This is a genomic window from Kocuria sp. CCUG 69068 (assembly GCF_020833785.1).
GTDB lineage: Bacteria > Actinomycetota > Actinomycetes > Actinomycetales > Micrococcaceae > Kocuria > Kocuria rosea.
Genome location: NZ_PDDL01000005.1, coordinates 1 through 57,671 on the forward strand (window position 1 = coordinate 1; position 57,671 = coordinate 57,671).

At 62.8% G+C, this 57,671-nt stretch carries 58 protein-coding genes (1 of these 58 running past the window's edge); 38 read left to right on the plus strand and 20 right to left on the minus strand.

Annotated elements, in window-relative coordinates; translation table 11 throughout:
• Positions 1-361: 361 nt before the first annotated feature.
• Both CRM73_RS01650 and CRM73_RS01655 read left to right on the plus strand, forming a co-directional pair.
• A complete protein-coding gene (locus CRM73_RS01650) occupies positions 362-1,435 on the plus strand; it encodes a hypothetical protein (protein ID WP_229586562.1) in 1,074 nt (357 codons plus the stop codon).
• A 685-nt stretch (positions 1,436-2,120) separates the two neighbouring features.
• The gene (locus CRM73_RS01655; protein ID WP_229586563.1) at positions 2,121-4,166 is read left to right on the plus strand and encodes a hypothetical protein; all 2,046 of its coding nucleotides are present in this window, start codon (positions 2,121-2,123) and stop codon (positions 4,164-4,166) included.
• Between the two features lie 488 nt (positions 4,167-4,654).
• Here the strand turns inward: CRM73_RS01655 and CRM73_RS01660 are convergent, their stop codons facing one another.
• On the minus strand, positions 4,655-5,515 hold the full coding sequence (locus CRM73_RS01660) for a hypothetical protein (RefSeq protein ID WP_229586564.1): 861 nt from the start codon (positions 5,513-5,515) through the stop codon (positions 4,655-4,657).
• Positions 5,516-6,521: 1,006 nt separating this feature from the next.
• Here CRM73_RS01660 and CRM73_RS01665 point away from each other — a divergent pair.
• Complete coding sequence (locus CRM73_RS01665) at positions 6,522-7,124, plus strand: hypothetical protein (RefSeq protein ID WP_229586565.1); 603 nt, start codon at positions 6,522-6,524, stop codon at positions 7,122-7,124.
• 80 nt (positions 7,125-7,204) lie between these two features.
• On the opposite strand, the gene CRM73_RS01670 is transcribed toward CRM73_RS01665, so the two are convergent.
• Positions 7,205-7,648, minus strand: coding sequence for a hypothetical protein (locus CRM73_RS01670; RefSeq protein WP_229586566.1), 444 nt, complete (start codon positions 7,646-7,648; stop codon positions 7,205-7,207).
• Positions 7,649-7,829: 181 nt separating this feature from the next.
• Here CRM73_RS01670 and epsC point away from each other — a divergent pair, with 181 nt between their 5' ends.
• The 4 genes from epsC (at position 7,830) to CRM73_RS01690 (ending at position 9,708) form a co-directional block, all read left to right on the plus strand.
• The gene (epsC, locus tag CRM73_RS01675; protein ID WP_229586567.1) at positions 7,830-8,339 is read left to right on the plus strand and encodes a serine O-acetyltransferase EpsC; all 510 of its coding nucleotides are present in this window, start codon (positions 7,830-7,832) and stop codon (positions 8,337-8,339) included.
• Between the two features lie 51 nt (positions 8,340-8,390).
• Positions 8,391-8,738, plus strand: coding sequence for a MerR family transcriptional regulator (locus CRM73_RS01680; RefSeq protein ID WP_229586568.1), 348 nt, complete (start codon positions 8,391-8,393; stop codon positions 8,736-8,738).
• 34 nt (positions 8,739-8,772) lie between these two features.
• Entirely contained in the window at positions 8,773-9,231 is a 459-nt protein-coding gene (locus CRM73_RS01685; protein ID WP_229586569.1) for a VOC family protein, read from the plus strand.
• 135 nt (positions 9,232-9,366) lie between these two features.
• A complete protein-coding gene (locus tag CRM73_RS01690; protein ID WP_229586570.1) occupies positions 9,367-9,708 on the plus strand; it encodes an antibiotic biosynthesis monooxygenase in 342 nt (113 codons plus the stop codon).
• Between the two features lie 8 nt (positions 9,709-9,716).
• Here the strand turns inward: CRM73_RS01690 and CRM73_RS01695 are convergent, their stop codons facing one another.
• On the minus strand, positions 9,717-10,286 hold the full coding sequence (locus CRM73_RS01695; RefSeq protein ID WP_229586572.1) for a GNAT family N-acetyltransferase: 570 nt from the start codon (positions 10,284-10,286) through the stop codon (positions 9,717-9,719).
• A gap of 160 nt (positions 10,287-10,446) precedes the next feature.
• On the opposite strand from CRM73_RS01695, the gene CRM73_RS01700 reads away from it, so the two are divergent.
• Positions 10,447-10,908, plus strand: a complete 462-nt coding sequence (locus CRM73_RS01700; RefSeq protein WP_255662302.1) for a GNAT family N-acetyltransferase — start codon at positions 10,447-10,449, stop codon at positions 10,906-10,908.
• Positions 10,909-11,093: 185 nt separating this feature from the next.
• Positions 11,094-11,732, plus strand: a complete 639-nt coding sequence (locus CRM73_RS01705; RefSeq protein WP_229586573.1) for a class I SAM-dependent methyltransferase — start codon at positions 11,094-11,096, stop codon at positions 11,730-11,732.
• A gap of 71 nt (positions 11,733-11,803) precedes the next feature.
• Here the strand turns inward: CRM73_RS01705 and CRM73_RS01710 are convergent, their stop codons facing one another.
• A complete protein-coding gene (locus tag CRM73_RS01710; protein ID WP_229586575.1) occupies positions 11,804-12,604 on the minus strand; it encodes an alpha/beta fold hydrolase in 801 nt (266 codons plus the stop codon).
• Positions 12,605-12,726: 122 nt separating this feature from the next.
• Positions 12,727-13,323 (minus strand): GNAT family N-acetyltransferase, encoded by a 597-nt coding sequence (locus tag CRM73_RS01715; RefSeq protein WP_229586576.1) that lies wholly within the window; start codon positions 13,321-13,323, stop codon positions 12,727-12,729.
• 127 nt (positions 13,324-13,450) lie between these two features.
• On the opposite strand from CRM73_RS01715, the gene CRM73_RS01720 reads away from it, so the two are divergent.
• The 3 genes from CRM73_RS01720 (at position 13,451) to CRM73_RS01730 (ending at position 15,468) form a co-directional block, all read left to right on the plus strand.
• Entirely contained in the window at positions 13,451-14,095 is a 645-nt protein-coding gene (locus CRM73_RS01720; RefSeq protein WP_229586646.1) for an HAD family hydrolase, read from the plus strand.
• A 354-nt stretch (positions 14,096-14,449) separates the two neighbouring features.
• Positions 14,450-14,959: a helix-turn-helix domain-containing protein gene (locus CRM73_RS01725; RefSeq protein WP_229586577.1), complete on the plus strand. Its 510-nt coding sequence runs from the start codon at positions 14,450-14,452 to the stop codon at positions 14,957-14,959.
• Positions 14,960-15,009: 50 nt separating this feature from the next.
• The gene (locus CRM73_RS01730; protein ID WP_229586578.1) at positions 15,010-15,468 is read left to right on the plus strand and encodes a hypothetical protein; all 459 of its coding nucleotides are present in this window, start codon (positions 15,010-15,012) and stop codon (positions 15,466-15,468) included.
• Positions 15,469-15,772: 304 nt separating this feature from the next.
• Here the strand turns inward: CRM73_RS01730 and CRM73_RS01735 are convergent, their stop codons facing one another.
• A complete protein-coding gene (locus CRM73_RS01735) occupies positions 15,773-16,705 on the minus strand; it encodes a DMT family transporter (RefSeq protein ID WP_229586579.1) in 933 nt (310 codons plus the stop codon).
• Between CRM73_RS01735 and CRM73_RS01740 the strand changes: the two genes are divergently transcribed.
• From CRM73_RS01740 to CRM73_RS01755, 4 genes are all read left to right on the plus strand, one after another.
• Positions 16,704-18,116 (plus strand): PLP-dependent aminotransferase family protein, encoded by a 1,413-nt coding sequence (locus CRM73_RS01740; protein WP_229586580.1) that lies wholly within the window; start codon positions 16,704-16,706, stop codon positions 18,114-18,116. The two genes, CRM73_RS01735 and CRM73_RS01740, sit on opposite strands and share 2 nt — an antisense overlap.
• A gap of 97 nt (positions 18,117-18,213) precedes the next feature.
• Entirely contained in the window at positions 18,214-18,723 is a 510-nt protein-coding gene (locus CRM73_RS01745) for a hypothetical protein (protein WP_229586581.1), read from the plus strand.
• Positions 18,724-18,730: 7 nt separating this feature from the next.
• On the plus strand, positions 18,731-19,234 hold the full coding sequence (locus CRM73_RS01750) for a hypothetical protein (protein ID WP_229586583.1): 504 nt from the start codon (positions 18,731-18,733) through the stop codon (positions 19,232-19,234).
• A 162-nt stretch (positions 19,235-19,396) separates the two neighbouring features.
• Positions 19,397-20,545, plus strand: a complete 1,149-nt coding sequence (locus CRM73_RS01755; protein WP_229586585.1) for a hypothetical protein — start codon at positions 19,397-19,399, stop codon at positions 20,543-20,545.
• Positions 20,546-20,557: 12 nt separating this feature from the next.
• Here the strand turns inward: CRM73_RS01755 and CRM73_RS01760 are convergent, their stop codons facing one another.
• From CRM73_RS01760 to CRM73_RS01790, 7 genes are all read right to left on the minus strand, one after another.
• On the minus strand, positions 20,558-21,061 hold the full coding sequence (locus CRM73_RS01760) for a hypothetical protein (protein WP_229586586.1): 504 nt from the start codon (positions 21,059-21,061) through the stop codon (positions 20,558-20,560).
• A 123-nt stretch (positions 21,062-21,184) separates the two neighbouring features.
• The gene (locus CRM73_RS01765) at positions 21,185-21,595 is read right to left on the minus strand and encodes a hypothetical protein (protein ID WP_229586588.1); all 411 of its coding nucleotides are present in this window, start codon (positions 21,593-21,595) and stop codon (positions 21,185-21,187) included.
• Between the two features lie 246 nt (positions 21,596-21,841).
• Entirely contained in the window at positions 21,842-22,627 is a 786-nt protein-coding gene (istB, locus tag CRM73_RS01770; protein WP_229586590.1) for an IS21-like element helper ATPase IstB, read from the minus strand.
• Entirely contained in the window at positions 22,627-23,835 is a 1,209-nt protein-coding gene (gene istA / locus CRM73_RS01775; RefSeq protein WP_229586592.1) for an IS21 family transposase, read from the minus strand. Before istA ends, istB begins: the two co-directional genes overlap by 1 nt.
• 425 nt (positions 23,836-24,260) lie before the next feature.
• The gene (locus CRM73_RS01780) at positions 24,261-24,968 is read right to left on the minus strand and encodes a hypothetical protein (protein WP_229586593.1); all 708 of its coding nucleotides are present in this window, start codon (positions 24,966-24,968) and stop codon (positions 24,261-24,263) included.
• Between the two features lie 124 nt (positions 24,969-25,092).
• Positions 25,093-25,269, minus strand: a complete 177-nt coding sequence (locus CRM73_RS01785; protein WP_229586594.1) for a hypothetical protein — start codon at positions 25,267-25,269, stop codon at positions 25,093-25,095.
• A 65-nt stretch (positions 25,270-25,334) separates the two neighbouring features.
• Positions 25,335-25,532 carry a hypothetical protein gene (locus CRM73_RS01790; RefSeq protein WP_229586595.1) on the minus strand — a complete coding sequence of 66 codons (198 nt, stop codon included), beginning with the start codon at positions 25,530-25,532 and terminating at the stop codon, positions 25,335-25,337.
• 86 nt (positions 25,533-25,618) lie between these two features.
• Here CRM73_RS01790 and CRM73_RS01795 point away from each other — a divergent pair, with 86 nt between their 5' ends.
• Positions 25,619-26,695, plus strand: coding sequence for a hypothetical protein (locus CRM73_RS01795; protein WP_229586596.1), 1,077 nt, complete (start codon positions 25,619-25,621; stop codon positions 26,693-26,695).
• 265 nt (positions 26,696-26,960) lie between these two features.
• Here CRM73_RS01795 and CRM73_RS01800 read toward each other — a convergent pair whose 3' ends face one another.
• Together CRM73_RS01800 and CRM73_RS01805 are read right to left on the minus strand one after the other, a co-directional pair.
• Positions 26,961-27,683, minus strand: a complete 723-nt coding sequence (locus tag CRM73_RS01800) for a hypothetical protein (protein ID WP_229586597.1) — start codon at positions 27,681-27,683, stop codon at positions 26,961-26,963.
• Between the two features lie 107 nt (positions 27,684-27,790).
• On the minus strand, positions 27,791-28,381 hold the full coding sequence (locus CRM73_RS01805; protein WP_229586647.1) for a recombinase family protein: 591 nt from the start codon (positions 28,379-28,381) through the stop codon (positions 27,791-27,793).
• Positions 28,382-28,676: 295 nt separating this feature from the next.
• Here CRM73_RS01805 and CRM73_RS01810 point away from each other — a divergent pair, with 295 nt between their 5' ends.
• From CRM73_RS01810 to CRM73_RS01895, 19 genes are all read left to right on the plus strand, one after another.
• Positions 28,677-29,102, plus strand: a complete 426-nt coding sequence (locus tag CRM73_RS01810; RefSeq protein WP_229586599.1) for a hypothetical protein — start codon at positions 28,677-28,679, stop codon at positions 29,100-29,102.
• Between the two features lie 61 nt (positions 29,103-29,163).
• Entirely contained in the window at positions 29,164-29,493 is a 330-nt protein-coding gene (locus CRM73_RS01815; protein ID WP_229586601.1) for an Lsr2 family protein, read from the plus strand.
• Positions 29,494-29,694: 201 nt separating this feature from the next.
• Complete coding sequence (locus CRM73_RS01820) at positions 29,695-31,629, plus strand: AAA family ATPase (RefSeq protein WP_229586602.1); 1,935 nt, start codon at positions 29,695-29,697, stop codon at positions 31,627-31,629.
• A gap of 4 nt (positions 31,630-31,633) precedes the next feature.
• The gene (locus CRM73_RS01825; RefSeq protein WP_229586603.1) at positions 31,634-33,088 is read left to right on the plus strand and encodes an McrC family protein; all 1,455 of its coding nucleotides are present in this window, start codon (positions 31,634-31,636) and stop codon (positions 33,086-33,088) included.
• Positions 33,089-33,313: 225 nt separating this feature from the next.
• Positions 33,314-34,852 (plus strand): hypothetical protein, encoded by a 1,539-nt coding sequence (locus tag CRM73_RS01830; protein ID WP_229586604.1) that lies wholly within the window; start codon positions 33,314-33,316, stop codon positions 34,850-34,852.
• Positions 34,853-35,119: 267 nt separating this feature from the next.
• Positions 35,120-36,187: a reverse transcriptase family protein gene (locus tag CRM73_RS01835; protein ID WP_229586605.1), complete on the plus strand. Its 1,068-nt coding sequence runs from the start codon at positions 35,120-35,122 to the stop codon at positions 36,185-36,187.
• A 581-nt stretch (positions 36,188-36,768) separates the two neighbouring features.
• Positions 36,769-37,233 (plus strand): transposase, encoded by a 465-nt coding sequence (locus CRM73_RS19620; RefSeq protein WP_255662300.1) that lies wholly within the window; start codon positions 36,769-36,771, stop codon positions 37,231-37,233.
• A gap of 107 nt (positions 37,234-37,340) precedes the next feature.
• Positions 37,341-37,658: a transposase gene (locus CRM73_RS19625; RefSeq protein ID WP_255662308.1), complete on the plus strand. Its 318-nt coding sequence runs from the start codon at positions 37,341-37,343 to the stop codon at positions 37,656-37,658.
• Between the two features lie 91 nt (positions 37,659-37,749).
• Entirely contained in the window at positions 37,750-37,947 is a 198-nt protein-coding gene (locus CRM73_RS01845; RefSeq protein ID WP_229586606.1) for a helix-turn-helix domain-containing protein, read from the plus strand.
• A gap of 55 nt (positions 37,948-38,002) precedes the next feature.
• A complete protein-coding gene (locus tag CRM73_RS19845) occupies positions 38,003-39,946 on the plus strand; it encodes a DNA methyltransferase (RefSeq protein WP_229586607.1) in 1,944 nt (647 codons plus the stop codon).
• Positions 39,921-40,706, plus strand: a complete 786-nt coding sequence (locus CRM73_RS01855) for a type IIL restriction-modification enzyme MmeI (RefSeq protein ID WP_229586609.1) — start codon at positions 39,921-39,923, stop codon at positions 40,704-40,706. The genes CRM73_RS19845 and CRM73_RS01855 overlap by 26 nt, the downstream gene beginning before the upstream one ends.
• Positions 40,703-42,673: a DEAD/DEAH box helicase gene (locus CRM73_RS01860; RefSeq protein WP_229586611.1), complete on the plus strand. Its 1,971-nt coding sequence runs from the start codon at positions 40,703-40,705 to the stop codon at positions 42,671-42,673. The genes CRM73_RS01855 and CRM73_RS01860 overlap by 4 nt, the downstream gene beginning before the upstream one ends.
• A complete protein-coding gene (locus CRM73_RS01865) occupies positions 42,670-43,881 on the plus strand; it encodes a GIY-YIG nuclease family protein (RefSeq protein WP_229586613.1) in 1,212 nt (403 codons plus the stop codon). Before CRM73_RS01860 ends, CRM73_RS01865 begins: the two co-directional genes overlap by 4 nt.
• A 776-nt stretch (positions 43,882-44,657) precedes the next feature.
• Complete coding sequence (locus CRM73_RS01870) at positions 44,658-45,899, plus strand: hypothetical protein (protein WP_229586615.1); 1,242 nt, start codon at positions 44,658-44,660, stop codon at positions 45,897-45,899.
• A complete protein-coding gene (locus CRM73_RS01875; protein ID WP_229586616.1) occupies positions 45,896-47,944 on the plus strand; it encodes a phospholipase D-like domain-containing protein in 2,049 nt (682 codons plus the stop codon). The genes CRM73_RS01870 and CRM73_RS01875 overlap by 4 nt, the downstream gene beginning before the upstream one ends.
• Positions 47,945-47,994: 50 nt before the next feature.
• Positions 47,995-49,229, plus strand: a protein-coding gene (locus CRM73_RS01880; RefSeq protein WP_229586617.1) for an IS3 family transposase whose coding sequence is annotated in 2 segments (ribosomal slippage) — positions 47,995-48,304 and positions 48,304-49,229 — 1,236 coding nt in all. Because the reading frame shifts where the segments join, the coding sequence is not laid out codon by codon here.
• Positions 49,230-49,242: 13 nt separating this feature from the next.
• Entirely contained in the window at positions 49,243-49,938 is a 696-nt protein-coding gene (locus CRM73_RS01885; protein WP_229586618.1) for a hypothetical protein, read from the plus strand.
• A gap of 256 nt (positions 49,939-50,194) precedes the next feature.
• Positions 50,195-50,767 carry a hypothetical protein gene (locus CRM73_RS01890; RefSeq protein ID WP_229586619.1) on the plus strand — a complete coding sequence of 191 codons (573 nt, stop codon included), beginning with the start codon at positions 50,195-50,197 and terminating at the stop codon, positions 50,765-50,767.
• 493 nt (positions 50,768-51,260) lie between these two features.
• Positions 51,261-51,590 carry an Lsr2 family protein gene (locus CRM73_RS01895; RefSeq protein ID WP_229586620.1) on the plus strand — a complete coding sequence of 110 codons (330 nt, stop codon included), beginning with the start codon at positions 51,261-51,263 and terminating at the stop codon, positions 51,588-51,590.
• Between the two features lie 467 nt (positions 51,591-52,057).
• Here CRM73_RS01895 and CRM73_RS01900 read toward each other — a convergent pair whose 3' ends face one another.
• Both CRM73_RS01900 and CRM73_RS01905 read right to left on the minus strand, forming a co-directional pair.
• Entirely contained in the window at positions 52,058-52,396 is a 339-nt protein-coding gene (locus CRM73_RS01900; RefSeq protein WP_229586621.1) for a hypothetical protein, read from the minus strand.
• Positions 52,393-53,163, minus strand: coding sequence for a ParA family protein (locus CRM73_RS01905; RefSeq protein WP_229586622.1), 771 nt, complete (start codon positions 53,161-53,163; stop codon positions 52,393-52,395). Before CRM73_RS01905 ends, CRM73_RS01900 begins: the two co-directional genes overlap by 4 nt.
• Positions 53,164-53,448: 285 nt before the next feature.
• On the opposite strand from CRM73_RS01905, the gene CRM73_RS01910 reads away from it, so the two are divergent.
• Together CRM73_RS01910 and CRM73_RS01915 are read left to right on the plus strand one after the other, a co-directional pair.
• Positions 53,449-53,646, plus strand: coding sequence for an antitoxin VbhA family protein (locus CRM73_RS01910; RefSeq protein ID WP_229586624.1), 198 nt, complete (start codon positions 53,449-53,451; stop codon positions 53,644-53,646).
• Positions 53,639-54,271: a Fic family protein gene (locus CRM73_RS01915; RefSeq protein ID WP_229586625.1), complete on the plus strand. Its 633-nt coding sequence runs from the start codon at positions 53,639-53,641 to the stop codon at positions 54,269-54,271. Before CRM73_RS01910 ends, CRM73_RS01915 begins: the two co-directional genes overlap by 8 nt.
• An 81-nt stretch (positions 54,272-54,352) precedes the next feature.
• Here CRM73_RS01915 and CRM73_RS01920 read toward each other — a convergent pair whose 3' ends face one another.
• The 3 genes from CRM73_RS01920 to CRM73_RS01930 all read right to left on the minus strand — a co-directional run.
• Entirely contained in the window at positions 54,353-55,975 is a 1,623-nt protein-coding gene (locus CRM73_RS01920) for a replication initiation protein (RefSeq protein WP_229586626.1), read from the minus strand.
• A 446-nt stretch (positions 55,976-56,421) separates the two neighbouring features.
• Entirely contained in the window at positions 56,422-57,012 is a 591-nt protein-coding gene (locus CRM73_RS01925; protein ID WP_229586627.1) for a hypothetical protein, read from the minus strand.
• Positions 57,000-57,671, minus strand: partial view of a transglycosylase SLT domain-containing protein gene (locus CRM73_RS01930; protein ID WP_229586628.1) — the 3' portion only. Its footprint extends 447 nt past the window's final position; only the last 672 of its 1,119 coding nucleotides appear in the window; its start codon lies beyond the right edge, outside the window; the stop codon is at positions 57,000-57,002. The genes CRM73_RS01925 and CRM73_RS01930 overlap by 13 nt, the downstream gene beginning before the upstream one ends.

Consider the following 57,671-nt stretch of genomic DNA (forward strand, 5'->3'; position numbering starts at 1 on the left):
GCCGACACTCCGCACTCGAGTACGCCACCCCGCACGAATACGACCTCGCTCGAACGCCGCAGGCACTCACCACCGCTGGAAGCTAGCGACCACGACTGGCAACCAAACCATAGGTCAGGTCAACCTGTCACCTATCGGTGCATCAGTCCCGAACGTTAAACGTAGCGCGACAACGGGCATCAACTGGGAAACTATGTACATGCCCGCAAATTCCACTCCTGCGACCGAAGGTCGCCCCCCTGGCCGCTTCACGGTCTCTCCCATGCAATGGCTCCGCAAGACCGTGCCAAAGTGGTACTCGCACATCGTCCTTTTCTACCAAACCAAGTGGCCCTTCCGATGGTTGGTATATGGAATTGCCGTGTCCATCTTGGGAGTGATGAGCGGGATGGTGGGGATGAGAATCTCTAGGGCTGGGTGGGGATGGGATGTCGCAGCGACGGAGTTTCTTACCAGCCCTGGGGCAGCTGGCCTCGCCGCCGTGATTGCCGCCAGCATCGCCGCAGCCATGCTAAATCGACAGATCAAAAGTACACGGGAAGCGGACGATACTCGCTTGAATCACGATAAGGAAATCGAAGAAAACCGCACATGGTGGGAAAGCTTTGAATGGGTTACCTCTCGAGCATTGGCAAAACGATCAGATGATCCGGAATTGCCACCTGAATTAGCCATGAGTTTTCTTGTGGATCTTCAAAAATGGGCCCCCAATGACACACAGAAAACGGCATGTGGTATTCTCGTAGGTCATTTAACTCAGTCGGTCGCAGAAATTGGACCGAGCCAGCTGTGGACGAGTCGAACTGAAACGCAAAAATCGAAAAAAAAGCAAAACCAGGAAGAATATAAATCACTAATTAGTCTCGAAGACAGAGTTCGGAGAGTCGAAAAGGCACTTTTGGAAGCAGAAAATTCCGCGCAGGACGAGCTGCAGACAGGCGCGTCTGAGCGTCGAATCCGCCCGTGGTTGAATGACGCTGGATCAGTGGAGCGAATCAACGAGGCTGTTGCGAACTATCTAGAGGCCACGAATGGAACCCCTGCATTCTCCGCTGTGGCAGAAGGGCAACTCTACAGAAACGAGGTGATGCAAACTTTATTTGCGGAACAGGGAGAGAAAAGGTACCAGGTTGAAAATTCCACACGATCCGACTCGTTGGCAGATCCAGATGCCATACTCCGTAGGCCCTCAGACGGAATGCGCTTCAATATCTATATATTTCCACAAAGGTCGACCGTGGCGCAACGTTCGAAAATCATGGCGATTCAACGAAATGGAGAAAACAACAATCGGGTCCTTTCGATTTTCATTTTTCGAGACCTGCCGGATCAAGCCGTTCGAAACAACATTGAACGGCAACGCGGCCACTACTCGGTGTGGAACGGTGAAAATGACACCGAGGCCATGCTTAAACTGATACAGGAAGCGCCCTGAGGAAAAATAACCTGGGGCCTTCAGTAAAGCTGTCATTGTCATTTATCTGCGACCAACGCCAGCCGTTGCGTTATTTCCGAACGAGGTTCATTCACAGTATGGACACGTTCGGATCCGGCCCCAGAAAACGGCCTCCGATGGTCGTGGTTTACGGCAGCTCCCAGATCCGCTGGTACAGCGAGGCCCCCTTTGACGGGGGACAACGGGGAGGGAAACTGGCGACACGCCTGGACTACGCGCGAGTGAGCTCGGCCGAGCACGACCCGGCGCTGCAGACCCGGGCCATGGAAGCCGCCGGCTGTGAGCGCATCCAGTTCGGCACTCCTATTGCGCCGTCAACTTCGTGAAGACCGGTAGTCCGCCATATGTGAAGTTAGTGTTGAGCCGCCCTGGGCTTTGCTGGCTACAGACCTCCCATCAGTAGTTGGTGGGAGAAGGGGCCAGCGATACAGTTTGAGCCAAAGGCGTAAGACCTGTTCACAGTTACCCCTCCCCAGCATGCTCGGAGATTGGGGTATAGCATCAAATGCACTCATCGTGAGGCTAAAAGATGTTGCACCAACGTGGTGTACACACGAAGTTGAAGTGGAACCAGCGCCCTTGGAAGCCGTCAGCAGGCAACGGGGATGAGGAGGCCGCTCTAGGAACCATTGATTTTTAGCAGCAATTGCGCTTGGATTAGGGAGTGGAAAAACACTTGAACTTTGGCGATCTTGTCCATGCGCTCCAAGGCACTGGCCTAAAAGGCAAAAAACAGAATGCCTTCGGACACGTAAATACTGCTACATCCTTTGTCAATCCCGAGTTACTCATCAAGGAAAGTCTAGGAGATCTTACCTCCGATGTCATTCTGGTCTCGGCTCGAGGGGCCGCTGGAAAAAGTACTGCCGCCGCTGAGTTGGCGCGACAGATTGGCAGCCCACTATGGAAGCTAGAGCAGGACAAGGCCGTCAGCGGAACGTCTCTAGACTTTGTACTGAGCCAGTACCTTGGTACCACTGAAGTGGAGTCCCGTCTTGACGGATTACGACCAACTGTCATTATCGACTCACTCGATGAAGCACGATCCCGGGTATCCGGAACGTCTTGGATGGAGTTTCTCGAGTCACTTTCAAATAGAAGCCTCTCGAGTTGCCGTTTCGTCCTTCTTGGACGGGAACGAACCCTGGAGGAAGTGTGGCTTAATCTTGCGGAAGCTGGTCGTAATATTGCGTGGTTGGAAATTTCTCACTTCGGCCCTGAGGAACGAATCCAATATATCGATGGGGTAGTTTGTCGGCGCAAGCCCGAAGCAGTCAAATCGGTGCATTATGCGCCCGCACGGGACGCCGTACTTAATTCGCTTGTTGGTGCCGTTCCGGATGAAACCGCTCAGACCTTTGCTGGCTATGCCCCTGTCCTAGACGCAGTAGCCGCCGCACTCCACGATAATGCGAACCTGTACTCCATTCCAGCAATGTTTGGAGAGTCGAACCAAGATGCTCGGCACCTCAAAGAGCTGGGTCGAATTCTTACTGGATTACTCGAACGTGATCAAAAAAAGCTGCAACCCGTGGCTGGCGATCTCGGTCTCAATGCTAATTTGACGTATACGCCCGAAGAACAAGTCGACTGGTTGTGTCACGATCTCGCGGGGGCTTCGGAGCCGGCCCTTAGTTATATTACCAAGCCAGAAATCCGAGAAAAATACATCGAGAGGGTGCGACCTTTCTTGGATGACCACCCGTTCCGAGATGAAAATAGGTGGGCGAGTGCAGTGTTCCGAGCCTATGTCGCGGCCCGAAGATTTGGTACGACAATCTCCGGCCCTAGGCTTCTTGCCGTCGGAAACGAATCAGGTCTATTGTTTGATTTTGTCACACTTGACAGTGAAAACGACCTTATTGACGAATGGCAGCTAGCCGCCCTTCATGCGTCGGTTACTGCCGGAGAGTTCAGCGGTACATCTGCAGCAGTGACGGTTTCGGAAGGCTGCGATGGGCTGTTCCAGGTTTTCATATATTTGCGGAGACTTAAGGATCAGGTGGAAGTATCTTTCACCCTCGTTCCTGACAAGACCGGTGAAATCCGGCTTTACGGACCCCTAGAGGGTTTGACATTAGAAACCGATGGAAGCATTTCTATTCCTGCCCGTGGCACTTCCGTGGTGCTAGGACCGGATTTGTTCGTACGTTGCGACAGTTTAAGTATTGAGGGCGGATCTGTGGAATTTGCCCACCGTGGAGTACCGACGGGCAAAGACACGACGCTCGGTGGAGTTACTTTGGCGGTGAAGGGGGCGTTGCGCCTCCCAATGGAAATTACACGCTGGCCCCTGGAAGGGGACTTCGAGCTTCAAGTGTCCCCCGAGACCAACCTCGTCCACCCATGGGTCTCATATAGGCAGGATCTACCAGACGAGGAAGATTCTGTGGATACTAACGCACGAGCCGTTCGATTTCTTAATATGCTTATGAATCTAACACGGGCACATGGACACAGTGGCGATCGGGGGGCTTTTATTATGAAACTGCAAGGACGGCAGTCTATTAAGGGAGGGGAATTACAGAATGTGCTACGGATCCTCGAGAACCACGAGATAATTAGGACGGAAGGTCCCATGCTTTTTCTCAACCCTAGTTATGAAAGCCATCGATTCAGCGGCAAGACTCGCGCTGGCCAACGGCTTATTGGAGACGTGTGGGACGTTTGGGGGCCAGTTGTAGCAGAAATTGAAGCCGCCTTGAAATGATAACCAAAGCTGAAACTTTTCGCATCGGCTAGAATATTCAGTCGAAGCTCTAAATTATTTGAGTCGCCGCCCGAGGTGTCTTCGGGCGGCGACTCAAATATTTGTTTTTAAAGTAATACGGGCCTTCACGGATGAGTGTGGGTAGGGGGACTGCCCCGACTTACGTTGACTCTCTGACCTGTCACCTGATGGTGCGGCATTCCCAGCCTCGCCAGAGACACGCCGCTGGTCCCAGGACGCTTTACATGGCCTTCAAATCTTGGATTCACCCAGAGGTCGTACCGGCGCCGCACATGACTGGCATCTGCTCCCTGCGCGTCAGTCCGGAAGTGAGACATCACCCTTTAGCTCCCCTGCGCACAGGGAGCCGGCCGTCGAGATCGTCCGCGACCTCAGTTGCCCTGCCGGATGATGCACCCAAGCCTTTGAGCGATATCGGCCGGGCGCCACAGGGCGCCCAAGTCCACCATGTGCACCGCCCCTTAGGTTCAATGCCCGAATAGTTCTTGGGCTTTCTCGGGATCTCCTGAGAACAGGGTTGCATCTTCACCGAAGTCCGGCATTGAGATGCGTCCCGCGGCGAAAGTGCCTCGCAGCTCCTCGATGGCGTGTCTTCCCCAGGTGAGCATGGCGAAGGCCCTGTCTTCAGGGAGGTGGCTGCCTTGCAGTGAGCCGCCTCCCTCCATCTCATGGGCGTAGAGGTGACGGTTGAAGATCCCAGGAGCCCAGGCAAGGCCGTGGGCGTACCCAGAACAGAGTTGCCATTTTTGGTAGAAGTTTGTTCCCCTTGCAGCATCAACGCTTTTTAGGTGGCCCGTTCTGTCGAGACGCGCCGTTACAGCTGTCTTTTTTATCCCCAGAGCCACAGCGGCCGTTACGATCTGATCGCATGTTTCTCTATAGCTCTGAGCACCTTGAGCGCTCTCCTGCAATAGTCCTTCTGACGAGTTCGACGTGTCAGTGAGGCCCTCAAAGAACTTAGTGGCGTTGAAAGCAGAGTCGTATGCGACTCGGAGTGCGCGCTGCTGGCGTCCTTGACGCTTGCTTCCTGTTAACACCCACATCCCCACGCCTGCGAGCTCGACGGAGCCACGTGTCAGAGTCGCAACTCCGACTGGATGAATTTGACCTGCCGTAATGCTGGAAACGGCTGTGGCAAGGTCGTTTACGGCAGAGTCCAGGAACGCGCGTGCAACGGCCGCTACGGAGATGCCGTTCGGCATTCCACTCGTGTCACCTGCAAGCAGACTGTTCCTGGCAAGCGGGTACGCGGCGAAATCGGAGGACAGAGTTTGTGCCTCCTCAACCCAGCAACAAAGCCCTGCCCAGTCTTCGCCTTTTGATGTCATAGCTTCATGATCCCCTAGTCGTTGTAGGACCAAACGAACCGAAACACATCCGTGCGGGTCACTGGCATCCAGGCGGGCACCTCCGCCTTTGATTCTCACGGCATGAACATTCACCTGACACCTTTCGGTGCGGCGGTCCCTTATTGTGTGGCTCAGGACGGGAGGCGGCGGGATGACACGCAAGGTTGATCCGACTGAGGCAGCGCGCATTATGCACGCCGCGGGCTGCGTGCCGTTGGTGCCGTACCCAGGTTCCGGTGTTCCGTGGCCATGCATTCATGAACCGTGCGGGGAGCCGATCGCTCCGCTGTACTCGAACGTCAGGAAGCGGGGAAGAGCTTGCCGGCGGTGCGCCGGTGAGAAGCGGGGTGCGAACCGTCGAGCCGGCCTCGCCGAGGGAGCAGAGAGCACCATGCGGGCAGCCCAGTTCGAGCCGCTCGAGCCGTACCCCGGCGCGGACAAACCTTGGCGTTGTCGGCACGAACCATGTGGCCAGGTGCGCACACCGACCCTGAATACGGTGCGCAGAAACGGCACCGCGTGCCGACCCTGTTGGCTCAGCCAGCAAGGGTTCACCGTGTGGTCCCCCGAGTCCGCTGAAACGTACTTCCGCGACCATGGGCTGGAACCGCTGCAGCCGTACCCAGGGTCATCCTCGGTCCCGTGGCCGGCGCGGCACACCGTTTGCGGCAGAGTCGTCACCCCACGGTTGGCCAACCTCGCCGCCGGGCAGGGACCCTGTCGCGAATGCGGACAGGAAGCAACCCATACCGCCCAGCAGCTCAACCACGACGAGGCGGCTGTACTCATGCGCAGGGCCGGCCTGGAACCGTTGGAGCAATTCCCCGGTGTGGACCGTCCGTGGCGGTGCCGGCACGGACGCTGCGGACGCGAAGTCAGCCCCACGTACACGAACACCAAACGAGGCCAGGGCGGCTGTCGCTCCTGCGCGGCCCAGGACGCCTCCGTCCGCCTTCTCATGCCAGAACCGACTGCACGCGCGATCATGAACGCCTCCCGCCTCGAACCACTGGAGCCCTACCGGGGAAGCAACAAGCCCTGGCGATGCCGCCACGCGTGCGGCCACACCGTGACCCCGACCCTCAACAACGTGGCCGCGGGCCGCGGCATCTGTCGCTACTGCAACAGCGCGTTCCCCTACGCCGGGCCTGCCACCCTCTATCTCGTCGCGGATCGAGACGCCGTCAAGATCGGGTGCGCCAAACGCGGCGGCACACGCATCGACGAACACCGCCGGCGCGGCTGGCAGCTCGCCTGGAGCCTAGACGTGCCCACCGGCGACGACGCCTACAACCTCGAACAAGCCGTCATCGCCTGGTGGCGGGACGAACTCGGGCTCTCCCCCGCTTACACCAGCGACCACATGCCCCAATGGGGGGCCACCGAGACCGCCCGCTGGGAAGACATGCCCCCGGATTCCGTTCTCGCTCGGGTCGAGCAGCTGGCTGAGACGTTGGGCCTTCCACCCCTCCGCCCGCACCTGACGTGCTACCTCGAGGAGCAACCCGCCAGCGTCTGCACCCCGCTCGGGTCGCGCGACCGTCGACGAGCCGTAGCGTCCGGGCAACTGGCGCTACCTGGCCTGTAGCCCCGCAAGTGGCAGACAGCAACACCACCTGAACCGCCGGTGGAGCCGGCATACCCGCGGGCGGGCGGGCGCCCACCTCCTTAGCGGTGGTTCCCGTCGGCGGCATCGTAGAGACGGGGGACAGGAACAGCACCACGGTCCCTGATGGCCAGGACGGCCCCACCGAACAACCCGCCCACCAGTCCGTAGGGGGTCAGGACCACGACGTAGAGAAACCACACCGGGTCGACGACCACGTTCAGCACCAGGAAGGGCAGTATCAGCGCCAGACCAGAGACGGCCATCAGGGCGATGCGAACCCCAGCAGTCAAGCCGTAGTCGGCCCCGGCCTTCCAGCACGGGCCCCACACCAGCTGGGTCCACACCAACCCCACTCCCATCAGCACCGCCCAACACAGCAACCAGGCCGACCAGCCGCCGCCCGGTGACAGGACGGCGGCGTAGGCCAGAGCCAGCACCGGGGTGAGGGCTTGGAACACCAGATAGGTGCTCAGCGGATGCACGTGCAGGGCTCGTCTCACCAAATCACGCCTCTCCACTCGATAGCTCCCACCGTATGCCGCACACCCGCGTAGATACGCAAGGACCTCGCTCGGGGCCACCACCTGGGAACCTCTGCCGCACCACGGTTCGCCGCTAACCGGGCCATATGTAAAGCCGGTAGGGGTGAGCCGCCCCCGGCCGGATGTCTTCTAGGGTGTGCCCATGGTTGACTCCACCCGTCCCAGTGTCCTGGCCGATGCCCGCGCGATCGCCGCCGCCGACCCCGCAGGGCAGGGCATCGCGGCCACGCTGCTGAGCTATCCGGGGCTGCACGCGGTGGCCGCCCACCGGATTGCCCACCGCCTGTGGTCCACCCGGTGGGGCAAACCCGCCGCCCAGGCCATCGCCACCGCCTCCGCGAAAGCCACCGGCATCACCATCCACCCCGGTGCGGCGATCGGGCACCGGCTGTTCATCGACCACGGCAGCGAGGTCGTCATCGGGCAGACCAGCGTGATCGGTGACGACGTGACCATCTACCAAGGGGCCAGCTTCGTCGGCGACGGCTCCCCGGGCCGGCGCCACGCCCTCGTCGGGGACCGGGTGCTCATCGGCTCCGGGGCCAAGGTGGTCGGCCCGGTCACCATCGGGGATGGGGCGAAGATCGGCGCCGGGGCGGTGGTGACCCGCGACGTCGCGGCCGGCACCACGGTGATCGGCATCGAGGCCTGACCCCACCCTTGGTGCCTTTGATTGCTGAGCTGCTGGGTGAGGATGGGGCCCATGAGGATCGGTGAGCTGGCGGAGGCGACCGGTGTCAGTGCCCGGTCGCTGCGCTACTACGAGGACCAGGGGCTGCTGCGCGCCCACCGCACCCCGGCCGGGCACCGCCGCTTTCGCCCGGGTGACGTGGAGCGGGTGGTGCGCATCCAGCAGCTCTACGCCGCCGGACTGTGCAGCCGGGTGATCGCCGAGCTGCTCCCCTGCCTGGACGCCCCGCCCCGGGAACGGACCGGACACCTGCAAACCCGCCTGGCCCAGGAGCATCAACGCCTGGACGCCGCGGTGCGGGAGGCGGTTCGGGCTCGGGACACCCTGGAGGAGGTCATCACCGACCTCGGCAGGCCTTGATCCTCACACCGGTGTGAGAGTCCACCATGGGCTCATGGAATCTGAACAGCAGCACCCGCCGGTTCGTCAGTTGCGCGTGGTGGTCGAGGCCGAAGACTACGACGCCGCCCTGGCCTTCTTCCGCGACGCCTTGGGCATGCCCGAGTCGGCCTCTTTCACCGAAGGCCCCGAGGACCGGGTGGCCATCCTCGAGGCCGGCCGGGCCACCCTGGAGATCACCAGCCCCGCGCACAAGCAGGTCATCGACCAGATCGAGGCCGACGGCCGCCCCAGCCCGGCCATCCGCCTGGCCTTCGAGGTCAACGACGCCCCGCAGACCACCGATCGCCTGCAGAACGCCGGCGGGGAAGTGGTCGCGGCCCCGGTGCGCACCCCCTGGCAGTCGCTGAACTCCCGGATCGACGCCCCAGCCGGGCTGCAGATCACCCTCTTCCAGGAACTGCTCCCCGCCCAGGAACGCACCGCACAACCCGGGTTCGACACCGGACACTGACCCCAGGAGGATGAGCAAGAACCTCAACGGCAACGCCACAACCCGTCGAGCCCGTCGAGGCTGCAGTAGGTGCGCGTCAGTGCGTGCCTGATGCACGCTTCACCGCTACTGGCCAGCGGCCCTGATACTGGGAGCATGACCTCTGAGCGGCCGCCCTATACCGCGGTGATCTTCTCCAGCCAACGATCGGCGTCCGCACCCGGGGAGGGGTACGACGACACCGCTGAGCACATGGAGGAGCTGGCCCGGCAACAACCCGGGTTCCTGTCGATGGAGAGCACCCGAAATCCCGATGGGTTCGGCATCACCGTGTCCTACTGGGAGACCGCTCAGCACGCCCGGGCCTGGAAACAGGTCACCGAGCACCTAGAGGCCCAGCACCGCGGAGCCCGCGAGTGGTACACGGAGTACACCGTGCGCGTGGCCACGGTCGAACGGCACTACGGCACCGGGGCCACCCGCGCAGGACACCGCTGAGCCAACTCCTATTCCCCATGGTCGATAGGGTGCGGTTTCCGGAATGCCAGCGGTGACCCTGCCTGCAAGGTCCTCTCCAGCAAGGTGGCGCTGTACCAGGGACCATCAAAGTCCCGCCGGCCTACCTCTTGGAACCCCTGCCGCTGGTATAAAGCCCGCAACGCCGTGTTCGACTCCACACAGTCCAGCCTGATGACCTCTGCTCCTTCAGCCCGGCCACACTCCCCAGCCCAGTCGAGGACAAACGCTCCTAGGCCACGGCCGGCCGCACCGCGGTGGACCATCAGCCCGTGGACATAGACCGCTGGGGTGTCATCGGCACCCCAGACCTCGGGATCGGCCCACAACAGCCGCGCGGCCGCGGCGACTCCCAGGGCGGGATCTCGGACCACGTGCCACTGGCCGGCCCGGATCTGCTCGGTGATCTCCTGGCGGCTCACATGGCCGTGGCCCCACTGCTCGATGCCCTGCTCACCCAGCCAGTCCTCGATCTGGCACCGAAGCTCGTGCACGGCCACCGCGTCCGCACGAACAGCCCGTTCGATCAGGGCGGGCGAGGAGCACATCACGCTCACCACGTTAGGGCAGCATCACTGCCCACCACGGTGACCGCGCGTGAATTGCGACCTTCACGACACGGGGTGACCATGGATCACCCGGTGCCGGATACGGTGACAGGGGCCCCGCTCCTACTGCAAAGGTCTTGCCCTATGCCTGCCCACCCGCCCTTCGATCACGCTGCGCCCGTTCCACGAGGCGGACACTGCTTTCTTCACCGGCCTGGCCACCGACGAGCGAGTGACCCGTTTCGTCGGTGACGGTCGCCCCTGGGCGCCGCAAACCATCCAGGACCGACTTCGTGCCGCGCTGCAGCAGAAGCCGGTCGAGCAGGGTGGGTCGGTCCGGTGGTTCATCGCTGAAGCAGGTGGCGAGGCGGTGGGCCTGGTGGTCACCACCCGGTGCGATGCGGGCGTGGAGATCGGCTACTGGGTGTCCGCGGAGCACTGGGGGCGCGGGGTGGCCGGAGCCATGCTCGACCTGGCCGTGGCCACGGTCCCGGACGTCTACGGTCCGGTCCGGTTGATCGCCCGGGCCGATCCGGCCAACACCGCCTCGACCCGGCTACTCACCCGCCGCGGCTTCGAGCTCGAGGCCAGCCAGGACGGCCTGGACCGCTACGTGCTGGCGCACACGCAGTAACACGCACCGGCCACCGCGGAGCACCGGAGCGGCCTCGGGCCCAGGGACTGCTGCGTTGCGCACGGGCGCTGCACGCTATCTGAACCCCGCTGGAGCCCTCCCGAGCACACCCGCAACCGTCGATCCACCACCCCGAGAGTCGGCAAGGCGCCCGGTGGACACCGCGGTGTGGAAGGCTGTCCCGCGTGGGAACCCAACCCGGCTACGACGCACTGGCCGAACAGTACGAGCTCACCTTCCCGGACCCGTTCCAGACACCTCTGGAACGGCATGCGGTCGCCACCTTCGCGGACATGGTCCTGGAGCACCATGGTGAGGGCACCGTGGTGGACATCGGGTGCGGGACCGGGCACGTCACCGCCGAACTCGCCCACCACGGCCTTCACGTCGTGGGCATCGATCCGTCAGACGCCATGCTGAACATCGCCGGCAGGTCACACCCCGAGGTGGTGTTCCGGCGCGGTGAGGCGAACCTCAACGACTCCTCGGAGTCGACCGATCAGCTGGTTCCGCTGCGGGGTGTACTGGCCCGGTTCAACCTGATCCACATCGTCCCCCACCTGATCGGTGGCGTGCTCGCTTCCTGGGCACAGCGCATGCCGGCCGGCGGCGTGGTGCTGCTGGCCTTCCAGAGCACCGATGGCGAAGGGCAACCGGTGGTGCCGTTCGATCACGCGGTGGCACCGGCCTGGCGCTGGCATCCCGAGGAGATGAGTGCACGGCTTGCCCGAGCCGGGTTCGACGAGGCCTGGCGCACGGTGAGCCTGCCTGACTCGTTGCACCGCTTTCCCGAGTGCCATCTGGCTGCCATACGTCGCCCCTGACAGCACTCCCTCTTGCCATCGATGGTGCAGGAGATCAGGGGCGCTTTGGTGCCCGACCGGCGCACCCGCTGTCAGGGCATGATTTTCAGGGTGTTGCGCAGCGCGGCGGTCCACTCCTCGGCGGCGTCCAGGTGAGCATCATGGGACCCACTAGACAGATCGACCCGTCGGGTGCCCGCACGGGCGGCGACGAAGGCGTCCTGCCGGGCGGGGGTGAACATCGACTCCGCGGCGAAGACGACCGTGGTCGGGGCGGCCACCGCAGCCCACTCGGCCCACCGCGGCACGTGCACCGCCTGGAGCACGGCTTCCATGACGGCTGGGTCGAACCGGGGCCGATAGCCTTGATCAGTGGGTTCCAGGTCCGCCACCCAAGCCTTGGCCAGGGGGCTCGCCCCGAGAACATCGGTGGCCTCGGCCCGGGAGGCGAAGGGCGCGGGCCAGGAACGGAAGAACTTCCCCACCGCGGCTGCTTCGCCCGGGTCCCCGCCGTGCACATCGGCTTCCAGCAGCACCAGACCGGCCACCCGCTGCGGGTGGCCGGCGGCGGTGAGTACCGCGGTGTGCGCTCCCATGGACTGGCCCACCAGCACCACCGGCTGATCGGGTGCCACCACATCGAGCACCGCGACGACGTCGCCGACGAAGGCCTGTCGCCCGGTGTCGGCCGGCACCCGGGTGCTGTGCCCGTGTCCGCGCTGGTCCACCAGCACGCACCGGTGCTGGGGCCACAGCGCCCGGGCCGAGGGCACGAGCTCCCCGGCGCTGCCGGCCAGCCCGTGCAGGAACACCACCACCGGGGCCGCACCGCCGGTGTCCAGATAGCTGATCCGCGCCCCGGGCCGTTCCACCGCCCTGCGTACGAGCTCCACTTCCTCGCCCCCCTTCAACGGTCGTTGCAGCACAGCACGCTCACGGCGGTAACACGGACCCTGCCGTCCATCGGCGGCCCCACCATCCCGGGGACATGCTCCCGGCACAACACCGGGGGCGTTCAGCCCAGGAGGCGGGTGCGTAGCTTCTCGGTCAGGGACAACCGTACGGTGGGCCACTCGCTGTTGATGATGGAGAACACCACCACATCGCGCATGGTCCCATCACGCCACAGGTCGTGATTGCGCAGCACCCCGTCCTGCTTCGCCCCCAGGGCGGCGATCGCCCGCCTCGACCGCTGGTTGTGCCAGTGCGTGCGGAACTCCACCGCGATACAGTTCAGAGCCTCGAAGGCGTGGGTGAGCTGCAGCAGCTTCACCTCGGTGTTGACCCCGGTGCCCTGGACACTGGGAGCGATCCAGGTCGAACCGATTTCCAGGCGCCGGTGATCGGCACGGACGTTGAGAAACGTGGTCATCCCCACCGCCCGCCCGTCCGCAGCCCTGATCGTCCACGGCACGACCTGACCAGCCCTGTGCTTGGCCAGACGGCGCTCGATCTCCGTACCCATGCCCTCAGGGGAAGGCAGACGGGTGTACCAGAGCTGGTAGAGGTCCTCCTCCGCGACCGCTTCCGCCAGTTCCCCGGCGTGCTCTGGCGCAAGCGGCTCGAGCGTGGCCACAGTGCCGGTGAGCGTGGGGATCGCCAGGAAGTCCATGCCGCCAGGCTACTGAACGCCAGCACAGCCCCACACGCACCACCACGCTGCTCACGAAGTCGGACTGGATCCAGGGAACCCTGATGCAGTGTGTCGCGGTGCCCGTAGAGTCGCTGCTGTGCTGGTGATGCTGGATCTGGACAACACCCTGGTGGACCGTCATGGCGCCTTCACCACCTGGGCCCGTGACTTCCTGGCCGGCGTTGACGGCAATACCACCGACTTAGATTGGTTGATCGCCGCGGACCAGGACGGCTACCGGCCCCGGGCGGAGTTGGCCGCGTTGCTGCGGGCACGCTTCCAGCTGAGCACACCGGTCCCTGACCTGGTGGGCCGCCTACGCCGTGAATTGTTGGAGCACATCCACGTCTATCCCGGGGTGATCGAGGCCCTGGACGCCCTGGTCGAGACGGGTGCCGCCCTGGTGGTGGTGACCAACGGGACGGTGGGCCAGCAGAAGCACAAGCTCCACCGCACCGGCCTGCTGCACTACAGCCCCCACCCGGTGATCTCTGAGGCGGTCGGGGCCAAGAAGCCTCACCGGCTGGTCTTTGACACCGCGCTGTCCCAGAGCGGACACCGACCGGAACAGTCCTGGATGGTCGGTGACCACCCGGTCACTGACATGGCAGGAGCTCATCAGATCGGCATCCGCACCGGATGGGTCAGCCACCACCGGCTCTGGCCCCACCCGTGGGCCCCCGGTGTGGCAGGGGCGAGGACCGAGGACGTCCTGCAGCACATCGTCGCCGAGGCGGGCCACCGCCGGTGAGGACGACAGGAGCGTATTTCCGATGAGCCTCCCCACAGCGGTTCACGGCGGTGCGTCCCAAGCTGTGCCGCCTGGCCTGCCCGTGTCCACTCGTTCCCGGAGTGCCTGTGCCGTTGCGGGAACAATGGAACTGTGAATCGACATCCCGCACCAGGGCCCGGACCACGGATCTATCCCCGGCAAGTTCTCGGCGCCGGGGTGTGCGATGTGGGCTACGCCCTGACCACCGGGGCGGGGCGGGCACGGCCGGTCGTACCGGATGCCCGGTGCGGGATCGCCTGGGTCCAGGGGCGCCTGTGGTGGTTCGGGCCCGCCACCAGACCCTGGGTGCCGTCCCGGTCGGGGGTGGCAGTGGTGGGGGTGCGCATCGGGCTCGCGCACGGACGCAGCGTCGCAGGTGCACCGCTGGAGCGGTGGCGCAACCAGTGGTGCCCCCTGACCGAGGTCTGGGGGCCGGCCGCGACCACCGAAGCCGAGCGACAGCTGACCGGGATGGACGATGAAGGCGCCGCCGTGGGACTGCTCGCGCACACCGTCACAGCACGAGCAGCGCAGCGGCCGGCCGCTGCCCGTACGCTGCGGCTCGTGGAGCATCTGGAGGCCGATCGCACCGTCCAGCAGATCGCCGAGGAGCTGGGGGTAAGTGTTCGTCAGATCCACCGCCAGTGCGTGGCCGATTTCGGTCTGGCACCGGTGCTGGTACGACGCATCCTGCGTCTGCACCGGGCAGCCGCCCTCTGGCGCCCCGCCTCGGACACGAGCTTCGCCGATCTCGCCGCCAAGGCGAACTACAGCGACCAGCCGCACCTGGTCCGTGACTTCCACGCCTTGGCCGGCCAGACGCCCAGCACCGCGCTGGGTTGATGTCCGATTCATACAAGCCGGCGCCTCGGACCCGGTCCTAGGGTCAGCCCATGACTGATTGGAACGACATCACCACCGCCTTGGCCCCCGTGCTCGGTGAGGATCCGGGCGAGGGAGCCCCGCGGCTGCGCGCCCTGTGGGAAGCCAGCCGCCCGGAGGAACACGCCCAGCGCTGCGTCCTGGCCCACTACCTCGCTGACCTTCAGCCGCACCTGGCCAATGAGGTGCGGTGGGACGAGATCGCCCTGGAGGAGTTCTCACAGGTCCACGAGAACGATCTGAGCCCGGTCGGGATCGCCTCGGCGGCTGGCTTGGCCCCTAGCCTCCACCTCAATCTCGGCGAGGGCTACCGACGCCAAGGCGACATCACTCGGGCCCGAGAGCAACTCGTCCTGGGACGCGCGGCAGCCGGCGCCCTGGGAGACGATGGATACAGCACGATGATCCGCAAAGGCCTCGACCGGCTCGGCGGCCGCCTAAACAGCAGCGGCACGCACCAGGACAGTTGAGCACCACGACCCTGGTCGAGAAGAACAGTGCCTGCCACCGGCAGTTCAACGCATTGAATCATCCCGCTATTAGCCGAACACGACCATGGGGTGCTGACGCCGGCGCGGTATTAGCCGATAAGAGCGAGACCGAGAGAAGTTTCCGGTCCTACCGCCTTTCCGACCTGCCGGACCCCGTGCCCGTAGATCGTTGTGCTTGAGCAGAGAATCGCCAATGATCACGCATCCGCGTCGTCGGGAAGATGGGCGTTGCGCCCGTGAAATCCCTACTGCACTCGGTACCCGGGAGATCGACGGCACGAGGTCACGTGCGCGGGGCGGGGTTCAGCCGGACCCGTACGGCCGCACCGGCGCAGAGGATGACGGCCAGGCCCCCGACGATGGTGGTGGGCGTGAGGTGCTCCCCGAGCAGCAGCCCGGCCCAGAGGATGCTCAGCACGGGTTGGGCGAGCTGGATCTGGCTGATCTGGGCCATGGGGCCCAGCCCGAGGCCGCGGTACCAGGCGAAGAAGCCCAGGAACATGCTGATCACCCCGAGGTAGGCGAACGCCGCCCACTGCACCGGGGTCCCGGCCGGGGGCTGCTGGTACACCGAGGCCAGGGTCAGGGCCCCCATCACCGGGAAGGCGAGCACCAGGGCCCAGGAGATGGTCTGCCAGGCGCCGAGCTCACGGGCCAGCAACCCACCCTCGGCGTAACCGATGGCCGCGGCGACGACCGCCCCCAGGAGCAGCAGGTCGGCCCCGTGCAGCTGCCCGAGGCCACCCGAGGACACCGAGGCGAAACCGATCGCCACCACCGCCCCGATCCCGGTGATCACCCAGAACGCGCGGGCGGGGCGCTCACGGGTGCGCAGCACGGCCATCACCGCCGTGGCGGCCGGCAGCAGGGCGATCACCACCGCACCATGGCTGGCCGGGGTGGTGGTCAGGGCGTAGGAGGTCAGCAGCGGGAACCCGGCCACCACCCCGCCGGCGACCACGGCCAGCCGCACCCACTGGGTCCCGCGCGGGAGGCGTTGGCGGGTCAGCACCAGCGCGGCGGCGGCCAGCACCGCAGCCACGACCGCTCGGGCGGCGCCGATGAACATCGGGTCCAGGCCTTCGACCGCCACCCGGGTGAAGGGCACCGTGAAGGAGAAGGCGGTGACACCCAGCGACCCCCACCACACCCCCGTGACGGGTCGAGGGGATATCGGTTCGGGCAAAACGACAGTAGCGCTACTATTAGCTTTCATGGACAACGATAACAGTTCCCGGATTCTCGAGGGGCTCCGGGCGTGGATCGCCGGTGCGACCCCGGGGGCCCGCCTGCCCTCCACCCGGGCGCTGGTGGCCCAGTACCAGGCCAGTCCGGTCACCGTGCAGAAAGCTCTGCGGGCCCTGGCCACCCAGGGGGTGGTCGAGACCCGGCCCGGGGTCGGGACCTTCGTGCGCGCCGCACGCACTGCCCGCCCGGCCGACTACAGCTGGCAGACCGGTGCGTTGCGGGCCCCCCAGGCACCGGCCCGGTCGGTGTCCACCGCGCTGCGCAACACTCCCAACGATGTCATCGCCTTCCACTCCGGCTACCCCGACCGGGAGCTGCTGCCGGAACGGCTGGTGCGGACCGCGCTGAGCCGGGCCGCACGCACGGAAGCGGCCCTGTCCCGCCCACCGGTGGCAGGTCTGCCCGAGCTGCAGGCCTGGTTCGCCCACGAACTGCGCGCCTCCACCCCCGACGGGGTCAGCCCGCCCACACCGCGGGATGTGATCGTGCTGCCGGGCACCCAGAGCGGGCTGAGCTCGATCTTCCGCGCCCTGGCCGGGGCCGGGCACCCGGTGCTGCTGGAATCACCCACCTACTGGGGGGCCATCCAGGCCGCCACCCAAGCCGGGGTGCGCATCGTGCCGGTCCCCACCGGCCCCACCGGGCCCGACCCGGCCGACCTCGCCCGGGCCTTCGCCGAGACCGGCGCCCGGGTCTTCTACGCCCAACCCCACTACGCCAACCCCACCGGCGCCCACTGGTCACCAGCGGTGGGCGAGCAGGTGCTACAGGTGGTGGCCAGACACGGGGCCTTCCTGATCGAAGACGACTGGGCCCACGACTTCGGCATCACCACCACCCCCACCCCCCTGGCCGCCCGGGAGGACTCCGGGCACGTCGTCTACCTCCGGTCCCTGACCAAGAGCGTCTCCCCCGCCCTGCGCGTCGGAGCGGTCATCGCCCGCGGCCCCGCCCACGAACGCATCCTCGCCGACCGCGCCGCCGAATCCATCTACGTCTCCGGGCTGCTCCAAGCCGCCGCCCTGGACGTCGTCACCCACCCCGGGTGGCAGACCCACCTGCGCGGGCTCCGCCACCAGCTCCAGGGACGCCGGGACCTGCTGCTGAGCAGCCTCACCGAGCACGCCCCCCAGGCCCACATCGAACACGTCCCCACCGGCGGGCTGAACCTCTGGGCCCGTTTGCCCGACGACACCGACCTCCCCCGCCTGCTCCACGACTGCGAGACAGGCGGAGTCATCATCGCCGCAGGCACCGAATGGTTCCCCGCCGAACCCACCGGCCCCTACATCCGGCTCAACTACGCCGGACCCAACCCCGCAGCCTTCCCCGACGGCGCCCGCCTCCTCGGCCAGGCCATCGAAACCAACCACGAATAAGGGAACCCCAATAGGGCGTCTGGGTGTTCGCGTCCGCAACTTCTACGCTGGGGTCACCGGAAGCATTTGGCGCCGGTGCGAGACGAGAGGCCCCAGCGTGTCCTTCCTTCCGATCTTCGTCGTGGCCTTCCTCGCCATCATGGCCGGCAACCTCACCGCGCTGACCCGTGGGCGGATCGCCGCCCGCTTCGCCGACAACCCGGAGGAACAAGCCAGACTCGCCACGACGTTGACCGTGACCGTCTTCTTCTGCGTCTTCGTGGTCTTCAGCGCCCTGATGTCACTGTTCGTCCTACCCCAGGTGCTCTACGCCGCCCCGGGGCCGGTGACCGTGCTTTTCCCGCTCGGGCTGCTCGTGCTCTTCGGTGTCGCCTATCTGCAGGCTCGACGCTTCCCCTCGGCCATGTCCCGGCAGGCCGCGGCCGGCTGGCCGTGGGGTGGGGCCCCGGGGGAAACGGAACAGATGTGGGAAGACGCCACCCGGGCCCGGTCCTGGATCCTGGCTCTGGGCTTCATCCCGCCGCTCCTGGTGCTGGGCGCCCGGGTGCTCTTCTACGGGGCTTTGGGTTCGGAGGCCGATCTGCCGGCCGGGATGCTGATGGGCTGAGCTTGAGATGGGATGGATCGCTTTCGGGGCTCTGATGCTCATCGGGTTGACCAACGTGGTGCTCACCCTCCTCCGGGCCCCGGTGGCTGCGCGGCTGGCCGCCTCGCCCGAGGACGTCCCGAGGGTCGCGGCCGACTTGGCGGTGACGTCCTTCCATATCGCGGTCCTGGCGATGAGTCTGTTCCTGGCCCTGGTCAGCGGTGTGGGGGTGCTCTACGCCAACCCGGACGCCGAGACGGTGGTCGCCCCGGTGGTCGGGGCGCTGTTCTTCACCTACGCCTACCTCCAGGCCCGCAACCGCAGCGGTTACCTGGCTCGCCTGGCTCATCGTCAATGGATCGGCGGCGCCGACGGGGAGACAAAGGAAATCTACGCCGCAGTTTTCCGGGCCCGTGCCTGGATCCTGGGGGCGGCCGTCCTCCCCCCGGTGCTGGTGCTGCTGTTGCGGTTGTTCCTTTTCGGGGCGCTGGGCACCGTCGAGGAAATCCCGACCGGGATGCGCTGGGCCTGAGTTCCTGGCCAGGAACATTTGAAGTCGTGATGGGCCACTAGCGAGGACATCCGTAACACCCACACTCACCTGTGCGGATTGAGCAGAGCCCATGTTCGGCACAGGCTGCTCGGGCGAGGTGACCTACCAAGGCAGGGGGCGCGTCAGTCCTAGGGTGAGAGCGTGACAAGCGAGGACACCGAGATCGAGAAGCTCCGCACCTACGCCGCCACCGTCGCTGCCAAGGTGACGGATGACGACCTGGCTCATCGCCCACTGGAGGTCATTCTCGAGGAGCTCATCAATACCCGCGGGCCGCAACCGATTGTTCTCGACGTGGCTAACCGCTACTACGGCCACTCTGGGAGCCGGGTCGAGCTGAAGTACCCGTTCCGCGGTGATCTGAGCCTGCTCATGGAGGTGAGCGAGATCGTGGGGCGGGGGCAGTCCTCCGGAGGGAAGTCGGTCGCCGAGTTCGCCTTGAATATAGAGAGCCAGTTCGGGGACGACTTCGCCGAGCAACTCGAACAAGCCCTGGCGCGGATCGAGGGTCAGCTCCTCAAGGACGTCCGCACGGCTAATGAGCGGATTGAGCGGCGCCAGGCCGCATTTGCCGAGGTGCTGAGTGCGCAGCTGCAGCCTCGGTGGAAGGTCACCCGCGCATTGCGCGGGGCGATGGAGCAACTGCAGGTGCCACTGACACAACCCACCGTTGATCGTGTGGAAGTGCCCGTTCGCCCGGCGCCGATGTCGATGCGGGTGATCGAGGAAGCAGCGGCCGCTGGGGCTCCAGAATGGTCCTTGGCCGAAGAGATGGCGGAATCGGTGGTGCAGACGATCGCATCGTTTTCCAACGCGCTGGAGCGCCTGCCCGGGACAGCCGAGCGGTTGCTGGGCCAGGACGAGGAGACCCTGCGCGATGTGCTGCTTTTCGTGCTCAACGCCAACTTCGAAGGACAGGTCACCGGCGAAACGTTCATCGGGCAGGGCAAATCCGATCTGCTGCTGCGCTGGAAAGACCGCGACGCATTCGTCGGGGAGTGCAAGATCTGGAAGGGCCCCAAAGCGCTCTCAGACGGGCTGGATCAACTGCTGACGAGGTACACGCTGTGGCGGCAGACCCGCATCGCTCTGATCGTGTTCATCCGTGACCCCAAGGACGCGACCGCCCTGATCGAGTCGGCTCACGCGACGATCCGCGACCATGAGCGCACCCAGCGGGTCCTCGATGTCAGCGAGCCGGCCTCGCGCGGTGACTACAGCGTGTCGGGAAGCGGGGACGAGAAACGCCTGGCACACCTGACGTTCCTGCCCGTGGTGATCAGCCAATAGGACACCGCAGGGCTACTTCGCGGGGTCGTCCTCGGTGTCGCGTTCGTTGATGTAGACCGACATGGTCAGCAGCGTGATGACATGTACGACGATCACGGCCAGAAACCAGTCACCGCGGGTGATCAGGAAGTAGGTGGCCGCGGGGATGAAAACGAACAGCGACAGTGACTGCACACCGAGGTAGGCCCGCCCACGGGCTCGCGGTGTGTCGATGTAACCGTGCCCACGGTGGAAGACCCTTCCCTCGACGAAGTCGGCATCCGCTTCTTCGACCTCGTCGCCGACCCCCGCGGCACCGTCCTGGTCATCGACGAGGCGGGCTCGGCGCCGGGCGCGACGCACCATGCTGACCAGCAACCCGATGTACATCGCGGCGACCAGCCCCGTCATGGCCAGCATGATCCCGCCCTCGTCCCCCGGTGATCGGGTGGTGTGCCACCCGGCCACGATCCCGAAGACCAGGGGCAGCACCCAGACCGCCAGCAGCACCTTCTCAATCCTGGAGAGCACGCCCACCTCCCATATTCGCGGAACCACCGGCTGTAGAAACCGTGCCGTCAAAACCGGTGATCGTTACCGTCCCAGCTGCGGCAGGACAAGGTGTCCCGGGTGCCGCCATGGGGTGCCGCGCCCTTAAATTCACGGTGAGGACTCATCACAGCCAAGGCCGGATCCGGGATCACAACCGTTCCGCAGGACACCCGCAGCGAGATCTTTGAGATCGGCGCGCTGCCCGAATGCGTAGGTCACCATCATCACGGTGAATCCCACCGCGGTCCCCACCAACCCCAGATCCCCGAGAAAGAGCGTGACCACGCTCATCACCGCGAACAGCCCACCCCCGATGGTCCCGGCGACGATCATGTACCGCGCCCGGTGGGGACGAGCGGTGAGAGAACGGGCGTATCGCTGCTCCTGTTGCGGCTGCTCGAAAAGAGCCCCGACCGGGAACGCCACCAAGATCGGCAACAGCGCGACCCCAGCACTCGTGGGGTCGTCCCAGGAACCCGCCAGGATCAAGACCCCCGCGACCGGCCAACCGGCCAGCACGATGTAGGTCGACCGCCGTCGACTCAGCCGCACCGGTCGCCGGCTCAGGGACCAGAGGACGAACCCTGCCCCGAGGAGCACCGCCAACGAGCCACTGAGCACACCGAGCCACGGCATGAACACGCTAGAGCCCGACGGTGAGAGTAGGTGCCCGATGCTCCACCACAGGGGCACGGCCCCGACTCCTGTCAACGACGGTCGAAAAGTGAGCAGTAGCGACGGTCGAAAAGTGAGCAGTGGATGTCGCTAGTTGGTCTGGTGGGTGGTGCTGGGCAGGGAGTCGGTGCCCAAGGTCTTGAGGCGGTAGCTGGCGCCTTTGAGGGTGTGGACCTCGGCGTGGTGGACGATGCGGTCGATCATGGCCGCGGCGATGGTGACGTCGCCGAAGACCTCGCCCCAGCGGGCGAAGGGCAAGTTGCTGGTGAGGATCAGCGAGGCCTTCTCGTAGCGGGTCGAGACGAGCTGGAAGAACAGGTTCGCGGCCTCTTGCTCGAAGGGCAGGTAGCCGACCTCGTCGATAATGATCAGCCGGTACCGGCCCAGCTTGCGCAGCTCTGCGTCCAGGCGCCCGGTGTCGTGGGCGCCCTTGAGCCGGTGGATCCAGTCCACGGCGGTGGCGTAGAGCACCCGGTGGCCCTGCTGGCAGGCGGTGATGCCCAGGGCCGTGGCCAGGTGGGTCTTGCCGGTGCCTGGGGGCCCGAGGAGCACGATGTTGCCGGCCTCGGCCAGGTACCGGCCCGAGGCCATCGCGGCGTAGTCGGTGTGGGTGATCGCCGTCTGGGCAGTGAAGTCGAAGTCCTCGGCGGTCTTGATCGCGGGGAAGCCTGCGGCAGTGATCCGCAGCCGGGCCCCGGAGGCATTGCGGGCGGCGACCTCGCGCTCGAGGACGGCGGTCAGGTACTCCTCGTAGGACCAGTGCCCCGCACGGGCAGTGTCGGCGATCCGGGCGGCGGCCTCACGGATCCGTGGGGCCTTCAACGAGGCGGTGAGGTACTCCAGGGTCTTGGCCGTCTCGGCCGGTGTGGTGGCCATCAGGCGACCTCGATCCCGAACGCGCGGTCGTAGTCGGCCAGATCCCGCACCAGCGGATCCGCCTCGGCGCCCGGGTGCGGGCGCTGCTGGTAGGCCCGGCGCAGCACCGCAGCGGTAGCCACGTGCGCCGGGTCGGTGACCGTGGTCGCTGACGCCCAGCAGCGCGCGTGCTCGGCCACGACCCGGCCCTGGTGACGCACGAGCACCCGATCCAGGTCGGCGGTGACCTCGACCATGGCCCCGATCACGGTCGGGTCCACGGAGTAGTCGTTGCCGGCGACCCGCACGTAGTAGTCCCGACCCAGCCGCACCCACCAGCGGTGCCCGATCGCCGGGGCGACCGGCGGCAAAGGGAGCATCGCGGCCCGATCAGCGGCGATCAGCTCCGCCGGCCGGGCGGCGATGGCCCGCACCCGCCGGGTGTTGGCACCCACCAGCCACTGGCGCAGTTGGGCGTTGAAGTCGGCCGGGGAAGCGAAACAGCGTCCGGGCAGGAACGAGGTCTCGAGATAGCCGTTGGCCCTCTCCACGATGCCCTTGGACTCCGGGTCGTAGGGCTTGAGCTGCACCAGGGTTGCCGCCATCGTGCCCATGAACGCGGCCACCCCCTCGGCCGGGCGGCCCCCGCGACCGATGCCGGACTCGTTGTCCCAGACCCACCGCCGCGGCACGCCCTGGATCTGCTCGACCACCAGGTGCCACATCCCGGCCAGCAGATCACCGGTGGTGCGCGAGGGAATCATCACCGCGGTGACGAACCGCGAGGAGGAACAGACCATCACCAGCACCGGCGGTGATCCCTGCTGAGCGTCACCCAGCGGGATCCGTGCCGGCGGGAACCACAGATCGCACTGGACCTGGTCCCCCGGCCGGTAGGACAACCGGTCCGCCGGATCGGGCGGGGCGTACTCGCTGCGGATGGCTCGGAGATTGTCCCGGAACCAGGTGATGGACCCCGACCACCCCACCCGCTCGGCCAGCACCGTGGCCGGCATGGACGGGTGCTCGGCCAGCAGCGCCCGCACGACCGGCTCGACATCGGTGAACGCGTTGGGCCCCGCAGACCTCTCGTAGCGCGGTGGCCGGGAGGCGGCCACGGCCTTGGCGACCGTGTTCCGCGAGATCCCCAGCCGCGAGGCGATCTGGGACTTCGGCACCCCCTCGGCATGCAGCCGACGGATCAACGCCCAATCTTCCACAGTGATCACACTCCAATCGTCGAGTGCTCACTTTTCGACCGTCGCATCTGCTCAGTATTCGTCCGGCGTCGACAACTCCTGCCATGAACACCCCGCACAGGAGCATCAACCGCTTCACCCGGCGCTGGTCCATCCCATCCCTCCGATTGACCGGACAGGAGCCCGGTGCCCCCCGTCTTACCGCCCAGTAGAGACCAAAGCTAGGTGTGCATCCGTTAAGGGGACGCTCCGGGGGCACGCGCACCCCTGTCCCAGGTCATCGAGGACAGCACCGCCTGGGCCAGCACTTTCACGTGGCGGGCCTGCGTACCAACGACCCCAGCGGAGGAACCCCTGGCCTCACGGGGCGGGGCCGAGGGACCATTCAGAGGTTCAGCTGCGCTCATCGCCAGCCCTGGGGATGCTGCCCCGAGGTGGTGTGCGCGAGACGGTTCCTAGTAGCGGCGACCGGTGAGGCGTAGGAGCCCGTCGACGATCAGCAGGACCAGCCCCCCTGCGGCCGCCAGGGACCCAAAGCCGGCGAAGATGGCCGGGCCAAAAAGCATGCCCGACCAGAAGAAGTGATTGATGAACGCCGAGTACCAGAGCATGACCACAGCGATGCCAGCACCGACCCCGGTGAACGCCAGCCCCCACTGACGCAACACCTGACGCCCCACCCCTCCAGCGGCGCTGCGGCCCGGCACTTCATCGGGGAGTGTCTCCGATCCCGGGGATACGGCAGATCTCCGCAGACCCAGCACGCCCCAGAGGAAGGCTGCAGCGCACAGGAGCAGGAAGCCTCCCTCGCCCAACCCGCCCCAGCCCAGGCGGTACACCCCGTACGCGATGACCCCCAGGGCGCCGATGAGCAGACAAATCGCATAGGCCAGCACTCCGCGCCGCACAGTCCGCACCGGCCGAGGGCGGCCTGCCCGAGGTGGTGCCGCTGCGCTCTGGCCCCCGGAGGGGGTGGTGGCCCGTATGAGGACGTCGATGAGAACGGTGATCAGCCCGCCGATCGCGACGAAGCCTGCGGAAAAAGCGAGCCACCCGGCGTTGCCCAGCGGATGCATAGGGTTAGACGACTCCTCCACGAACCAGGTGATCATTCCTGCGACCAGGGCGATGCCACCGCTGATGCCGGTGACGATCAGAGCCACCCGACGCAGAGACCTGGGCGGTTTCCCGGCGGGACCGAGCCGTGGCGCTGACTTGTCCATGCTTGGACGCTACCGATCGGCCCACCTAACAACCACGACGCACAAGAGGGGTACCCCTGACGCATCAGGGGCCGCTGGTTTCGTCTCGAGGTGGCCTCGCTCGGCTTTTGCGCTTGTCGTGCCACCACGTCCCGGCCACCGCACTGATCGTCATCCCGATCGCCAGCGCCACGTTGTCGGTCCGCACCGCGAACCAAATCAGGAACGCGAGCAGAAAGGGGAATGCGATGAGGGCGAGCACGCCCAGCCACTCAGACCAACGCGCCTGCACCGATTGCGGCGCCCGGTGCCGCGGGGCCCGAGCCCTCATGGCCGGTCGCGCCGGTCGCTGAGACGCATCAGCAGCAGGTAGCCACCCACGAACGTCACCGTGAAGGCCGCCCAGTAGACGCCGTTGCCCCGCCCGATCTGCCACACCCCGACGCCGAGCACCGCCACGGTCCAGGCCGCGATCGCCCACCGTCTCCTGCGCCTCAATCTCGCCCCCGTCCATGTCAGCGTCATCGCATCCTGGCACGCCGGCGCCGGCTCCGTCGTTCCCCTCTTATGCCCCGCGCGCTCAGGCGGTACCGGCCGGTAGCGTCAGCGCCATGGACCCGCCCGCCCAGCAGACCGACGAGGTGCCCGTGCCCTCCGTCGGACGGGTCGTTGCGGGCGCGCTGCCCAGTGCTGTGGTGGCGGTTCTCGGCATCCCGTTGCTCGCCTGGTGGCTGATGGACGAGGCCGGTGACGCGCGGGTCGGTTGGTGGCCGGTGCCGGTCATCGCACTGGTCGGCCTGGTCGCTCTGCTTGGCCACTACGCCGGGGCCATGCCGCCTGGCGGCAAGACCCGTACCGAGCGCAAGCAGATGGAACGGGCGCTGTCCGCCATCCCCCGGAAAGGCCCTGTCCCGGACGATCCGCTGGTGCGCCGCGCTGTGGTCGTGTCCGCCTGCAACAACATTGCAGCTCTCGTGTTCCTGGGTGCAGTCCTTGCCGGCATGGCCCTCGGCGCCGGGGTCCGGCCAGAGTTCTCCTGGTTCGCGGCCAGCGGTGGAGCAGTGGGACTCGCGGTAGTCGCCGCCTTGCAGCTCCGCCGTCACTGGGCCAGCTTCCAGGCCCTGCACGCCCGCGCCTCAGACGATGACGTCCGACAGGTCGACGCCGTTCCGGTGCCCACCGTGGGCCGGGTCCTCGCGCACTCGGTGCCGGCCGTGCTCGTGCTGGCGGTCGGTGTTCCGCTGGTGGTGCAGTGGAGCTTGGACGGGCACGGCGATGCGCTCGAGGATTGGAGTCATCTCCCCCTGATCTTGCTGATCACGGTGGCGAGTGTCCTGCACGCACTCGTGCGTGCTCCCAGGCCGCGGCTCGGTGTGGACGTTGATCGGGGCGCGATGCAGCGGTGGCTGGTGTTCGCCGCCGTCTCCCGTGGGCTCCCGGAGAATCCGCGCACCCGGATCACCGCCGGCGCTTTCGCGTGCCAGCAGCTGGAGGCGGCGGTGCTGATGTTGGCGGGTGTGGCCGGCTTGACCACCACGGCGATTATCCGCTCGAGCCCCTGGTGGGCGGTCGTCGGGGCCCTCATCGTGCTGATCTGGACGGTCCAGGTGATCCGGGCCCGCCGCGGCTGGATCTACCTGGACCTTATGCACACCGGCGACCGCACCGGCAGAGGCCCCGCTGTTTGAGCGGGCCATAGCGCAGGGCAGGGAATCCGGGACAGTCCCATCGCCATGCATCTGCAAGCTCCTGCACCAGGGGAATTATGACCAGGGATGTGGGGCGGGGTACGATGCGTACGCATCGTACCCCGCCCCACATCCCTGGTTTGCGTCATAGGGCCGAGCGGAGTAGGTTGAGCAACGAAGCAAGGAGTTGGCTCTCCGCCCGCAAGGGCCGACAGTCAGCCTGGCCCCTGATTTGATTGCTACGGCACTCAGGGGCTGCTTCTTTTTAAGATGCCGTAAGAGCGCCTTCAACCTCAGCAGCGTCTTCCACGGTGAGGATCTCCAAGCAGGGCTCCAGGATGGAGTAGTTTGTCAGGTCAGTGCCCACGAGGTAGCGGTACATGGCGTTGGAGACGAGGTCGGGAAGCCACAACAGTCGTTCCGCCGATGGAGAAGCCAGCATGAGGCTCAGATCGCGGCCGACCACACCGTCCTTCTTGGCATCAGCGAGGACACGCTGATCCCAGTTGTTCAGGCGACGCTCATGGCGCTCCTCCCCAACGATCAAGCGCACCGGCTCATGATGAGTTCCCTCATAGAGCTCCTTCAGCAGACCCCGATAACAAAGGGTGCGGGAGTGTGCCATTTCGTCGAGATCATCCACGGCGGGCATCCTGACGGAGACCAGAGCCACCTCGTTGCCGTCCACCAGGTACTGCGCCATCTGGCTCAGCACAGCGGAATCCTTTGCTCCCCGCCCGTACTGGGTCGCATGGAAGAACCCCTGCCCCACGATGTCCAGCAGCTCTTGCCGCATCTGCTCGAACGACTCGGGGTACACGACCACCCCAGTCAACACATAAAACGGGTCCACGCTCGATGCATCTAGGTTCTGCGCGGCAATGAAACCAGGAGCAAGGTAGCTTTCGTCGACAAATGCCACCGGACGGTCTCCGTTGCGCCCGTAACGCTGCCGAAGAAGCTCATGCATGGTGGCGTTCTTCTTCAAGCGTGCTCCCAGACCCTCGTTATCGTCAGATACTTCGAACTCCGCAACGCTACCGGACGCCGCGGACAGACCTGCCGCGCACCCAGTGGCAGAGAAGTCATCACAAGTCAGGGAGCTCCGGGCGGCAGTTCGCGCATCCGCCGGTAGAGCGTCGCTCGGGACATGCCGAGGTCCCGTGCGACCTGTGTGGCCGGCTCCCCGCCATCAATGAGCCGGAGGGCATTGCGGATCTGGGAATCGGTGAAAGTCTGACGGCGCCCGCCAAGATCCTTGCCGGCGGCCCTGCGTTTCGCCACCGAGTCGGTGATCCGCTCCCGCTTGATCTCCAGCTCCATCTGCGCCAAGGCCGCCATCACCGTGAACACCATCGACCCCATCGGGGTGGCGGTGTCCACGTCTCCCCCACCGAGGTACAGCACCCGCAGCCCGGCACCTCTGCCCCGCAGCGCCTCGGCAAAGGCAAGCATGTTCTGCGTCGACCGCCCCAACCGGTCCAACGTGGTGATCACCAGAGTGTCGCCCTCCTCCAGCGCAGCCACCGCCTTATCGAAGGCAGGGCGCGAGCCACGGCCTCCAGACACTCCAAGATCGACATAGACATCATCGCGCCGTACACCGGCATGCAAGAGGTCGGACACTTGACGGTCTGCGTCCTGCTGACGCGTCGACACCCTGGCATACCCGATTAGCTTCCCCATGTCCACCTTTTCTGTCTCGCAACTGACGTTGAGTATCCGATTCTAGGGGCACGGATAAAGCACAAGGATGCGAGACAGGCCGAACCGCGGAAACATGCGGGCGAAAATTGGCCGGACGAGACGTCTCGCATCCCTTGCCTTCCAAGACACCACATCACCGAGGCTCAGCAATTGCCCATGCAACACGTGCAATGAAAACGATGCATACTGTGCCCTGCACTTACTGACTACGGGAGGAATCATGCCGTTCGAAGTTTTCGACAAGAGAATGACCCCGCTAGCCAAGGCGCCGAGTGTGACCATCCAGAAGCGCGGCGTGATCTCGTTGAACAAAGCCGCCCACGACCTCGTCGACAACGCGCAGACGGTGGAGCTGCTCTACGATCGCGACCGGCAGTTCATGGCCCTGCGGGCGACCGATGACTCCTCCCCGCACGCCTACGCGGTGCGTAACGGGTCCAAGCGCGGTCCCGGCCAGGCGATCGTCTCCGCTACTGCCTTTACCCAGCACTACGGCATTGACACCACTGCCACGAGGCGATGGAAGCCCTTCCTGGAGGACGGCATGCTCTGCGTGGACCTCACGCAGGAGGGCACTGTCATCACCGGCAACCGCACCAAAATCACGGTGCCGACCAAGGACGCCGAGGCAGTGCAGGACCTCGACGCCGTCGCTCTCCAGGAGAACCCGGTCGGCGATGACACCACCGACGACTCCTAACGCCCCGTACGCCGGCACAGCCCTGTTCTACGACCCGCTCACCCGGAAGGACCAGCCACCTATGGCCCAGAAAGTCGAAGTCCACCTCGAGGACGACCTCGACGGCGGCCCCGCCGACAGCACCCTCACCCTCGCCTTGGACGGGCGTGACTACGAGATCGACCTCTCCGACGCCAACGCCGAGCGACTGCGCGAGGCCCTGCGCCCCTTCGTGGCCGCCGCCCGCAAAGCCCCCACCGGCAACCGGCGCACCAACCGCACTATCAGCACTTCCACCTCTACCGGGGAGACCGCCGCGATCCGGGCCTGGGCCCGTGAGCAAGGCCGCCAGGTCTCCGACCGCGGCCGCATCCACCAGTCCATCAAAGACGCCTACTACGCCGCTCACTAATCCTTTCTACCCAGGGACAGCATGCAGGTGACCAGAGACTCTCACTAGAAGAGCAGCTTCTGGCAAGCACTGTCGAGACTCCGATGACAGCCCGGTGGCCCTGAATTGGGATGTTCAGGGCGACCGACACTTTCTTAGACACCAGAATCCATGGACTGTGGTTGGCCTATCCCTAGACTGCAGTGAGATTGCAGGGCACCTATGGAGAAAGGCCTCATCTTGAGTTCTTGGCGCGAAGCAGTAATCAACACACTGGAAGAACACGCACCCGAAGCGATGGGAAGTCGTGCCATAGCCGACTACGCCATAGGACAGGGTTACGTTGAGTCGCAGGGCAAGACACCCTGGCAGACGGTAAATCGTGTGATGCGCGAAGTGATTCGCGAAAACCCGGGCGTGTCACCCATCGTGCAGGTATCCAATGGTCGTTACAAGATCCGGACATCGCCCGAGGAGCAACAGTACGATCCGGCGACAGGCGGGAGCTTAGAAAATATAGCAGACGACGATTTTTCCCCTGAGGATGCGGCGGCTGAAATATTGAGAATTGCCGAAGTTGCTGTAAATGAAAATCTTGAGCCTTTTCTGAAAAATGCTGATTCTATCCAGCCAAAGCTTTCCTGGTCTTCCTATAAAATTGAGAACACCGTCGGATTTCGCGTGAAAGCCAGTTTCGGCCAAGGAACCCCCGCTGATTGCGCACACATGACATTCACTCTTGGCGACCAAGAGGTGCAAAACGGCATCTACATCGCCTTGCTATACTATCGGGCGGACAAAAGACTAGTCCTTTCCTACAATATAAGTGAGACTAATTCGCCATCGGTGTCGTGGCCGGCCGAAGTCAGCGATGAACAATTTACAATCCGCCGCAAACTAGGCTACCAAAAGTACGGCTCGTCATACGTTTCAGAAATCTACGACAATGCAGCGGAGCGACTATTCGATACCGACTCGAATATCCGCCAGTCACTCCAGGAGCAACTGGCTGATCATCTCCTTGCATATTGGGAAATCATGGAAGACGTTGATGATAACGCCCCGCCCATCACAGGCCAGGTCGACCCGGTCGAGGCCCAAGACGCTGCGGCCCGGACGCGGCAGGCGCTGAAGGCATTTAAAAACGTCATCACCGTGGGTGTCGCCGGCGTGGGCAAAACCCATATGGTCAGTCAGTTGAACGATCGCTATGAAGGTCGAATCAGAACGACGGTGTTCCACCCCTCCACGTCCTACGAAGAGTTCGTTCGGGGGCTGCGTCCGTCCGGTGACACCTTTGAACCTCGAGATGGTCTCTTCATCGACATGTGTAACCAAGCCATCAAAGATCCCCACCACGATTACCTGCTCGTCATTGATGAGATCAACCGGGCTAACACGGCCGCTGTGCTCGGCGATCTCCTCATGGTCCTGGAAAGCTCCAAGCGTCTTCCCGTCCGCAGGCTCCATGCATTGGGGCACATGTGGGAGGCGTCCACACTGACCGGGGTTGAGATCAGTGAGTTGAACGACCAGCTGGCCTCGGATCCGGAGCTTGCCGGAGTCGATTACGTCTACTCAGCCCAACTCCAGACTCCGTCCAAGGACCAGCGTGATTTCCTCGTAGTCCCGGACAACCTGCACATCCTCGGGACCATGAACAGCACCGACCGATCCGTGGGCAGAATCGACCTCGCCCTCCGCCGTCGCTTCCAGTGGAGCACCATCAACCCGATGGATCCCGAAGAACTCATCGGCGAACTCTCCACTGCGGGTCTGCATTCCAAAAAGCACGGCACGCCTGTCAGCCTCATTGGCTGGTGGGGGAAGCTCAACCAGAATCTTGAGGAGCTGGTGGGGCCGGACGCGCTGATTGGCCACTCCTACTTCTTCACCAAGGCCGAACCGATCGAAATCTGCACCGCCATTCTCGAGCAACTCAGTGAGATCGCTCAAACGTTCATGATCCCGGAGGAAGATCTAGACAGCATTCAGGCCATCGACCGGCCGGCGCGCTGGAACAGCGAGGGACTAGGTGGAGTCACGGGCGTGCGATACGTCGGCCGCGGCATCGGTCGCCGTCCTCAGGTCTTCGTTGCGGAAGGGAAGGACGCTAGCTTCGAACGCCAAATGACCCCCTCGGCGGTCCGTGGTTGAGCCCGTGCGCTACTTCAAGGTGAGCAGTACAGGGAACGGCATCGGCGTGGCCGTCATCCGAACGGCCGCGGGCAAAGAGTTGATTCTGCGCGTCCACCCCAAGGCCTGGCGGCCACCAGACGCTTTCCCGCCCGCCCTAGTACGAGTCAAACCGGAAGATGACCGGACTGTTGTCACTGTCTACGAGCTCGACACCATCGAAGTGCCCGAGGACATCGCCGATGCCCTCACTACCTACCAAGAGATCACCTTGGGGGACGCCGCGGAACCTGCCAACGATGGCGAAGAAGGAACGTCACCGCTGCTCACGGAAGTGGTCCCTCCCAGGTCATTTGGTGCGACCCCACGAGTTCCTGAACAGGACGGTCCGCAGATGGACCTCCAGGACGGGGCCATGTGGAGACTGGTTGGGGCCATGAATCAGCTCACTCTGCAAGACTCCACCGATCTCCCCGCCGTGCTGGCATCAGCTATCGCCACGCGGCAACCGGAACTGCGACAGGTGTTCATGGAGGAGTTCACCAAGCTGGCAACAAAAGCCATCCGATACCAACGGCCCGAATTCCGCCGCAACGCCGGCCCGCTCATGGCCGTGCGCGGCAGAATCCTGGTCAACGATCTGGTAGAGCGCAAGGGTCGCAGACAGCAGGCCATCAGTTGTCAGTACACGGAACTCACGACCGACACCCTCTTGTGGCAAACCATCCGGGCCGCCCTGCGCCAGTGCCTCACCGAACTCCCTGACACCACGTCGCGCAGCCGCACCACCCGAGAACGCGTTTTGAGTGCAGATGCCCACCTGTCCACCGTCACGGTCACCTCCCCCTATGAGGTGCTCCAGGAAGCTCCCCTCACCCACGAGCAACTTCCTCCCGGAGTTCCTCAGCAGGCCTACCGAGCCGCCCAAGCTCTACTCGCCCAAGCCACTGGATTCGGCACCACCTCAGGACACAACGGGGCGGCACTAAGCATCAAGATCGCCACCTCCAGCCTCTGGGAAGAAATTCTTCAACGTCGCTTCCAGTCCGCCGGATACAGCATGGAGACCGCCGCCTCGCAACTGCGGATTTTCCAAGACACCCCTATGCCCAAGCGCCCCGACATCGAACTCCGCGACCGCACAGGCGCCCTCGTCGTCATTGACGCCAAATATAAAACCATCCCTGCTCTCGAGCCCGGGAAGATGTCCATGTCCGACCAATACCAGATGTACGCCTACGCCACTCAACGAGAAGCCCCCACACTGTTCATCCACGTAGGCGACCCCGGATGCACCTGGACCCGCACATCCGCCCCCACCAGCGCTGGCAAGTCGTACCCCACCGGGGTGGCCTCCTTGCCCTTTCCCTCTCCTCAAGAGGCCCTCGCTCTGGAGGAACCGCCGACTGATTCGGCGACGAGTCAGGATATCTCAGCACTCCACATAGGACAGCAAACGCCTGTCATTGGTGACCGATGACAGCTAGTTGCTGTCCATAACCCGGAATGTGCTGAGGTCACAAAGTATGGTTTGCCGTAGATCCCTCATGTGTGTGCGACAGCTTCCAACTTATGACACATAGCGTGGGGATAGGAAACCGCCCTTCCCTCCCATTAGGAGCAAGAGTCGCACCCACAGAATAAACGCAAGAAGCATCCACCGGATTAAACATTAAACTCGGACCGACAGTGAGGAAAATTCCAATTGCCATCAGACAACTTTGAAAAAAACGAAATATTGAATTGCCCATCGGTAGTATCTTGGCTTGACCAATTTCCTGAATCAGATAGAGCATTAGCATCATTGAGTCTGACCTGCTTAAGATTTGCGACGACGAATGAAGTGACCAATGACCTGCTATCTGCATTGTCTGAACTAATCGATGAAACCATCACATCTAAATCAAAATTGATTATTGAGTCAATTGTGTCGAAAGAAGATATAGAACGACACTTAAAATTTCAATCGGATCAAAAGGGGATTAAATACGTTCCGCTCATTAATTCAATACATCTAGATGTTGATCAGCCTCCGCTTCAAGTATCTATAAAGGCACAAAAGAATATTGGCAACCAAGTGTCCCATAAGAGCAAGGAATCTTGGCCCACTCATCGTCTATACGAACATTTCTATCCGTCAGAAGTCCGAGACGAAGAGTCCGGTTCTGAAAAATATCTCGATCTTGTAATACGCGACGAATACGAACGTAGAAAAAGAGAGCCCGAATTTAATAAAAATAAACCCATCCTTCGCGGAAGAAGCGAAATAGGGTTACTTGCAGACTCAAATCAAGACGTTCACTTAATTTTACTAACGGACAACATTGGCTCAGGAGCGCAAATTGTCGATTTTCTAAGCAGTACTATTCTTGCATGCACCACTGGAGTTCTTGCAGGTCGCCGAGTAAGCATTAGCGTAATATCGTGGACAGCGACTTCTCAAGGTATTCAAACCATACAGGAGTGGACCTCGAGAACCCCACTAAATCTCAAAAATACGAATGTGAGTCGCGGGTCTAAAACTATCCCCTTCGAAATTAGATACCTAAATGAAACAAAATCATTCTTTGATATTAAAGATATTGACGATCACGAAAAATTGCTAGACTTTTTCCAGAAATATGGCGATCCAAAAAAACGCAAGGCTTCGGAAGGCCTTGGGTACGGCAAAACTGCATCACGAACCGTAATGCTAGGTTCTTCCTGCCCTAATAACGTTCCCGACTTTCTGTATGCGCCGGCCAAAGCGATCGGGTCAGTGTTAAATTACAGACCAATTTTTAAGTCAAAAAGAGTTCCAGACGATCTTCGTGACCTCGTAAGCGAGCAATATAAATCAGGCATATATAATAAAGTGGACTCAAGCCTTATGGATAAGGCAACTTCGGCCTTCCTGAAAAAAATGGAAAATCAAAGGCTGAAACAAGCTGCCCTCAGGCCGGGAACTAAAGATGATCCGAGATGGAATATCCTACTGCTCGCCGTAGCTAAATACGATAAGTGGGACGCGGTCCGCCTGCTTTCCGTACCATATTTTAGGTTCCGCAGAGCTGAATCGTCCCTAATAGATTTAAAGTGGATAAATTCAGATTTCTCCCCTACCGATAAGGGGATAGAAGTTGTCAAAAATTATGGCGCTAAGGGAAATTATTCAGACTATGCCAAAGCCAAACGATACTTAAAGGAGAAAGTTGACGGGCGAGACATTTTGTACTACCCTCACTCTTTGCGTGGGGTGAGATAATCACCTAGTTTCGTCATTCAATATGAATGACACGGTCTGACGGCAGGGCGCCAAAAAGGCCTTGCCTGGTTCAACGTCGTTTGGACCCCATGGCACATTGCAAATTGACATGTGCACGTGTATAGGTGGTTCAAGCCGGCTATTGATGAACTATTGAATATATTTATGGATAGCCACAGATCGACGCCGACGAAATTTCATAAAATTTCGCCGGCATGAGGGAAATCAATGGTAGGGAATGTTTCACCCCACGTTTATAGTAAAGAGTTGAGCAACAGGGGAGGCTCTCGTAATCTTTTTCGAGAAATCCAAAAAGTAAACCATGATTGCTCAAAGTTTGGTGTATCTCCCATATACACCCTTACTCACCTTTGCGTTGTAGCAAAGGTGGCACATAAAGATGCGCGTGATGTAATTTTTAATCATCAAGCGCACTATAAATCCAGAAGAATAAAGAAAAAATCAGGGAGTGGATACAGGACTATTTATGAACCTTCTCCCCAGTTAAAGTCATTGCAAAAGACAATTTTGCATAATTGCCTTCCCACAGCGCCGGCCTCTGAACTATCTTTCGCATTTGAAACGGGACGCAATACGCTTGCGGCAGCTGGTCAGCATGTTGGGGCCAGAGCAATGATTCATGTTGATGTCCGTGACTTCTTCACTTCGGTTGCGTCTAAACAAATCTATTCGGTTTTTCATAATTTAGGATATCCTGAACTTTTGTCCTTGGAAATGGCCTTAATTTCCACCGTCGGACACACCGTCACACTCAGACAGTTCGTCGAAGACGGGTTGGTTTATGAAATTTTAGACCCAGGATACCTACCCCAAGGCGCGTCCACCAGCGGTAAATTATCCAACATGGTCTGCGCCGATTTGGATGAAAAGTTATCAGCGATCAGCCACAAGTGGGGCGGCGTGATTACTCGGTACGCTGACGATATTACTTTTTCTTCACCAGTACCTCTTTCTAGATCAAAATGCACGTCAATTTACCATGATTTACGTAAAGCCCTGTTGCAATCAGGTTTTGTGACGAATTCTCGAAAAACCAAAATTTTCCCCAATGTAAGAGAATTCAAGATGCTGGGTTTGTGTGTGGGTCAAGAAAATGTTTGGTTGAACAAAAGCTACAAAAAAACCTTACGTGCCCATTTGTATAGCTTGGAAAAGTTTGGAATTTTTAAACATTCCGTTTCGCGCAACTTTGATTCTGACCTGGAATTTATGAGTTACATGTGGGGACATTATGCTTACTGCGCAAATGTCGACAAGAAATTTGCTGGGGAGTTGCGGTCACGCTTGGAGGCCGCGGGTATTCGTAAAATCTAGTGGCCCCTACTTTTAGGGACTTTGACGGTTGGCTCTTTTTAAAATCTTGGCGCAGCTTTTGTTCCCGACGAACGGATGGCAGCTGTCGTTCCGCCGGTGACGCAGGCCCTATGTTGGGCCCTTCACAGATGAGCATGGGTAGCCAGGTGCGGGGGCGTTCCGGAGCGCGTGTTGTGAGGCCTGGGTAGAGGTCGAGCCCTCCAGGATGGGTAGCGACCAAGCAACCTGATCCATGAAGGCCTCGATGTGTCTCACGCTTTCTGCGCGCCCGCGTGCGCACTCTTCGACCTGCCCGACGTCCACGTCATGCCCAGGGACCGGGGGCCAGGCTCGTTCACCCTGGTGGTGGAGACCGTGCCGTCCTTGGTGGGTTACCCGGGCTGCGGTGTGCTCGCCACCGGTCATGGCCGCCGGAAGGTGCTCCCGCACGACCTGCCCTGCGCCGGAGGCCGCTGCGCGTGGTGTGGCGCAAGCGGGTCCACCGGTGCCAGGAGGATGCCTGCCAGACGACAACCTTCAGCGAGATCCACCAGCTGGCGGCGCCGCAGGACAAGCTCACCACCCGCTCGATCGCCTAGGCGATGACCCAGCTGCGCTCCCACGACATCGCGGTCTCGGCACTGGCGGACATGCTCGGGGTCGCCTGGAACACTGTCTGGCACGCCCTCGCCCCGGTCATCGAGGGTCAGCTGGCCGCCGGGGACCAGCTGGCCGGGGTGAATGCCCTGGGTGTGGACGAGCACGTCTGGCGCCACGTGGGGGCGCCCGGAGCCGGGCTGGTCACCGCCATCGTGGATTACTCCCGCAGCGAGGACGGCCGACCCCAAGCCAGGTTGCTGGACCTGATCAAGGGCCGCACCGGCGTCGCCTACGGCGACGCCATCCGCGACGAGCTCCCGGAGGCCATCACAGTGCTCGACGCGTTCCATCTGGTCAAGCTCGGCGGACAGGTCGTCGTCGAGGTGCGTCGCCGCCTGCAGCAGGACACCCTGGGCTACCGCGGCCGGGCCGGCGAACCCTTGTACGGAATCCGCCGGACCCTGTAGATCGGCGCCGAACAACTCACGCCAAGCAGATCACCCGCTTGAACGCGAAGCTGGCGGCCGAAAATTCGCACCAGGAGGTCACCCAGGCCTAGCACCGCTACCAGGAGCTGCGCGCCGTCTACCACGCCCGGCCCGAACAAGGACGCCGGCTCGTCGCCGAGATCCTCGCTGCGTTCCCCAGCTGCCCGATTCCCGAGATCACCCGCCTGGGCCGGACCCTGCGGCGGTGGCGGTCCGCGATCCTGGCCTACTTCGACACCGCCGGCGCCTCGAACCGCCCCACCGAGGCGATCAATGGCGTGATCGAGACGATGCGCCGCGAGGCCCGCGGGTTCCGCAACTTCGACAACTACCGGCTACGCGCCCTGCTCGCCGCCAGCGGTCACCGGCCGTGGGGAAAGACGCCCACCCATGCTCATCTGTGAAGGGCCGGTTAAGTCCAGTTTGACCGGTGGTAACCCATTAGGATCAGGGTTTGAGCCCGCTTCCGGGCGCGCAAGCAGAGGGAGGGCACCCGTGAAGGAATCTTGGTTGTCGGCTGAAGATATCGCTACCCATCTCGGGGTGACAAAGGACACGGTCTACGTGTGGATCGCCGACAAGGGCATGCCGGCCCACAAGATTGGCCGCCTGTGGAAGTTCCAGGTCAGCGAGGTCGATGATTGGGTGCGCGGGGGCGGCGCGGCATCGTCGGAACGGGGACCGCAGGCATGAATGGATTAACGTTGGTGACCGCTAATGCGGTGAAGGACGCGGCAGAAGGAGCGGCGTGGTAAAACTCAACCTCAAAGCAATCGAGGATCGAGTCGCCCCGCTGGGCGGACGCGAGTCATACGATCGCGAATTCCTCTTCAAGTTGCTGCTCGCTTATGGCCGGTCTCAGGGCAACGTCACGCGGCTTCGCAACGGTTCACTTAACGTCGCCGACGACACCACGTGCGAGGTGGCACAAAAAAACATCGTCTACTACCACGAAACAACAGGCGACCCGCTTGCGGTGATCGAGGAGTTGCGGACCTCGCCAACCGTGGTGCGATACAACACCCGCTTCGTCATCGTCACCGACTACACCGAATTGCTCGCCGTTGACACAAAAACCGGCGAAAATCTCATGATCCCCATCCGGGAGATCGACAAGCATTTCACGTTTTTCCTGCCTTGGGCAGGCATGGAAAAAGCGCAGTATGTTGCCGAAGCTCACGCGGATGTCAAAGCTGCAGAGCGAATGGGCAAGCTCTTCGACGAGCTGGTGACCGCCAACCCGCACCTGCTTGACGCGCCGACCGGGCGTCATGCGCTAAACGTCTTTTTCACCAGGTTGCTGTTCTGCTTCTTCGCCGAAGACACCGGAATCTTCACCGAGAGCCAATTCACCAACGCCATCGGCTCCCATACTCAGCCAGACGGCTCTGACGTCGCTGAGTTCCTCACCACGCTCTTCACCGCACTTGACACTGAGCATGCCAGCGACAAACCTGTCCATCTGTCCGCTTTCCCGTACGTCAACGGCCGACTGTTCACCATGGATTCCAAGAATGTGGTTCCGGCTTTCACAAAGAAGGCCCGGGATCTGTTGATTCAATCGGGGACGTTGATTTGGCGTGAAATCAACCCCGATATTTTTGGATCGATGTTCCAAGCAATCGTCACCCCGGGCAAGCGCTCCGACCTGGGGCAGCACTACACCTCGGTGCCGAACATCCTCAAGACCATCGAGCCGCTCTTCCTCGACGGTCTAAAAGAGGAGTTCGACAGCGCTTATGGCTCCGAGAAAAAGCTCGTCGCGCTACTGGAGCGCATCAGCGAGATCAAGGTTTTCGATCCAGCATGTGGCTCGGGGAACTTTCTTGTCATCGCGTACAAAGAGTTGCGCCGACTGGAGCACGCGATTTTGGAACGCATTCGTGAACTGCACAAGGGTTATCATCAGCAGACAGGATTGGGCTCGCGAATCGATATCGAGCATTTTTATGGCATCGAGATCGACGACTTTGCAGTAGAGGTTGCGATTCTCTCCCTGTGGATCGCCAAGCACCAGATGAATGTCGAGTTCCTCCAAAAGTTCGGTGTGGAACTTCCACTGATTCCTCTTAGGGAGACCGGGCAGATCCAGCAGGGCAACGCCACCCGCGTCGATTGGCAAACCGTCTGCTCGAACAATGGGCACGAGGAAATCTACCTTATCGGGAACCCGCCCTACAAGGGCGGAAAATCTCAAAGTAAGCAGATGAAAAGCGATTACCCGTTCGTTTTCGGAAAGCGACCTTATTCCAAAGACCTCGACTACATCGCGCTTTGGTTCGTCAAGGGCGCCGACTATATCAAGGGAACGAAAGCTGAACTGGCGTTCGTCGCGACAAACTCGATTACCCAAGGTGAGCATGTCGGCCTGATGTTCCCGATGATCTTCGAAATAGGCATAGAAATCGGGTACGCCTACACCTCGTTTAAGTGGGAGAACAACGCCAAACGCAACGCGGGGGTGACTGTCGTCGTCGTCAACCTGCGTGGCACCGGCCCGGGGGCTAAGTACATTTACACCGACGGACTTCAGATTGAGGCAACAAACATTAATGGTTACCTCGCTGATGCGCCTTCAGTATTCATCTACCGTCGGACGCGCGCACTTAGTGCATCGTTGCCACGTATGGTTCTCGGTTCGATGCCGAAGGCATGGTGGACACTTGGTGCTCGATGCGGGCGAGCACGGTGACCTTCTGACTGTCGCCCCTGCCGCGGAGAAGTTCGTAAAACGCTATGTCGGTTCGACTGAATTCATTAATGACATTGAGCGGTACTGCATGTGGATCACCGACCGCGAACTGGGGGAGGCACAAGCCATTGCCCCGATCGCCAAACGTCTCGAAGCTGTTGCGCAGTGGCGAAGTGAGAGTGTCGCAGCGACCACCGCTAATTACGCGGCATTCCCGAATCGGTTTAAGCAGATCTCGTATAGGCCAACAGAATCGATTATCGTGCCACGCGTCTCTTCCGAGCGTCGTGAGTATATTCCTATCGGGTTTCTCGATACGGACACGATCATTTCGGATCTGGCAAATGCGGTGTACGCCGCGGAGCCTTGGCTCTTTTCCCTGCTCACTTCGCGGATGCATAACATCTGGACCAGGGCAGTCGCGGGACAGTTGGAAACCAGGATTCGGTACGGGGCGTATATCGTCTACAACAACTTCCCGGTGCCGCCGCTTTCTGACGCGGTGAAGGAGCGATTGACTGCGGCGGCGTTGCGGGTACTGGATGTGCGCGAGTATCACTGCGAGCGAACTCTCGCCGAACTCTACGACCCCGATCTCATGCCTGCGGATCTTCGGGCCGCGCACTCTGAAGTGGACGCACTGGTGGACTCGATCTACTCAAAGCATGGCTATGAGTTGGATGAGCAAAGATTGTCGGACCTCTTCGCGATGTATGAGGCGATGACGGAAGCAGAAGCCTCGAAGGGGAGCAAGGAATGAACAAGCCACTCAATGTTATTGATGTGACGTACGCCCGCACGCGCGCGTCGGTGAACACCGACGCGATGGGAATGCGGGAGATGCAGCAGCGCGTCTTCGCCAAGCGCGACGCTCAACATCTACTCGTCAAGGCACCGCCGGCGTCGGGCAAGTCGCGGGCGCTCATGTTCGTGGCGCTGGACAAGCTCTACAACCAGGGCCGCAAGAAGGTCATCGTCACGGTGCCAGAGCGGTCGATCGGCGCGTCGTTCTCCTCCACAAACCTTACCGCGCATGGGTTCTTCGCCGACTGGGAGATCAAACCCGAACACAACCTCTGCACACCGGGGTCCTCCGTGGGCAAGGTCGCCGCGTTCGTCGAGTTCCTTGAAGGCCCGGACGCAACCCTGGTCTGCACGCACGCCACATTGCGGTTCGCGTTCGAGAAAATTGCTCCCGAAGCGTTCAACAGAACAGTGCTCGCAATCGACGAGTTCCACCACGTCTCCGCCGACACCGAAGCCAGCCGGCTCGGGGCTCTGTTGAGTGACGTCATGAACGGCTCCGACGTGCACATCGTCGCCATGACGGGTTCCTACTTCCGCGGCGACTCCGTCCCCGTGCTCTCTGCCAATGACGAGGCGAAGTTCACGTCAGTCACGTTCAACTACTACGACCAGCTCAACGGATATGAGCATCTCAAGTCGCTCGGCATCGGCCACCACTTCTACCAGGGCCGGTACACCGACGCGATAGGCGAAGTTCTTGACCTCGACAAGAAGACCATCGTCCACATCCCGAACGTGAACTCGGGTGAGTCCACGAAGGACAAGATCGAAGAGGTCGGATTCATCATCGATTCCATCGGTGAGGTCGTCGGGATCGAAGATACCGGAATTATCCGGATCCGCCGCGCCGACACCGGTAAGATCCTTCGGGTGGCGGACCTGGTCGACGATGCGGACCAGAAAAAGCGCGCCGAAACCCTGCACTATCTCTCCACGGTCGCCTCGAAAGACCCCGATGGAGTGGACATCATCATCGCGCTGGGAATGGCAAAGGAAGGATTCGACTGGCCGTTTGCCGAGCACGCCCTCACAGTCGGCTATCGGGCGTCGCTGACCGAGGTTATCCAGATCATCGGTCGGGTCACCCGCGATAGCCCAGGCAAGGAGCACGCGCAGTTCACCAACCTCATCGCCGAGCCTGACGCATCCCAAAGCGAGGTGAAGGTGTCGGTTAACAACATGCTCAAGGCCATCACCGCGTCGCTGCTGATGGAGCAGGTCCTGGCGCAGAACTTCACGTTTAAGACCAAGCGCGGCAACGATGACTCGCCAGAGCCGGGAGCAATCAAAATCAAGGGCTTCAAAGAGCCGTCGACCGCGCGGGTAAAACAGATTGTCGAGACCGACCTCAACGACCTGAAGGCCACGATCCTGCAAGACGACACTTTCGCGAAAGCCGCAGCAGGATGCGTCGACCCCGAGACGACGAACAAGGTCCTAATCCCTAAGATCATTCGTGAGCGCTATCCGGACCTGGACGAGTCGCAGGTTGAGGAAATTCGGCAACAAGTCGTCGTGGACTCGGTCATCAAGAACAGTGAAGTTCGCGAGGTCGGCGACAAACGGTTCATCAAGATGGCGGAAAAGTTTGTCAACATCGACGACATCAACATCAACCTGATCGACTCCGTGAATCCGTTCCAGCGAGCCTTCGAGGTCATGTCGAAGTCGGTAACGCCGAACGTCCTGAGGATCATTTCTGATGCAATTACGGCAACCCGGGTGGAGATCACTGAGGAGGAAGCATTCGCGCTGTTCCCGAGGATTCAGAACTGGGTGAAGGTTCATGGCCGTAAACCAAACGTCCGCTCGGACCATGCGACTGAGAAGCGCTATGCCGAAGCGCTGCTGTTTCTCCAAAGGAGAAAGCAGCAACACCTTGCGGAGCAGCGGGCGACCCAGATGCCTGGTGAATCATGACCACACCTGAGAGCGAAGTGTCTGCCGTCGACTTCATGAAACCGCAGATGGACATGCAATCGCTGATCGACGCCGACGCCGACGGCTTGCTCGACGTTCCAGAGAAGCCGAAAAAAGTCACCTCCAACGACCGGCTGGAGCGTGCATTCCTGGAAATCATAGAGTTCCGGCGCACCCATGATCGGATCCCCAGTTCCACGACCAGGGAAATCGCCGAACGCAAGCTCGGCGCGCGACTCGACGGTATCCTTGCCGACGAAAAGAAAATCGCCACCCTCAAACACCTTGACGAGTTCGGGCTACTGGAGATACCTCAGACGCCGGCGACAATCGATGATCTGCTAGATGGGGACGAACTAGACCTACTTGGTGACGAGTCAGGACTCCTGGATGTTTCCGAGCTGCCCCAGCGGAAAACACCGGAATCACCTGATTCAATCGCGAAGCGAAAAAAAGCGGTCGGGTTCGATGCGTTCGAGCCGCTATTCAAGGCGAAGCATTCCGAGCTTGCTGATGGTGCTTTCCGACTGATCCCGTTCCCAGGCGTGCAAACAATCGAGGAAGGCAACTTCTTTGTCCTCAACGGGGTCATGCTATTCGTGGCTGAGGTCGGAGACACGACCTACAAACTGGTCGGAGGAAAGCAAGAGCAGAAACAACGGCTGCGTGTTATCTTCGAAAACGGAACCGAGTCGTCAATGTATCGACAGTCCCTATCAATCCGTCTACATGAGCAGGAGGGTCAGGCTCTCGCCCGCACTGGCCACGATGCGGGCGAAGTCAACGATGCAGACAAGGAAAGTGGGCACATTTATGTGCTCCGGTCGTTGAGCGACGATCCCCAAATCGCTGGCATCCCAGACCTGCATAAGATCGGGTTCACAACCACAAGTGTGGAGCAAAGGCTCGTGAACGCAGCCAAGCAACCGACGTATCTGATGGCTCCCGTCAAGATTGTCGAGGATTACCGCACGTACAATCTCAAGCCGTCGGCCCTAGAGCATCTGCTACACCAAGTCTTCGCCTCGGTGCGGCTTGACATCACCCAAATTGATACCAAAGGGCGAAGCTATGACCCCTCTGAGTGGTTCGTCGCGCCACGAACCGTAATCAATCAGGCAATCCACATGATCATGTCTGGTGAGATTGTTGACTACGTCTACGACGCCCAAATCAAGAAGCTGATTGAGCGTGGGCGTACGAGATGAGTAGCGGTTGACGTTTGCACGAGACATACTCACTCGCTTCTGCCCGGGGTCCGGCGGTGATACCGCGCAGATCGCCCGTGTGTCGCTGAAATCCCTGGCGACCCGACACCTGGTCCTTACTAACGAGATCACCGTCCTGGACGACGGAGGTTTCAATGCGTGGAAGCCACTTAGGGCAGGCCGAGAAGGAGTCGCTCGAAGGACTCACCACTACTTCGACTCAGGAGGGGACTGCCCCGGGTTTTCCGCGGTTGCTGAACCCGCCCCACAGTTATCTGACAACCTACGTCGGAACCCGTGCCTGCCTCATGCGCATCGCTGTGCCTTAGCCTGAGTCAATGATGATGCCTCAGGCGACGGCCGGAACCGCAGATATGGAATCTGTACCGCGGTGGCTGGCTTCTTCGCTGCAGCTGAAGGAGGGTCGGGATCCTCTGGGCTTACAGACCACAACGCAGGATCGCCTCATGCCGCTCCTGTTGCCTGGGCTTCTGGAGTTATCCCGGCGAGCCAGGTACTTCTCCTTCCATGCCTATCTTCTGGAGGAATACCGCCAGCAACACCACCGGGCGGACCCGGGAAGTCTGTCCAGTTTTATCAGGCAACGGGAGTGGGACTTCGGACTGGCCGTCCAGCGATGTCCCCGAAATTGCGGTTCTAGCCCTGTCGGTGCCCGAAAGCTTGGATCTTTGGCACGTGAGAATGGTCCGTTCCACCGCGGAAAGTCAGTGGATAGCTTCCTGGGTGGATACGGCCTGTACTACAGATCCCCCCTCGTGGACTTCGGCATCGTCGCACGCTCGGGAACCTTGCTGGGCGACCAACCCATCCCGATCGATGTACTGCGCCAGACGGAAAGAGCAACGAACCTTGCCCACGCCTTCCGCATTGCAGTCCAGGACACCGCTTACCACCGGGAATGGATGAGGACCGGTGAGCCTCTTCCCGTTGAGGTCATCGATGAACTGGCTGAGGTCGCTTGTCTGTGTGGACTGGACCGACGATCCGAGGAACGGGCCGCCATTCACGCGGCTATTTTTGGCACCGATTCGGAAGCAGAAGTTAGTTCTGGAACGGAACAGAGCCTCTCGGAGGCGGTCCTTCAACGCCGTCGCAGCGTGGCTCACTACCTCAGCATCGTTCGTGATCATCCCAACGTGATTGTTCGTCTTCGTCCTACCCTGGTTTCTAGTGAGGCGGAGTACCGGGAGTCGCTGTGGTCCGCCGTTGATGTGACGGGCGAGGATCACCGTGTGGTTGCAGGGCAGTGGGCTGCCTTGATTGCCAAGGACGTCTGGCAGGAAGCACTGTGCTCGATCTGGGCTGAGTTCTGTCGCCGCGGTTTAGCCCGCACACGTGTAGCTGACCGAGGGCTCACCTGGCAGGAGACGAGAGACATGGCAGAGGCCATGGTGTCGGGACCGCCGCTGCTAGCTACCGAGGAGCGAACCTCCAGCCTTCTCCAGCAACTCGTTCCCGGTGGTCTGTCTGTGGCCGCAGAGGATGGCATTACCCTGGAAGTGGCCACCGCGCCGCTGGAAGAGCTGCGTTCCTGGACGGCTAAGGCGAGTTCGGCCACGTCGGGGCTGATCGTCCTGTTGGAGCTGGTGCAGCGCATGCGGACGTGTTCCGGTGCGGGATGGGCGATGGCCTCCCACCTCCGATCCGACTGGCAGCCCTCCGTGGCCGCCGTGGCGAATGACCTGGAGTCCCACCTTGCTACCAACCCACGCATGGGAGACACGCTGTGGTGGCTGGTCTCATCCTTCGTGCTACCGGTGCATGAGCGCATTGCTTATTCGAAGCTGCCCGAGTTCACCTTCCGCTTCCGGTGGGAGGATGGTCTGCTGCGGTTCTATGACCGCGAGGTGGATCGGTTGCGATTCCCCCTGGCAGCCATCAGAAACGAACCCCTGGCCCTGCTCACCCATGACCTCGGATTCTGGGCCGAAGGTAAAACCGGCCACGCCGTCCTGACCGGTGCCGGCAACATGTTCGTCGGGGAGACCTTCCAGTGACCGACCAGAACACACCCTCGTCTCTAGCGCAGACCATTCAACCTGTCACCGAACTGTTCACAGGTAGCTGCACCGCACTGTGGGCCACTACCTACAACCTGGATCTCCACCTGTTCATCGAGTTCCTCCTCCCCCGCCTAGGGACTCCGCCCTTGAACGTGGTGGTCCTCGCCGACCAGCATCGCCTTACCCGGAGTCTCGCTCGAATCCCTCCGGAGCGGATCGAGACGCTGTCGACCGTTAATCGCCGATGGCTGCTGCGCGGGGTAAGAGCCGGTGGGGCGGTCTTCCACCCCAAGACCTATTTGTCGGTGCAGGGAGGCGACGTCACCCTGCTGGTGGGCTCGGGCAATCTCTCCACCCGGGGCATCGACAACGGACGAGAGGTTTTCACGGCCTTCTATGCCGGGACCCCGCAGGGTGATGCCGCTATCGCAACCTGGAGGTCCTGGACCCGTCGACTCGTAACATGCATTGCTGACACCACCCTGGCGGGAAGGTTCACCGCGCTCGAAGAACAACTGTCCACGATGCCCGCGGCCACCTCGTCGACGGAATCTCCGTTAATCCACAACCTCGACACCCCTATTGCGGAGCAATTACTGGCCCGCCTCCGCCCCCGGATCGCTGGTCATGCCGATGAGCTTCTAGTGACTGCTCCGTTCTTTGACGCCGACGCGCAGGCTTTGGGGCGCCTGATCGATGACTACCGCCCCCAGCGCATCCGGCTTTTTCTCACCAAGCAGACCAGCGTCAACGGGGAGAAGCTGCGCCAGCGACTGGAATCCAGCGGCGCCGCGATTGAGGTGTCTTTCTATCAGCCCGAGAAGTTCGTCCATGCCAAGCTGATCGGGGTTGTGGCTGGATCACAAGCATGGCTGCTGTCGGGCTCGGCCAATCTTTCCCGGGCGGCGTTGTTGCACCCTGCCGGTCACCATGGGAACTACGAGATGGCCGTACTCACAACGGTTGATTCAGCGACCATCGCCCGGATGTTCCTCCCGCCTGACACCACCACCGCCCACCGCCCGTTGACGGAACTGGCAGCACTGTCCTACCAGCCCGACGAGGAGCCCACTGCACCTCCGGTGGCTCTCCTCCGTGCGGTGGCTCTGGGTGATAGGCGAATTGAGATAACCACCAACCCGGCGCCAGAGAAGAACTGGTTACTGAGCGATTTCTCGGACTATCACGTCTTGGGTCCCCATGACGCGGCGGACACGGTGGTGATCGAAGGGCCGATTTCCGGGCGACTCGTCGAGCTCGTCGATGCTGAGGGCGACGTGATCTCTAACCGGGTTGTCGTCGACGACCCGGCAGCTCTTGCCCAAGCGTTGACGTCCTCACAGGTAGGTGGTGGCAACGATCGTCCTTTCGAACTAACTGCAGAAGATCTCGACAATCCCTTAGGCAGCGCGATCACCTGGCTCCATCACCATCTCGTCATGGACGTCACCGAACCGGTGTCAGCAGCCTCCACCGGTGGGGTCTCTTCCGCAGAGGCCAGCGAGCAAGCCGATGACACCCTGTGGGAGCGACTGGAACGGGAGCAGTTGGCCCGGGATCCCCGCACCGACACGTACTCCCGGATGTGGCGGACCCGTTCCATGGGCGGAAGCGATCCGATGATTGAGCTCCTCGAAGCCTTCAGTGGCAGAGCGCCCACAGCACAGCGCAGCCCAGACGCCGGCTCTTCAATCCTGGCGGAAGTGATCCGCCTCAGTCTGGCCGAAGCAGACACTTCCAAAACAGTGGAGAACTCAGAGGACAGGCCGTCGCGTCGCTGGAAGCCGGGAACCCGCATCCGGGTCCGAGCACGCAACGCCCTGCGAAGATGGGCCGCTGCCCAAACTGATCCGCGTCTGGTCTGGGTTAATCCGCTGGCGCCGGCGGGGAACTTCGCGATGATCGCCACCACCTTCGTCCATCTGAGACTGGACGCGGCCCTGAATCCCGACCGCATCGAGCTCACCGATGACGACCTTGATGACCTGTGGGCCCGCTGGTTAGTGCCCTTCGTCGGGACAGGGGGGCTTAACCCCTGATCTTGGACACGCGGAATCCAGCACGATGCTGGGGAAGCGAGAATCCAAGGATGGCAAGGAAGAACTACACCGACGAGTTCCGTCGCCGGGCGGTGGACTTGTACGAGTCCACGCCGGGCGCGACGCTGAAGGGGATCGCGGCGGATCTGGGCGTGTCCCGGGGCTCGTTGAAGGAGTGGGTCGACAAGCTCGGCTCCGGGACCACGAGGACCGGGGAGGTGGTCGCTCCGGTCGCGGGGCGGTCGGAGTCGCAGGCGGCGAAGGTCAGGAGGCTGGAAGCCGAGCTGGCCGCCGCGCAAGCCGAGGCCCACAAGCTCGCGCAGGAGCGCGACATCCTCCGTCAGGCGGCGAAGTATTTCGCCGGGGAGACGAACTGGTGAACCGCTTCCAGTTCGTCGAGGACCACAAGGACGCCTGGGGCGTGAAGCGGTTGTGCGAGGTCGTCGAGGTCGCCCGGTCGTCGTTCTACGCGTGGCTGGCCGCCGCGCCGACACGGGCAGCGAGAGCGGCGGCCGACGCGGCGCTGGTGGCGCGGATCCAGGTGCTGCAGGATCCCGCCCAGGGCGGGGACCGCGCCTACGGCGCGCCCCGGGTCACGGCCGACCTCAACGAGGGCACGACGCCCGGCGATCGGGTCAACCACAAGCGAGTAGCCCGCGTGATGCGCGAGCACGGCCTGGCCGGTATCCGGTTGCGCAAGCACGTGAAGACCACCATCCCGGACCAGTCCGGCAGGCGGTTCCCCGACCTGCTCGGCCGCGACTTCAGCATCGGCGCGCCGTGCCGCCGCTACGTCGGCGACATCACCTACCTGCCCATCGCCGACGGCACGAACCTCTACCTCGCGTCCTGCATCGATCTGGGCTCACGCAAGCTCGCCGGCTGGAGCATGGCCGGGCACATGCGCACCGAGCTCGTCGAGGACGCGCTGAAGGCCGCGTGGCACGAGCGCGGCTCCCTGGTCGGGACGGTGTTCCACTCCGACCACGGCGCCGTCTACACATCGAAGGCCTACGCGCAGCTCTGCACGGACCTGGGCGTGACGCAGTCGATGGGCGCGATCGGTTCCTCGGCCGACAACGCCCTCGCCGAGAGCTTCAACGCCGCCCTCAAACGCGAGCTGCTCGAGGGTCGGGCGGGGTTCCCCGACGCGCCGACGGCATACCGGGCCGTGTTCCGGTGGGCGAACCGTTACAACACCCGCAGGCGCAACTGCGCGATCGGCAACATCGCTCCGAACGCCTACGAAGCCGCCGCCTCCGCTACGCTCCCGGAAGCGGCATAACCGAAATGACACCGTGTCCAAGATCCAGGGTCAAGGCCCAGGTTCAGGAGATGGGTGGCTGGACCGGCAGCCTGAAGCAACACGGGACCAGGTTCTCGAGCGATTGCCTGACAGTCTGCCCGAAGTGGTCGCTGCCCTGATCTGGCTGGTCATCAAGCCGGCACCCGACAAGCGACGTAGAGTCATAGACCTCCAGCCCGCCATCATCGCAGCGCACAAGTATCACCTCCTCCAGCCCACGGATCAGACAGCACAATTCCTCACGATCGTCACTGGGACTTCGCTGTCCCGCGAGACCATCGAACGCGATCTCCGCACAGCCCAGCACTTTATCGATGACGACCTGTGGTGCCAGCGGCTGGCCGCTGAACTGGATCTCCCCTCGATCAGCATTAAGCCCTCCCCAGGGGCACCCCACATCCAAGTGCGGCTCGAGGTCGACGGGATTGAAGATCCACGAGTGGATCCTCGTGTCCCACGACTCGTGATCGAAGCCCAGCATTACCGCGGATGTGATGGCGTAGCGATCTACGCGAGCAACCGCTCGTGGAGATTAGTCATCCCGCGGAACAAGCCAGCAGGGTTCATGGCAGAACTCGGAGATACGGACCTCTCGACCTCCGCCCCGGTCTCCCAGGAGCAGCTCGAGTCCCTGGTGTCCTCAAACGGTGTACTCGTTGATCTCTTCCCGGCCGCCGAAGCTGCGTGATATTTATCAACGGCACGTCCCTCACAGGCAGGCCAACCAACCGGCCGCACACATCCATAATGAAGGGCCCTGAATCCTCTGTGTGCGGAAGAGAAAAGCAACATCGTTGAGCTATCCGCTTACAACGATGCTCCCGGACGCAGAGCGTAGGGCCTTGCGTTTCCGTCCGTGCACACGTCCTCAGCAAGGACCCCCCAAGTATCCGGAGTAGATTCGTGACTGTGGGCATCACCGTCGTCGTCGAGGGGACACGAACATGACGAGCCAGCTGCCGGGAACATGGCGGGAACCGCACCGGGAGAAACAGTTTCCTTTCGAGGAAGCGAAAGAATTGTGGGCCGAGCAGGCGATTCTTAAGCTCGAGTCCGTCGCTTCGACGTATGGCGGCCACATCACCTACCAGGAACTTGGCGACCATCTGTTCGAGAGCACCAAGGTACTGACCACGAGTTTGCTCCCGCGGTGGATCAGGCACCCGCTCTACCGGGTGCTTCAGGAGTGCAAGGAACGCAACCTGCCGGCGGTCACTGCCCTTGTCGTGCAGAAGGGATCCGGGAGGGTTGGCCCGGGGTTCAACTTCTGGTTGGATCTACAGAACCGCGGCCCCATTGATAATGAGGATGAGCTTGAAGCCGCTGCAGCCAGAGAGCGGCTCGCGGCCTACCGCCTGTACTGCCCGGACGTGCCTGACAATGCGGTTGCCATGCCCACACCCCAACTTGCAAAAAGGGTCAATGCGGGACACGTCAAGTGGCCATGCGCCCCGCCGCCGTGCTTGAGCTGCGGTAGACCGTTGAAGTTCTATGAACCCTGCCCCGTCTGCAACTGATGGTACGTGGGTCTTACGCCGCCATAGCGAGGACCCAGAAATTCAGAAAATTGGCCGGATTGTCTGGTGGCTCGCTGCAGGGATTTATTCAGCTCGGTGTTGTGGGACGCCCCGCGTCGACGGCCGCGCGCCCATAGTCCCTTTGGCGCTATGGGACCGTCACCAGCTGGGAGTTGATCCTGGCCATTCTCGGAAGGTGCGCGGTTACTGGAGTGGATCGCAGACATCCCCCGATTCACCCACTTTCTCCCGTCGCCTGTAGCCAGAAGGGAAAAACCCAGCCCACCACCGCCGGTGCAGCGGGAGATCGCCCCCCTGCGACAATGGGGAACGAGGAATTTCCCGGTAGGGTAATCGGTGCGCGAGTGTGCTCACGCCAATCTCCAACATCCTTCCTTCCTCCGAAGCATGGGAAAGGGGGTCGGCCCGGGTATTCCGGGACGTGGGTGCATTTCGGTGAAAGACACGACGAGACTAAGGGAAAGGTGTTGTGATGGCCCAGAGCGTACAAATCATTCTGGAGGACGACCTCGAGGGTGGTCCTGCTGATGAGACCGTCCAGTTCGGTGTGGACGGCCGGCAGTACGAGATCGACCTCTCCACCGCTAACGCGGAGAAGCTGCGGGAGGCCCTGCGCCCCTACGCCGCCGCCGGCCGGCGGGCCCAGTCCAAGCCCACCCGGGCCACCGGGACCCGTTCCTCCACTGGTGGGAACCCGGAGACGGCGAAGATCCGGGCCTGGGCGAAGGAGAACGGTCACCCGGTCTCCGACCGCGGCCGCATCCACCAGTCCGTCAAGGACGCCTACTACGCCGCCCAGTAGACCCCACTCCCCCACCCGGACACCCCCTCGGGCCTATCCGGATGATCCGTGGCAGTGGGGTCTGATGCCGACGGTCACGGCCGTGGCATCACCGGGGAACGTCTCGGGGCAGGGCTCGTGCACAGGGGTTGTCACCGTGGCCCCGCCGCACGGTGAGCAGCCGGTGACGGGCTGATGATCCGTTCCCGGTCACGGTGCCCCCGGGACGCCCCGCGTCCAGCCTGGACAGCGCTGGTCGTCCCTTTGGCCCCCGACAACGGACCCGGCTAGGGGTTGGCCCTGGCTCCTTGCGGCAGGTGCGCGGGCACCCGCGTCGTTCGAAGACCCATGGGACCACCCACCGGATCCCGCCGCCTGTCCAAAGAATGAGAGAACCCGGCCCACCAGCAACGGTGAGCCGGGTTCCTTCGTCCTGGACCATGGGAAAGCCGCCCGCGGCCGTTCCCCTCCCCCCTCGGGGGCCGGTGTTATCGGTTGAGCTGTTGGGCGTAGGCGCGCACGGCGTTCTCGATCACGGCCCGGGCGGTGCCGTCGTGTTCGGTGAGTTCCTCGATCAGGTCGGAGACGTCCTGGGCCACCCGCACCCCGAGCTGGATCGTGGGTTCCCGGCGCGGCCGCCCCCGCCCACGCTTGGGCGCGACCGCCGTCGGTGACGCCTGCACCCGCGGGGATGGCACCTGCTGCACCGGGGGCTGGGGGGTGGCGGGGGCTGGGGGTGTGTAGTCGACCGGGTCGATGTGCTCATCCGGTGCCGGGCGGGGCCGGCGGCGGGCCAGCGAGGCGGGACGCTCGGGCTTATCGGTCATCGCAGCACCTTCTTCGCGATCGCGGTGTAGGCCTCCAGCACCCGGGCGCCCTTGCGGTATTGGCCGTACCACTCCCCCGATATGCGTACTTCCTGGACGATGGCCCGGTCCGGGATCAACGGCTCCAGGAACAACCCGGTGGCACGGAGCTCCTCGATACTGGCCACCGCCGCCCGGCTCATGATCGTCTCCTTCACCCCACCGACGACGATGCCGGCCTCGGTGAGCGTGTCCGGGGCGCCCAGTTGCTGGCGGTGCCGGCGGAACTGGGCGACCGTGCGCCTCGCCCCGTCCACCCCGTCGATGCCATCGCTGGTGGCGGTGGCGGCGTAGACCACGGTGTCCGCCGCATTCAACGCTGACAGCGTCAGCGGCCCACCCTGCCGGTTCGGGCAGTCAATGACCACCACATCCGCCTGCAGGCCGGTCAGGGAGATCTTCAGCCGCAGCTCTGCGTGATCGGCCCGGTCGGCCTCGCGGTTGGAGACGTTGCGGGCCGAGGGAATGACCCGGAGGTTGGGGTGCCAACCGCTGGGCACCGCGAGGTCTTCGGCCCAGCCTTCGGGGTTCTCATCGCCCAGGATTGCCCCAACGTGCATTCCTTCCGCCGAGGGCTCCACCCCAAACCACTTGGTGGAGGCCGCGCGGGGGTCGAGGTCAACGAGGACGACTCGACGTCCCTCGGCGGCGGCAACCATTGCTAGGGAGACGGCGGTGGTGGTCTTAGTGACTCCACCGGATTCGCTGTACACCATGAGGGTTTGCATGCTTTCAAGCTATCAAGCTTGAGGGCCATCAAGCCATCTGTCTAGTTAGCTTGATTGATATCTAGCTAAATAGCTATTTATCTAGCACGCTCACTAACTAGCTATCTACCATTAATTCTACAGGTCATGCTTCTGGGGTGGCGTCGTGGAAAGGGATGCTGCGCCAGGGAGTGCGTTTCGCAACCGAGGCTGGCGTCCCCGGCGCGTATGACCCCAGATGCTGGTCAGGGGCGCTTGGTAGACTAGAGCGCATAGCACGGCCCAACACACCACCGGGGAGGTTCCATGGCACAGCAGCACATTCTGCCACCGGCCCTCGAAGTGGACCGGGCACAGCAGGTAGCTTCCGTGGTGCACAGTGCTGCCATGGAAGGACTTCACGTCACCACAGCGACCCGTGCTGAGATGGATCGTTTCGCCGAAGGTGGGCTCGAGGTCGAGGAGCTGGTTCGGCGCACGCGCGCCCGCTACGGCCTTGAGTGAGGCCCCCGGCCCGCACCGTGACCCATATCTGGACCCGCACACCGGGATCCTGACCAACCTGATCGGCGCGCGCACCGCCGTAGAGCTCGCCGCCGCGGAAGCCGACCTGGTGGCGGTCCGCACCCTGCAGCTATGGCGCCATCCACCGGCGCCCACCCGAGATCTGGTTGAGCTGCAAGCCATTCACCGTCATCTGTTCCAGGACATCTATCCCTGGGCGGGGCAGCTTCGCACCGTGGATCTGCGCAAGACGGTCCCAGGGGCGCAGCCGTTCCTGCCGGTGTCGATGATCACCCGCTCGGCCGGTTTCGTCTTCGATCAGGTCCGCCAGGACCGCTACCTGCAGCACCTGAATCGGGACCGGTTCATCGAACGGTTGGCCTATCACTATGATCAGGTCAACTATCTGCATCCGTTCCGGGAGGGCAACGGGCGCACCCAGCGCTTCTTCTTCGATCGTCTGGCGGTAGCCGCCGGCTGGTGGTTGGACTGGACCCATATCACCGGGGCGGTCAACGACGCTGCGTCCCGGGCCGCAGCCGAAGACCATGACCTCGCTGCCTTGCAGGAGATGTTCGCGGTGATCCTCACTCCCGCACCTCACCGCCGTCGGCCGCGTTCTTGACCGGACCAGCTAACGGTCGGACAGGCCCGGAGACAGCGAAGTCCCTGAGAGCACTGTGGCACTGACCTTGGACGCGACGCGTCAGTGGACGATGTAGCCGGGGAACCGTGCTGACCACCGGGAGTCGCCAGCGACTCGAGGTACTTCGTAGGAGACAGCGGTCAGGTGTGGGAAGCGCAGTCCGTGGAGTTCTCCGACACGGGCCCCCACTTCAGTGACGTGCAGTTCTCGCCCTCCCAACGCAGCGCCGTGGAACGGTCCGTCCTTGACTGTCTCCCAGTAGTCGGAGGCGGTCGTGAAAGACCAGTACCCGGAGCCAATGGGCTGATCCTCCAGGTAGTCCAGGGGCACCCAGAGAGTGAGGCCGCGGTGCTCGGGGAGGAGCCGATCCCGGAAGTCGGGATCTGGTTCTCCAGGCAGGACTCCTTCGGGCCACTGGTGGGCGGGTTCACTCGTCATGGGGGCATCTTCTTCCTTGGCAGGTCCGGGGGGCACTTCCAGGCTAGGGGAGGGGGCGGGGCACACCTGGGGGGCGGAACTAATACCTGTTGCTTGGAGAATTTCACCCTCCTCGACGGGGCCGCCGGCGGGTGTGGTGGGCTCGTTTTTCAACCAGGCCATCACGGTGCGTGTAGTACGTCCTACGGCCTCGGCGATGGCCCGGTAAGTCGCCCCCGCCGCCCGCAACTGCACCGCTAGAGCCCGCAACTGCCCCACACGGTGGGTGCGGGCCTGGCGGGCCTGGGCGGCGTTGTCTGCCGCCGCACGCGCCTTGGCTTCGGTCCTGGCCTTCCCGCCGCGGCGGCCCATCCGCGCTAGATACTCGTGTGCAGCATCGGAACCACTGGTGGAGGTGGGGCGTCCTTTGCCGGCGTTGACCTGACGGACGGCCGAGCGCGCCAGACAGGCGACCTCGCTATCGGTCAGAGGGTGGGGCAGCTGGGCGTTGAGCGCCCTGGCGTGGGCGATTGAGGCGGCCTCGCTGGGGGTCTGGTGGCGGGCCTGCCGCTGGTCCCACAGCCACCGGCGGGTGGCGCGGAAGACCGCGGTGTTGCGCCCCACCTCCGTGGCGGTGTCCGAGACAGAGGTTCGCGGGATGCCGGACTGTCCCAGCAGGGGTGTGCCCGGGTCCCAGGCTGGTGTGGCGGGTCCGTCGATGGCCTCGTCGTGGAAGGGGTCGGTGTACTCGGCCATGTGCGCCTTGAGATCCCCTAGGGACCATGGGCTGGCTCTGCGGCCCCACCACACGCGCCCGGCCGGGAACTGAGCGGCCGGGTTGCGCACCAGGTACCGGGTGAAGCACGGGTCCCCGTCCACCAGCCGGTCCAGGGCCCGCTGCACCGCCTCCGCGTAGCGGATCGGGCCCGGCCGAGCGCCCTCGCCCCGGTAGACCGGTTCGATCGCCCATCCGGCCTGGGCATGACCAGTCTGCGGGTTCTCGATGATCCAGGTCGGCTCCGGCACGGCCGGGTGCATCAGGTTCAACAACGCGTCCTCGTCATCGACGTCCACGACGAGGAAGTTCAACCAATCGGCCGGGTTGAGCTGGATGAACGCGAAGTCACCAGCAGGCCGCCCACGGTTCGGGAACGCCTGCGACTTGGTCTGACCGCACCGGAAGTACTCGATCCGGTGGTGCGCCAGAAACCGGCGGGCCGGGGTCTCGGGGCAAAAAAGGGCAATGTCGAGTAAGGCGGGGTCCACTTGCGGACGCGCCTCAGGTACACTAGGGGACACAACGGTCCCCTGGTAATGGGTTCATATGCAGTTCTCATCCGGTTTCTGTTGAACCAGCTGTTCTAGGTCGCCAAACTCACGACAGCTGATTGACTTCGACGGCCCGCCCTCCACGGCGGGCCGTCAGTCGTTTAAGCGGTTTTGGTGATGGGGAGCTCCTCAGCGTTCTGCCGATCATCTATCGCATTCGGCAATCCGTGGTCACGGTCGATCAAAGCGCCGACGTAGTCCGCCTGGGACAGCCCTAGAGCAGCTGCCTTCTCCGCCGCACGGCGGTGCTGCTCGGGCAGGACGCGCATGCTGAACGCCACTCGCTTCCCGAGCAGCTTGGGCGGTGTGTACTCCGTCATACGCCCACCCTCTCACATTGCTTGTACTAGCGCTAGAAGTTCGTGGGTGTGTCGGTCGGATCGCTACAGGTCATGGGATTGGTGGCCCACAACGTCCCACTGGCCGTTGTGCTTCTCGAGGTAGATGACGACTTGGCGTTGGCCGGTGGGCTCGATCTGGTGGTCGTCGCGGCTGATCCATCGCCAGGTGAGGTCGTAGGCGCGGATGGCTTTGTCCTTGGCGACGTCGCGGGAGACGTCACCGACAGCCGGCACGAGGCTGGGCGCGCTGTAGGCCTGGTGTTCGGCTGGTTCTAGCCAGGCGGCCTGGTTGCCGTTGCGTTCAGGCTCGACCTGGTGGTCGGCCCACTCTTGGGACATCAAGGGTTTGGTGCGGATGGCGGCGGCGGTTTGGGTGCGGTCGGTGGCGGTGTCCCAGGAGTGCAGCATCAGCGCGGCGGTTTCGGCGGTGGCCTCCACGTCACTGCGATCCACGGTGTCCGGGTCGGGGAAGGTACCTTCCCCGACGGTGAGCTCGGTGGGGGAGGGCGTGGCCGTGGCAGGAGCGGCGGTCTGCTCGCTGGTCTGCTGTGGCCCCTCTGGCCCGCAGGCGGTCAGGGGTAGGAGGCACAAGGCCAGGGCGGTGATCAGGCGGTGTCGGGTCATTTCGGCCATGCTCCTTTCTGTTTGAGGATGGGCTCGGGGTCGATGTTGTGCCCCTGGTAAGGGAAGACCATCTCCGGGGCGTCAGGTTTGTAGATCTCGAAGTGCAGGTGCGTGGCCATGCCGAAGCGTCCGCGGTTGCCCTCGGTGCCGATGACGTCGCCGCGTTTGAGCTGCTGGCCTTTGGCCACGTCCCAGGAGTGCAGGTGGCAGAAGGCGAAGCCGAAGTCGGGGTCGTCCCCGTTCTCCTTGGCGATCACGCACCCGTCGGTGGCGTTGAACCCGGTGATTCGTATGGACGTGGGGGCGACGACGACCCCGCCGCGGCCGTTGCCGGCGCCGGGGGTCGCGATGTCGACGCCCTCGTGCTGGTTGGCCCACCCGGGGACCCCGGCCAGGGCGCGGCCGCCGTAGCCGGAGGTGAACACGCCCCCGGGCAGTGGGGTGGTCCACTGACCGTCGCCGAGGTCTCCGTCCCAGGCCAGGGCCCCGGTGGGGGCTTGGCAGTGGGCGGAGAACTGGGACTGGCCGGTGTCCAGGATCGTGTCGATGTAGTCGCGGGTCTCCTGGTACGGCGGCACGCCTTGGTGCTGCTCCACGGCCCCGGGGCCGGCGTTGTAGGCGGCCAGGGTCAGGCGCACGAGCTCGCCGGCGTCGTCGCCGGCGATCGG

Excerpts from the sequence above, each read along its gene's own strand:
- CRM73_RS01860 (WP_229586611.1), top strand. The coding sequence starts at position 40,703 with ATGAACAAGCCACTCAATGTTATTGATGTGACGTACGCCCGCACGCGC.
- CRM73_RS19620 (WP_255662300.1), top strand. The coding sequence starts at position 36,769 with ATGACCCAGCTGCGCTCCCACGACATCGCGGTCTCGGCACTGGCGGAC.
- CRM73_RS01910 (WP_229586624.1), top strand. The coding sequence starts at position 53,449 with ATGGCACAGCAGCACATTCTGCCACCGGCCCTCGAAGTGGACCGGGCA.
- CRM73_RS01690 (WP_229586570.1), top strand. The coding sequence starts at position 9,367 with ATGACCTCTGAGCGGCCGCCCTATACCGCGGTGATCTTCTCCAGCCAA.
- CRM73_RS01685 (WP_229586569.1), top strand. The coding sequence starts at position 8,773 with ATGGAATCTGAACAGCAGCACCCGCCGGTTCGTCAGTTGCGCGTGGTG.
- CRM73_RS01795 (WP_229586596.1), top strand. The coding sequence starts at position 25,619 with ATGGACCCGCCCGCCCAGCAGACCGACGAGGTGCCCGTGCCCTCCGTC.
- CRM73_RS01720 (WP_229586646.1), top strand. The coding sequence starts at position 13,451 with ATGCTGGATCTGGACAACACCCTGGTGGACCGTCATGGCGCCTTCACC.
- CRM73_RS01805 (WP_229586647.1), bottom strand. The coding sequence starts at position 28,381 with ATGGGGAAGCTAATCGGGTATGCCAGGGTGTCGACGCGTCAGCAGGAC.
- CRM73_RS01730 (WP_229586578.1), top strand. The coding sequence starts at position 15,010 with ATGACTGATTGGAACGACATCACCACCGCCTTGGCCCCCGTGCTCGGT.
- CRM73_RS01735 (WP_229586579.1), bottom strand. The coding sequence starts at position 16,705 with ATGAAAGCTAATAGTAGCGCTACTGTCGTTTTGCCCGAACCGATATCC.
- CRM73_RS01905 (WP_229586622.1), bottom strand. The coding sequence starts at position 53,163 with ATGCAAACCCTCATGGTGTACAGCGAATCCGGTGGAGTCACTAAGACC.
- CRM73_RS01815 (WP_229586601.1), top strand. The coding sequence starts at position 29,164 with ATGGCCCAGAAAGTCGAAGTCCACCTCGAGGACGACCTCGACGGCGGC.
- CRM73_RS01715 (WP_229586576.1), bottom strand. The coding sequence starts at position 13,323 with ATGGACTTCCTGGCGATCCCCACGCTCACCGGCACTGTGGCCACGCTC.
- CRM73_RS01820 (WP_229586602.1), top strand. The coding sequence starts at position 29,695 with ATGGAGAAAGGCCTCATCTTGAGTTCTTGGCGCGAAGCAGTAATCAAC.
- istB (WP_229586590.1), bottom strand. The coding sequence starts at position 22,627 with ATGGCCACCACACCGGCCGAGACGGCCAAGACCCTGGAGTACCTCACC.
- CRM73_RS01790 (WP_229586595.1), bottom strand. The coding sequence starts at position 25,532 with ATGACGCTGACATGGACGGGGGCGAGATTGAGGCGCAGGAGACGGTGG.
- epsC (WP_229586567.1), top strand. The coding sequence starts at position 7,830 with ATGGTTGACTCCACCCGTCCCAGTGTCCTGGCCGATGCCCGCGCGATC.
- CRM73_RS01665 (WP_229586565.1), top strand. The coding sequence starts at position 6,522 with ATGAACGCCTCCCGCCTCGAACCACTGGAGCCCTACCGGGGAAGCAAC.
- CRM73_RS01925 (WP_229586627.1), bottom strand. The coding sequence starts at position 57,012 with ATGGCCGAAATGACCCGACACCGCCTGATCACCGCCCTGGCCTTGTGC.
- CRM73_RS01900 (WP_229586621.1), bottom strand. The coding sequence starts at position 52,396 with ATGACCGATAAGCCCGAGCGTCCCGCCTCGCTGGCCCGCCGCCGGCCC.
- CRM73_RS01895 (WP_229586620.1), top strand. The coding sequence starts at position 51,261 with ATGGCCCAGAGCGTACAAATCATTCTGGAGGACGACCTCGAGGGTGGT.
- CRM73_RS01680 (WP_229586568.1), top strand. The coding sequence starts at position 8,391 with ATGAGGATCGGTGAGCTGGCGGAGGCGACCGGTGTCAGTGCCCGGTCG.
- CRM73_RS01865 (WP_229586613.1), top strand. The coding sequence starts at position 42,670 with ATGACCACACCTGAGAGCGAAGTGTCTGCCGTCGACTTCATGAAACCG.
- CRM73_RS01890 (WP_229586619.1), top strand. The coding sequence starts at position 50,195 with ATGACGAGCCAGCTGCCGGGAACATGGCGGGAACCGCACCGGGAGAAA.
- CRM73_RS01740 (WP_229586580.1), top strand. The coding sequence starts at position 16,704 with ATGGACAACGATAACAGTTCCCGGATTCTCGAGGGGCTCCGGGCGTGG.
- CRM73_RS01750 (WP_229586583.1), top strand. The coding sequence starts at position 18,731 with ATGGGATGGATCGCTTTCGGGGCTCTGATGCTCATCGGGTTGACCAAC.
- CRM73_RS01660 (WP_229586564.1), bottom strand. The coding sequence starts at position 5,515 with ATGACATCAAAAGGCGAAGACTGGGCAGGGCTTTGTTGCTGGGTTGAG.